Here is a 55,738-nt window from a genome sequence, read left to right as displayed (position 1 = left end):
GCCGAGGGCGGCGAGGTCGTGCGCGACGGTGTCGACGTGGCGGGGGCTCATATCAGGCGCCTCTCCGCCAGCAGGCCCAGCAGCGTCGTCGCGGACTCGTCCACCGACTGCTCGTGCGCGGGGATGCGCAGGTCGGGCGTCTGCGGCGCCTCGTAGGGGTCGTCGACGCCGGTCAGCCCGGTCAGTTCGCCCGCCGCCTGCTTGGCGTACAGGCCCTTCACGTCGCGCTCGGAGCAGGTGCTCGCGGGTGTGGCGACGTGGACCTCCAGGTAGGGCGTGCGGGTGGCCGCATGACGCTCCCTCACGGCGTGCCGGCTGTCGGCGTAGGGCGCGATGGCCGGGACCAGGACCAGCACGCCGTTGCGCGCCAGCACCTCCGCGACGAGCCCGATGCGCTGCACGTTCGTGTACCGGTCCTCGCGGCTGAAGCCGAGCCCCGAGGAGAGGGTCCGGCGGAACTCGTCCCCGTCGAGCACCTCCACCTTGCGGCCTCGGCCGCGCACGCGGTCGGCCACGGCGTGGGCGATCGTCGTCTTTCCCGCGCTGGGCAGGCCCGTCAGCCATACCGTCGCGCCGCACTCGCAGTCGCGGGTCGTCTGGCTGGTCGGCAGCTCCGTATTCACCGGCGTGTCGCTCGCTTTCTGGAGGTCCGGTCACGGTGGGGGCAAAGGCCCGCGGCACGCCTCGCGGTGGGTCTCATGCGAGGGCGGCCAGTCGGTCGAACAGGTCGCGCACCGGCACGTCGGTGTCGTCGGCGGCGGCCGACAGGGCGGTGAGCCACTGGCGCAGCGTCAGCTCCGCCTCGGGCTCGGTGAAGTGGTCCGTGGCGTAGTCGGCGCGGACGTCCCAGCCGCTGCCGTCGGCGACGGCGTACTGGAGCCAGTCGAACTTCGCCGCGGCTCCCCCGACGTGCACCCGCTCGGACCGAAGTCCGGCGAGCTCCAGGCGGCTCGGGGACTGGTCCAGGACCAGGCAGACGCGGCTCGCCTGGCCGCCGGACAGCACCCCGCGGGTGCGGGTGACGCCGCCGCCGAGCCGGGCGTAGGGCACGTCGCGGTGCCGGAGCACCTCCAGCGAGGTGCGTTTCGCGGCGGCGCACACCTCGGCGAAGGTGGCGTCGGCGGGGACCCGGTAGCGCACCGGCAGCAGGTCGGTCAGGCAGCCGAGGACGCCGTCGAGGTCCGGCTCGCCGCGGCGGGAGACGGGGCTGCCGACGACGACGTCCTCACCGTTGACCGCCGCGACGGTGACGGCCATGCAGGTGCTCATCAGCACGTGCGGGGTGGTGCGCAGCGCGCGGGCCGCCGCGCGGACGGCGTCGCCGAGCCCGGCGGGGACGGTGGCGCGCACGCAGCCGCACTCGGTGCCCCGGCGCGCGGCGAGGGGGCGCGGGCGGGGCGGCAGCTGGGTGAGCACGGGCGCGCCGTCGAGGAACCCGGCCCAGAACGCGAGGTCGGCCGGGGCGATTCCGGCGGCCCGCGCCCGCAGGGCGTGCTCGCCCAGCGTCGTGCCCGGGGTCGGGAGCTTGGCCGGTTCGCCGCCGGTCTCCTCGGCGTACAGGGCGGACAGCTCCTGGTCGAGCAGGACCAGCGAGGCGTCGTCGACGGCGACGTGGTGGATCTGCAGGAGCAGCACGTACTCGTCCGGGGCGTAGTCGTACAGGGTCAGCCGGGTCGGTGACACGGTCAGGTCGAGCGGTCGCTGCCCGGCTCGCCGCAGCGTGTCGTGCAGGTCGCCGCCGGGCCAGGCCAGGCGTTCCAGGGGCAGGGCGCCGACCGGGTCGACCACCTGCACCGGCCCGGTCTCGTCGAGGGTGAACCGGGTACGGAGCACGGCGTGGCGCTTGACCAGCGCGGCGACGGCGCGTTCGAGTGCCGGGACGTCGAGGGCTCCGGTGAGGTGCTGGGCCCAGGTCTCCAGGAACGGCGAGGGCTCGCCGACGAACTGGTCGGCGATCCACAGCGCCTCCTGTTCGAAGGTCTGCGGGTAGGTGCGCGTCACCGGGGGCGCCTCTCCAGGGCTTGGAGGTCGACCTTGCCGTTGTCGCGCCGCGGCAGCTCGTCCAACTGCTCGAACCTGCCGGGCACGGCGTAGGCGGGCAGCTTGGCGGTGAGCCTCTTGCGGACCTCGCGCGGGGCGAGTTCGGCGCCGTCGACCAGGGTGTAGACCAGGGCGATGTGCTCGACCGTGCCGCCCGCGTCGGTCCGTGCGACGGCGGCGCAGGCGCGGATCTCCGGGATGGCGGAGGCGGCGGCCTCGACGTCGCCGAGCTCGATCCGGTTTCCGCTGAGCTTGACCATGCGGTCGCGGCGGCCGTAGTAGTGCAGGACCCCGTCGTCGTCGACCATGCCGACGTCGCCGGTGCGCAGCACGCGCTGCTTGTCGCCGGCGATCTCCAGGGTGGGGAACCGCTCGCGGGTCTGCGTCTCGTTGTTCAGGTAGCCGAGTGCGACGCCGGGGCCGACGGCGACGATCTCGCCGCGTTCGCCGCGCGGAGCGGGCGTGCCGTCCTCGCGCAGCAGGACCACCGTCGTGCCGGGTACGGGCAGGCCGACCGGGATGCCGGCGGGCGCGGCGCTGTCGGCCGGCGTCATCCGGTGCACGGTCGTCAGCATGCAGTTCTCGGCGGGGCCGAAGCCGTTCCAGATCGGCAGGTCGGGGAAGCGCTCCAGGAACCTGGCGACGTGCCGGGGCGACTGCTTCTCCCCTCCGACGTAGAGCGCGCCCAGTCCGTCGAACGCGTCCAGGTCCTCGTCGACGACCAGGTTGAACAGGGAGGTGGTCAGCCAGACCGTGTCGACGGCCTCGTCGGCGACCAGGGCGCGCAGCCGACTGGGCATCAGGTGGCTCTCCTCGACCACGACGCACGCGCCGCCGGTGGTCAGCTGCCCCCACAGCTCGAACGCGTACATGTCCCAGGCCGCCGGCGCGACCTGTGGGGTGACGTGGCCCGGTCCGAAGCCGTCCAGCCCGCCGGGGCCGAACATCCGGGTGACGGCGCGGTGGGGTATCAGCACACCCTTGGGGACGCCCGTGCTGCCGGAGGTGAAGAACACCATGGCCGGGTCGTCCAAGGCGGTGGCCACCGGCGCGAGGAGAGCCGCCTGCTTCGCCTCCGCCTCCTTCGCGAGCGCGGACAGGGGCGCCGGGGCGAGGGTCCGGGTGACGCCGAGGGGCTCGTCGCCGGGCCGCCCGACGACGACCGGGTCGTCGAGCTGGGCGAGGATCGACGCGATCCGGCCGGCCGGCCAGCGCGGGTCGAGGGTGGCGTACGCGGCGCCGCTCATCAGCACGCCGAGCTGGAGGGCGATCAGCTGGGCGCCGCGCGGCACCAGCAGGGGCACGACGTCCCCGGGCCGCACGCCCCACGCGGCGAGCCGGCCCGCCAGGATCCTCGCCGCCGCGGTGAGGGTGCGGTAGTCGACCCGCTCCTGCCCCTGGACCAGGGCGAGGGCGTGCGGAGCCCGGTCGGCGCACTCGACGACGGCGGCGTGCACCGCCCGCAGGGGCGGCACGTTCGGCGTGCCCGGTGTCCCGGTCACAGGGCACCGAGCCGGATCTGCTCGGCGAAGTCGGCCAGCTCGTCGTATTCGAGCAGCCACGCGGGGTCGACGCGCAGTCCCAGGCGGCGCTCGATGCGGGCGCAGATGCGGATGGCCGCGAGCGAGGTGCCGCCGAAGTCGTAGAAGCTGTCGCGGCGGCCCACCCGGTCGAGGCCCAGCACCTCGGCGATGACGGCGGCGACGTGCTCCTCCAGCTCGTCGGCCGGCTGCTCGTAGGCGGCCTTGCACACGACGTCTCGCTTCTCGGTCACGGGGTCTCCTTACCTCGTCTGCTTGGGTTCTCTCGGCGCGAGCGCCCGCTACTCACCGGTCGTGTGCCGGTCGGCCAGGATGCAGAACTCGTTGCCCTCGGGGTCGGCCATGACCACCCAGCCGCCCGACGACCGGAAGTCGGTGACGACGCCCGCGCCCAGCGCGAGGGCGCGTTCGACCTCCGCGTCCTGCGAGCGGTCCTTGGGCCGCATGCAGAAGTGCACACGGTTCTTCACCGTCTTGGCGTCGGGCACGAGGATGAACAGCACGGTGTAGCCGTCCCCGGTGGCGACGTAGCACTCGTCGGACCCCGGCCGCACCCCTTCCTTGGGGGTGAACTCGGCCATCTCGCACCACCATCGCGCCTGCGCGTAGGGGTCGCGCGCGTCGACGGTCGTGTGCGACAACATCAGGCTCATCAGGGCGTGTCCCTTCGCTCGCTGCGGCTAGGTGTAGGAGATCTCTTCGGCGGTCACGGGCTGGACGTCGCGCTCGGCCTCGCGCAGCGCCCGCGTGGTCACCCGTGAGGCGAACACGAGCGCGGCGAGCGCCAGTCCGACGCCGCACACGACGAAGGCGTGCGCCGGTCCCAGCCACCGCCCGAGCCCTCCGCCGATCAGCGCGCCGACGGGCACGGCGCCGAGCACGATCAGGCGGTATCCGGCGGTGACGCGGCCGAGCAGTTCGTCGGGGACGGACGCCTGCCGCAGGGTGGTCACCACGATCTGGTTCAAGGCGGTGGCGATGGCGGCGAGGAACATGGCGATCTCGGACAGGACGACGCTCCCGCTGAGCCCGAGGACGACGTAGCTGGCGGCGGGCACGAGCGCGGCGAGCCAGGTGACCGGTCCGCCGCCGATGGCCGGGACGACCCGCGCCGCGATCAGCGAGCCGATCACGGCGCCCACGGCCGGCAGCGCGATGAAGACGCCGTACCAGGACGTGGAGACCTTCAACGGGCCGGTCGCCAGCAGCACGAGCAGGCCCTCGGTGGCGGAGGAGAACAGGTTGATCGAGCCGGAGATGAACGCCACGCGCCGCAGCAGCCGGTGGTTCCAGAAGTAGGACCAGCCTTCGCGGATGCTGCGGACGACCGCTCCGGGCGTGTGGTTGCCGCCGCTGGAGTCGCTCGCGGTGGGCAGCATCCGGGGCAGGGTGATCACGGCGAGGGCGGCGAGGGCGAACAGGCCCGCGGTGGAGGTGACCACCATGACCGCCGACAGGGCGAACAGGGCGGCGCCCACCGGGGGTCCGATGAAGTTGTTGATGGTCGACTGGGTGGCGACCAGGCGTCCGTTGGCCCGTTCCAGGTCGCCGCGCTTGACCAGGCGCGGCGGCACCGTCAGCGCCGCGTTGTTGACCAGCGTCTCGGCGGTTCCGGCGAGGAAGACCGCGAGGTAGAGGACGACGATGCTGCGCAGGTGGACGGCGAGCATCACGGCGAGCAGGCCGAAGCCGACGGCACGCAGCGCGTTGCCCCACACCATGATCAGGCGTCGGTCGACGTGGTCGGCGAGGGCTCCGGCGGGCAGGGCGAAGAGCAGCCAGGGCAGGAACTGGGCCACCGTCATCCCCGAGACCAGCAGGGGGTCACGGGTCATCGCCACGGCGAGGAGGGGTACGGCCGCCAGCACCAGGCCGTCGGCCAGGTTCGACAACCCCTGCGACCACCACAGCTTGGTGAAGCTACGGCCCAGCGACATGTCCGCTCCTTCGTCGTCCTTGCTCGTGTGCACTGCTCTGCATCGTCAGCCCTGCGCCGTCAGCCCTGCGTCCTCACGTCCGGGCGGTCAGCTCCGGGGAGCGCCCAGTGCTGCCGTGATCCTCTCGTAGTACGGCAGTTGGTCCTTCTCGAAGGCCAGCGCGGTCTGCTCCAGGCTTTCCGGGAACGGCTTCCTCCCGGCCGGGGAGGCGCCCAGGGCCTTCGACTCGCTGGCCCCCTCGTGCCAGCGCCCGGTGGCCTTCCAGCTGGCCGGGGGCTCCCGCTTGAAGTCGAGCGCCTCGGCGAGGAAGTCGACGCCCATGGCGGCGCAGTAGCGTCGCATCTCCGCCTGCGGGTCGCCGGCCAGCTCGTCGCCGTCGACCAGGTGCATCGGCAGACCGGCGGAGGTCACCGCCTCGACGATGTCCCACAGGTGCCCGAACCCCATGGCGGAGGAGGTGGCGTCGGCCTGCATGACCAGGTGCGAGCGCACGGTGTCGCGGGGGTTGCGGACCATCGCGGCGTGGCGGCAGCGGCCCAGGAAGGCGGGGTTCGCGCCGAGCCGGTCGAGCGGGAAGTCGGTGGTGTCCTTGAAGAAGACCGGCTGCTTCGCCGCCGTCTCGACCAGCGCCGCCATCACCTCCTCCTGGCTGGTGCAGGTGCGCCCGGCCAGCTCCGTCTCGCCGAAGTCGCAGACCCGCGAGAACGGCTCGTGGACTACCAGGAAGTCGCCGCGCTCGTACATGGCGCGCTCGAACGCGGTGGACCGCGAGCGCGGGACGCACCACAGCGCCAAGAGACTCGGCTGCTCCGTCATGACGCTGCCTCCGGGAGGGTCTTGTCGAGTTCGCCCAGGGCGGTCCGCAGGACGCGGATGCCGAGGAGGTACTCCTGGATCAGGATGTGTTCGTCGTCGGTGTGGTCCTGGTGGCTGTCGCCCGGCCCGTAGGTGGCCATCGGCACCGTCCAGGTCCTGCTCAACGTGTTCATGTCGCTGGTGCCGGTCTTGAGCTTGTGGCCGGCCTGGAAGCCCTCGAGGACGATGGCGCGCGACAGCGCGCGGACGCACGCGGAGCCGCGCGGGACGACGACGGCGGGGACCTCGTAGACCGTCGACACCTCCACCGGCTCGCCCAGGACCGTCGAGACGTCCTTGCGCAGGCCCTCGGCCGTCGTCCCGGGCGGGGTGCGGAACACCAGCGAGCACGAGCTGGAGAACGGCTCGAAGCGGCCGTCTCTGACGATCATGCCGACGTCCCCGAAGTTCTCGTTCCCGCGCGCCCCGTACCGGTCGAACAGCCGGCCGAGCGCCTTGACCAGGGTCTCGCTGGCCTTCGGGCCGGGCGTGGCGGTGTGGGTGCGCGGGACCTCGCAGCGGACCTGGAGTTCGACGAGCCCCTTGTAGCCGATGGTCACCGACGACGCCCCGCTCGGCTCCCCCACGATCACGGCGTCGGGTTCGGGCACGGTCGCACGGACGTGCTCGCCGCCCCTGGACCACAGGGTCTCCTCCTCGACGACCCCCACCCAGTGGATGCGGAGGCCGAGATGACGGCTTGTCAGCGCCGCGACGAGCATGGCCGTCAGCGGGCCCTTGGCGTCGACGGCCCCCCGGCCGCGGATGAGGTCCTCGCTGTGCTCGAAGAGGACCTCGCCCGGCACCGTGTCGAGGTGGCTGAGCAGCATGACGGTACGCGGCCCCTGCCCGACCAGGGCGTGCACGTTCCCCACGTCGTCCAGGTAGCTCTCGGCGCCGTGTCGCGCCGCCACGTCGCGCAGCCGCTCCGCCAGTTTCTGCTCGCCGCCGGAGACCGACTCGGTCGCCACGACCTCGGCGAGTAACGCCACGGCGTGGGTGTCGGTCAACTCGGGTGCTTCGGTGCTGACATGGTCAATCGTCACGGTGCGCCACAGCCCTTTCCGATGAGGGTTCCGCTCCCTCGTAGAGCCCGCGCGACAGGCGAGTCGACCCGCCCGTCGCAGACCTGTACCGCCTGTGCGCCCTTGTCCAGGGCCTCGACCGCGGCGGCGACCTTCATCCGCATGCCGCCGCCCAGTTCCGCCACCAGGCTCTTGGCGTCGTCGCGGCTGAGCGAGGCGATGACGGAGCCGGGGTCGTCGCGGTCGGCGAGCACGCCTGGGGCGTCGGTGAACAGCAGCAGCCGGTCGGCCCGCCAGGCCGCCGCGACGGCGCAGGCCATGCGGTCCGCGTCGACGTTGGTCGCCTGGCCGTCGGCCGTCATGCCCGGCGGGCACACGACGGGCACCATGCCGCAGGCGTGGAGCGCGTCCAGGACGCGGGTGTCGACGCCGACGACGCGGCCGGCGAGGTTGTCGCGCACCACCCGGACGCTGTCGCCGAACACCGCACGGATCGCGGCCTTGCGCTCGGTGCGGACCAGTCCCCCGTCCATGCCCGACAAACCGACTGCGGTGACGCCGCGGGCCGCCAGCTCCGAGACGATCCGTGCCTGGGTGCGTCCGCGCATCGCCATCATCAGCGCGGTCAGGGTGGCCGCGTCGGTGTACCGCGTCACCATGCCGTCCGGGGACCGCAGGGTGCGGCGCGGCAGCCCGAGCTCCCTGATCGTGTCGTCGATGTCCCGCGATCCGCCGTGCACCACCACGATGCGGTGGTCACGGTGCAGGGCGGCGATGTCGTCGGCGATCGACGCGCCGTTGTCCTGGAGGCTGCCGCCCCACTTCACCACGATTCTCGTCATGGTCATACCGGGTGCAGTCCGGGGAAGGTCAGCCCGCACGTCTCCGGCAGGCCGAGCATGAGGTTCATGCACTGCACCGCGCCGCCCGCGGCCCCCTTCATCAGGTTGTCGAGGCTCCCCATCACCAGCGCCTTGCCGCGGTGGTCGGCGACGACGCCGACGTCGCAGAAGTTCGAGCCGAGCAGCACCTTCGGGTCCGGGTAGCGGTAGGTCCCGCGGGGGCTGTTGACCAGGCGGACGAACGGCTCCGCGCCGTAGTCCTCGCGGTACATGGCGAGCAGCTCCCGCTCGCCCACCTCCCCGACCTCGACCTTGGTCAGCGTCTGCACGCCGCGCACCTGCGGTGTCGCGGTGACCGTCATCGACACCTCCACCCGCAGCGCCTCGGCCACCTCGGCCTCGTGCCGGTGCTCGAACGGCGCGAACACCCGCATCACGCCGCTGCGCAGGGCGTGGGAGTTCGCGTCGCCGCTGGAGGCGCCGCCGCCGCTGCTGCCGGTCCGCGCGTCGACCTGCACCTCCGTGAGCAGCCCGCGTGCCGCCAGCGGCGCGAGGCTCAGGATCGCGCTGGTGGCCATGCAGCCGGGGACGGCGACCCGGTCGGCGTCGACGATCTGTTTGCGGTGCAGCTCGGGCAGGCCGCGGACGAACGCCTTGGCGTGCTCGCCTTGACGGCTCCAACCGTAGTAGCGCTCCATGACCGAGGCGTCCTCGATCCGGAAGTCGGCGGTCAGGTCGACGATCTTCGGCGCGAGCGCCGCCATGTCGTCGAGGATCCGGGCCGTGGATCCGTGCACCCCGGCGAGGAAGACCAGGTCGACCGGCTCCAGGTCCTCGCGCCTGCGGTAACGCAGGCCGCTGCCGCGCAGCGGTGGGTGGGCGTTCTCGACGGCGCGGCCGGCGTGGGTGTCGGAGGTCACGGCCGCGACCTCGACCCCGGGGTGGTGGACGAGCAGCCGCAGCAGCTCACCTCCCACGAAGCCCCGTCCGCCCACCACTGCGATGCGCTTCATACCGGTTCCTTCACCTCGCTCATCGCGGCCGTCAGGGCCTCGACGATCCGTGCGGCGACGTCGACGCCCGTCGCACGCTCGAATCCCTGGAATTCGACGCGGGAGTTCACTTCGAGCACCGTGAAGGACCCGTCCGCGTACTCGACCAGGTCCACCCCGGCGATCCGCGCGCCCACGGCGGCCGCCGCCTGGACGCACAGCCGGTCGATCTGCTCGCTGGGCGCGTGCTGACGCACCGTCGCCCCCCTGGCCACGTTGTTGCGCCAGTCGCCGCTGGAGCGGGTGATGGCGCCCAGGCAGACGCCGTCGACGACGATGCCGCGGATGTCGGGTGAGCCCGGCCGGACCGCCTCCTGGACGATCACCGTTCTGGAGACCGCCGAGGGCAGGGCGGCGCAGTGCTCCAGGACGGCGTCGGCCGCGTACTGGTCGGTGATCAGGCTGACCCGGTTGCCCCACGACGAACTGAGGGGCTTGATCACGGCCGGGTAGCCGACGGAGGCGACCGCCTCCAGGCCGGCCTGCGGGGACGGCGCCAGCAGGGTCGTCGGCGTCGGCACGCCGCACTGCCGAAGCCGCAGGTAGGTGGACCACTTGTTGCCGCAGACCCGGGTCGCCGCGGCGTCGTTGACCGGCCGGGCGCCGAACGCCTCGAGCGACTCCGCGGCCAGCGCCGCCCGCTGACTGGAGATCTCCCGGTTCAGCACCGCCATCCCGTGGAGCGCCTCGGCGTCCTTGGGTGCGAAGGACATGGTGCGCGGGTCGAGGCGGACGACCGGGACGTCGCGGCGCTCCAGCTCGGCCAGGAGCCGCCGCTCCTCGTATCGGACGGTCGACAACAGGATGCCCACGGGCGTCGACGTCCCCAGGGGGTCATTCACCCCAGTCCTCTTCGGGCTCGGGCGCGATGGCCAGCTCCAGCGGGTGCGTCGAGTGGATCTCCAGCTCCGTCGCGCAGCCGGGGCAGCTGACGATCTCCCCCTGGTAGCTGTCCGCCGGTATCAGCAGCGTGCCGGCGCAGCTGACGCACTCTGTTTCCATCTCGTCCTTCCCTTCTCGGTCGGTCCTCGGTCGGTTGCTTGGCACTACGGGTGGGCGACGAAGTCAAGGACCCGGCGGAGCACGGACCCGGTGGTCAGTCCGCCGGCCTCCAGCAGCGACGCGTGGCTGTCGGGCGGCAGGAAGCCGGTGACGCCGATAGGCAGCCAGGGGATGCCGCGGGCTCCGGCGGCGGCCGCGACCTGCGCGCCCATGCCGCCGGACGTCCACGCCTCCTCCAGCGTGACCAGCCACCGGCACTCCGGGGCGAGGGCCCGGGCCACGGCGCCGGCGGAGTCCGGGTCGACGGTGTGGACGTTGACCACCTGCGCGCTGTACCCCGCCTCGGCGAGGCCCTGCGCCACCTCCAGCGCGGTGGCCAGGATCTCCGGGCCGGTGGCGACCAGGGCGATGTCGCGGCCGGGACGGACCTGCTGCGGGACGCCGAGCCGCGGCGCGGGCAGCCCCGCGAACACCGGCGAGCCCTTGCGTCCCAGGCGCAGGTAGGTCGGTCCGTCGTGGGTCAGGCACTGCTCCAGCAGCGACACGGCCTGGACCGCGTCGGCCGGGACGACGACCCGCATGTTGGGCAGCGCGTTCATCAGCGCGAGGTCCTCGGTGGCGTGGTGCGTCGGGCCCAGCCAGCCGCCGCTGGCGCCCCCGTGCGTGCCGACGATGCACACGCGGCGGCGCGGGTAGGCGATGTCGAGCTTGATGAACTCGAACGCCCGGCTGACCGAGAAGGCCGCGAACGTGCAGACCAGGGCGCGCCGTCCGCAGTGCTCGGCGCCGGCGGCGAGGCCGACGGCCGCGTTCTCGGCGATGCCGACGTTGAGGTAGTCCATCTCGGGCGTCGGCTTGATGCTGCCGGTGTCGGTGTCGACGACCAGCACGTTGTGGCGTACCGCGAGTTCGGGCAGGGCCTCGGCGAAGGCGGTCCGGGTGCTGACGCGCTCCGTCCCGGTCGCGGGCCCGGTCCTGGCGGTCTCGGGCTGGGCGGTCTCGGGCTTGGCAGTCTCGGGCTTGGCAGTCTCGGGCTTGGTGTCAAGCATGCTCGGGCTCCCCCTTCGCGGTCGCGCGGGGAGCCGCGGGCGCCATGCTGGCCCTGACGCGCGCCCGCTTGCGCTCGGTGTCGAGCAGGACGAAGTGGGAGGAGGCCCTGCCTGCGAGAGCCCCCACGCCCTTGGCTTTGACGGTGCGGCAGACCACGGCCGTCGGGCCGTTCACGCGGGCCGCCTCGTCGAAGGCGGAGCACAGCGCCGCCAGGTCGTGCCCGTCGACCTCGACGGTGTGCCACCCGAATCCGGCCCAGCGGTCGGCGACGGGCGCGCCGTCGCTGACCTCGCGCACCGCACCGGTCTGCTGGAAGTTGTTGACGTCGACGACGGCCACGAGGTTGTCGGCGGCGAGGGCGCGGCTCACCTGGGCGGCCTCCCAGACCGTGCCTTCCTGCAGTTCGCCGTCGCCGAGGAGCACGAAGGTGCGCGCGGGCGAGTCGCCGGCCTGCCGCTGCGCCCAGGCCGTGCCGTTGGCCAGGGCCAGCCCGTGGCCGAGGGAACCGGTGGCGAACTCGACGCCGGGGACGGCGACGTTGCCGTGGGTGGCCAGTCGGCTGCCGGGCCGGCAGAAGGTGGCGATCTCCTCGCGGGCGATGAACCCCCGCTCGGCGAGCGTGGCGTACAGGGCCATCGCCGCGTGGCCCTTGCTCAGCACGAAGACGTCCCGCTGCTTCCACTCGGGATCGCCGGCGTCGATGTTCATCGTGTGGAAGAACAGCGCGACCAGGATCTCGACGGCGGACATCGAGCCGCCGAGGTGACCGCCCTCGGGGCCGCTGCACATGTCGACGATGTGCTCGCGGACGGCGCGTGCGCGGGCTTCCAGCCGCGCGAGTTCGGGCCGCGCGGGTTCGGGCCCCGTGGGTTCGGGTCGGCGTTCGGGCTCGGTCACCGGTCTGCGCCTTCCGCCAGCTGCTGGAGGACCTTCAGCTGCGACCAGACCTTCTCGACGACATCGGCGAAGCCCTGCAGCAGCGGTCCGGCGTCCGGGGGGAGGTGGCGTTGCTGGAGGGTGAAGCTGCGGTCGACGACGTCCTGGGTGACCGGCCAGGACGCGGGCGTCTGGCGGGCGAGGGGGCGCAGCGCCGGCTGCTCGGGGAGCGGCATCATCTGGTACCTGGTCGCCGGCAGGCCCTCGGCGCGCAGCGCCCGCATCAGCAGGTTCCGCGCCGCCGCGGTGTCCACGCCCGGCAGGATCCGGTCGAAGTCGACGACGAAGCGCAGAATGTGCCAGGCGTGCTCGTATCCGTCCGGCTCCGACGGGCAGGTCAGGCCGTCGAGGTGGTCCAGCCGCGACAGGAAGGCGGCGACGTTGGCGCGGCGGGCCGCGTGGTAGGCGTCGAAGCGCTCCAACTGGCTTGCGGTGTAGGCCGCCTGGACGTTGTTGAGTTTGGCGTTGAAGCCGAGGCGGTGGCTCACGTAGCGGCGCGGGCGGTCGGCGCGGATCGTCTCCCCGAACTGGCGCATCTGGACGATCCGGTCGGCGACGCGCTCGTCGTCGGTGACGACCAGGCCCCCTTCCCCGCAGGTGGGGAGGTTCTTGGTCATCTGGAGGCTGAACGTGGCCGTGTGGCCGGACGCTCCGGACAGGACACCCCGGTAGCGCGCGCCCTGGGCCTGCGCGGCGTCCTCGATCACCACCAGGCCGTGGCGGCCGGCGACCTCGTCGATCGCGGCCAGGTCGGCGCTGAGCCCGTGCAGGTGGACCGGGACGACGGCCTTGGTGCGCTCGGTGATCTCTGCGGCCAGGCTGTCCGCGGACATGGTGAACGTGGTCGGGTGGACGTCGGCGTAGACCGGGGTCGCCCCGACGTGCACCACGGCCATGGCCGTCGCCACGAAGGTGAGGGCAGGGACGACGACTTCGTCGCCGGGGCCCACCCCGTGCGCGAGCAGGGCGAGTTCGATGGCGGTGGTGCCGTTGCTCACTCCGACGCAGCGCCTGACGCCGAGGTACTCGGCCCAGGACCGCTCCAGGCGTTCGACCGCCGTCTCCTCGGTCGTCCGGTCCGAGACCAGGACGTTCGAGTCGAGCACGGCCAGCACCGCCGCGCGGTCGGCGTCGGTGGTCCTCGGCCAGCTCACCGGCGCGAGCTCCCCCAGCACCGGCTCGCCCCCGGTGAGCGCCAGCTCGCCCACAGTCCCCCCAGTGACCATCAGCGGTCCGTCCATTCCGTCGACAGGGCAAGGCGCCAGTCGGCCGCCAGTTGCTCGTACGCGTGGACCAGTTCGGCGCCGCGACGCGGCACGAGGTCCGTGATCCCGGTGGTCTGCGCCGCGTGGGCACTGAGCAGTCGCACGTTCGACCAGGCCGACACGACCCGGTCCGCCGACGCGGCCACCTCCAGCAGCCGGAGCCGGTCGGAGCGGCGCGCGAACTCCTGGGCGAGGCGGCCGTGCAGGAACGCCTGCGCCTGCATCGCCCAGCCGAAGGTGTACGCGCTGCGCAGTTCGGCGGGGTCGGCGCAGCGCTCCCGCAGGCGCTCGACGAAGCGGCGCAGTCCGGCGTGGCCGGTCCACACGCGGTCCTCGGGGCCGGCCGTGCCGCCGTTCCAGCGCTCCAGGTTGCCCGCGAGCGCCTGGTCGACCTGGCCGCGGGTGAGCCCGCCCGGTTGCGGGCGCACCGTCACCGTCAGCACCCGGCCGCCGATCTCGCGGCTGGAGAAGAAGACGTCCTGGCTGTCGGAGGGGTTGCCGGACAGCCAGCTGTTGATCAGGTGCTCGGCGGGCAGCCATCCCTGGAATCCGGGCGGTTGTGCGTCGGAGACGTAGAACTCCAGGGAGCCGTCGGCGGATCTGCGCCAGCCGGGCACGACGACGAGGTGCGCCGCGTGCACGTCGTGGAAGGCCGGGCGGAAGGGGAGGTGGTAGTTGTCGACGGCCACGATGACGCGGCCGTGCGTCTCGATCAGCTCGACCAGGTCGCCCGCGTCCGATCCCGTCGTCCAGGCGGACTCGACGTCGTGGTACGGGCACAGGTCGGCCGCCACGCCGCGGCTGCTCTGCGCGGGACGGTAGAACTCCTCGCACATCGCGTCGTCCGGAGCGAACGTGAACTCGCAGGCGAGCCCGAGCACGTCGACGGGCCGCAGGCCGTGCTCGATCAGGATGCTGCCCAAGGTGGTCTGCAGGCAGCTCAGCGGATCCTCGTACCACTGGGGGTAGGCGCCGGTGACGCCGTTCCACCGGGCCGCGCCGGATATCGCGACCGTCGTACTGCCTGCGTTCACGCCGCGCTCCCTGTCTGATGGCCCACCAGCGTCATCGCGAAGAGGTGGACGGCCGGGTTCCTGGGCAGCGAGACGGCGCTCAGCGGCTTGCGCGAGGTGACCGGCACGCGCTGGCACCACAGCGTGATCCCGATGCGTTCCTGCACGTGGAACGGGTAGTGGATGACGTCGGTGCGCAGCGCGAGCTCCTCCCCGAAGTCCGACCGTCCCTCCCACAGGTCCGAGAGCGCGAAGTGGTCGCGGTCCACGGTGCCGTCGCGGAAGTGCCAGGTGACGGTGTCGCGGACGCGTCGCTCGCCGCATCCGATGACGTAGAGCCAGTCCCACCGCCGCCCGGGGACCTCGATCCGCTGTCCCGCGCACAGGACGTTGTCCGGGCCGCGTCCGTCGAGGCGGGCGCTGCGCAGCGGGACGCCGTCCACGACGATCTCCAGCGGCGCGGACTGCGCCGGGAGCGAGTTGCGCCAGACGTTCAGCCGGCCGTCGCCGAGGTTCTCCGGCGTGGTCGCGGCCTGGTTGTTCAGGAAGGGTTCGAGCGCGAGCACCTGGTGGGCCGTCATCGCAGATCCCTCCGTACCAGGGCGCGGCGCTGCAACCGGGGCTCGACGACGGTGAATCCGCAGGCTTCGAAGGTGCTCACCCGGCCGTGGAAGCTGTCGCGGTCGACGGCGGCCCCGGGATCGCGGTCGTCCTCGGGGTAGGCCTCGAGGATGTCCGCCTTCTCGTCGCGGGCCCACTCCGCCGCCCGGTCGATGAGCCGGCGGGCGTGGCCCTGGCCTCGGTGGTCGCGGGTCAGGTACAGGCACACGACGGACCAGATGCGCTCGGGGTCGTCGCCCTCGATCAGCTTGGCGGCGCGCGATCCGCGCAGCCTCGGGAAGCCGAGCCTGGGGCCGACTCCGATCCAGCCGACGGGCGCGCCGTCGACCGAGCCGAGGACGCCCACCCGCTCGCCGGCCTCGACCATCTCCCGGAGCCTGTCCTTGCGGGACCCTGGCCCGCAGGAGGAGCGGTCCTTCGCCGTCATGCGGAAGTACGTGCACCAGCAGTTCTCGACAAGCCCTTTCGGCTCGAAGAACGCGCCGACCGCGGGCCAGTCGTCCGGTCCGACCACCTGGGTCCGTAATTCGCTCATTGTTTCTGCCTTCCGGTCTGCAATCGTCGGCCTGGCCACCGTGGCCGGTATTTCCGGCTACTTCCAGGTCACCGCCAGCGGCAGACACACTATCCCGTTCAGGAAATTCGAGACGAGATGCTTCGGATCGCCGTCGAGGGAAAAGGAACGCACATTTCTCCGCCAGAGGTCGAAGAATATCTTCATACCGAGGGCGGCCACGTGCTGGCCGATGCACCGGTGCACGCCGAGCCCGAATGCCAGGTGGTGGTTGGGCGAGCGGTCGGGGACGAACCGGAACGGATCCGCGAACTCCTCCTCGTCCCGGTTGGCCGAGGCGATCCAGGCGGAGACCAGGGACCCCGCCGGCACCTCCGTCCCGGCGACCACGGTGTCAGCGGTGGCGCGCCGCAGCACGTGGTTGACCGGGCTCGCCCAGCGCAGCGCCTCGTCGACGAACCTCTGGTCCGTCTCCTCCTGGCGGGTGAACCACGACCACAGGTCGTCGTCGCCGGCCAGCAGGATCAGCGTCTGGTTGATCGTCTGGGGCACGGTCGGGTTGGCGCCCATGAGGAACGCGTACGCGTTCAGCAGCGGCACGTCCCGGGTCGCGTCCCCCACCAGGGGCGCCGTGGCCGGGCAGCGGCCGCTCACCGAGTCCGGCGGCGGGGCGTCCTCGAGGACCTCACCGAGCACGGACATGATGGTCGTGTGCGCCTCGAAGAGGTCGAACCGGCGCTGGTACTCCGACTCGGCCGCCGCCACTCCGCCCATCGCGCGCACCGTCGCCCGGCCCGTGACGGTCCATTCGCTCTGCGGGATGCCCATCAGCAGTCCCGTGATGGTCATCGGCAGGGTGACCATCGACTCGCAGAAGTCGAACGACTTCCGGCCGCGGACCGTCTCGAACAGCTCCGACATGCGGTCCGTGATGCCCTGCTGGAGGCGCTGCGTCGCCTGGGCGGTCATCAGCGGGGTGAAGACGCGTTTGACGTCCGAGTGCAGCGGCGGGTCCACGAGGTGGATCGCGGCCCCCGCGGCGACGTCGCCGGCCCCGCGCACCGTGAGCATGGTGCTGTAGGCGGAGGAGAACACCGCCGGGTCGCCCAGGACCTCGCGAACGTCGGCGTAGCGCAGCGCCGCGAGGAATTCCTGGCCGTCGGGGGTGCGCTGCCGCTGCAGGCCGTCGCTCTTTCGCAGCTGCTGCCACACGGAATGCATGTCGCGTGTCGCGTACTGCGATTCGTCGTAGAGGTCCGACGACAGCATGTCCGAGGACTGAGGGCCCGGAAGGGAGACTCGCACCGAAAAGACCGCCTCTGCAGGGGATGGACGACAGGCTGGATCCGCGCTCCGGGTTGTCCGTTCGTCACCGCGCCTCGCGGTCGAGCAGTCCGATGCTCTGCGCGCATTTCATGTAGAAGCGCGAGGCGACCGACCACTCGGTGATGCCCTGGGCTCCCAGGACCTGCATCGCACTGCGGACGACGCGCACCAGGGCGTCCTGTTCGACGAGCTCGAACCGGCGCAGGACGTCCTCGTCCAGGTCCGCCACGTGCTCGGCGATCTCGTGCAGCCGCGCGCCGAGGGCGCTCAGCTCCGCGTAGCCGCGGATCAGCGGGAACACCAGGGCGTCGAAGTCGACCAGCCGCCCGCCGAACTGCTCGCGCTCGCAGGCGTGTTCCCAGGCGGTGCGGAACAGCCCGACGCCCAGTCCGAGCACGTAGGCGGCATGCCGCAGCCGGCACGCGGGGGCGGCGCAGGGGTCCTGGTCGTGGCCGGCGTCGTGGAGGGCGTCGTGGAGGGCGTCGTGGTCCGAGGACCGGCACGGCTGGTAGGCGTTCTCGTATCCGAGGTACCCCGTGGAGAGGCTGACCGCGCAGCCGACCGTGAGCCCGAGGCCCAGGCCGCCCTGGTGCTCGGGGCGTTCGATCCCGTCGAGGCCGAGGTCGGCCAGGGTCTTGGCCAGCGCCGCACGCCGCGTCGCCGAGTATGCGAACAGCGGCTCCGCCTTGACGCCGGCGCCCACGGGTTCGAGGACGGTGAGCAGGGTGTCGACCAGCTCCCCGCCGAAGCGGTGCAGGATCGCCAGACAGCGCTGGGAGGACTCCTCCTTGAGATCCGCCGCGATGGTGGACAGCATCATCTCCGACGTGCCGGCCGACAGGGTGAGCCCCGGCGACTCGGTCAGCCCCGAGAACAGCTCCTCGCGGACCAGGTCGTCGACGTCCTGCGCCCGCCCGAGGGTGCTCCAGCGGCGGAGCACCTCGTGCCCGACCTGCTGGCAGGTCTCGCTCGTGTAGAGCTTGGCGACGGCGGTGTCGGTCGCCTTGACGTCGGCCCGCAGGAAGACCTCGGTGGCGGCGCGGGCCAGGGTCGTGGCGCATTCGACCTGGCCTTCCAGGCGGTCCAGGCCCAGCGGCAGGTCTGCCGTGGCGCGCAGCGCCTTGAGCCAGCGGGCCGCGCGGACGACGTGGTCGATGCCGGTGCGCTCGATCGCCAGGGCGCCGTCCAGCAGGGCCCAGCCGCGCCCCTCGTCGCCGACCCGGCGCCAGCTCTCGACCTCGACGTCCTCAAGGCGCACCCGGCACATCCGTTCGCGCTGCACCGTCTCGACGAGCTCGACGGTCACGCCTTCGGCGGCCAGGTCGATGACGAACAGCGTGATGCCGTCGTACTTGTTCCCGCCCTGCCCGGTGCGCGCGGCCACCAGCGCCGAACCGGCGAGGTCGCTGTAGATGCTGAACACCTTGACGCCGCGCAGGACGTAGCGGTCGCCGCGCCGCTCGGCTCTGGTCCGCAGGGCGGCGAGGTCGCTGCCGGCGCGGGGTTCGCTGTACAGGACCGTGGCGAACTCCTCGCCCCGGCTGATCCGCGGCAGCAGTTCGCGCCGGAGCCGGTCCGAACCGGACTTGAGGACGAAGTTGCCGACGATCTGCACGGTGAGCGCGTACACCAGGTCCGGCAGTCCGGTCGAGCAGAAGCCCTCGAACAGCTCGATCGCGACCTTCGTCGGCAGGCCCGCGCCGCCGAACTCGCGCGGCCAGTCGGGGGTGAGCAGTCCGCGGCGGCCGAGCTCCCGGTAGGCCTCGGCGATCGCGTCCGGATCCATCCGCCGGGAGCGGATCACCAGGTCACGCCAGCGCGGCGTGTCCACGAGCTTGGCCAACGCCGCGTGGACGTCGGCCTCGACGGGCTCGCCCGCCTCGCTGGCCTCGGCGGCCTCGTCGTCTCGGGATGCCTCTCCGGCCGCCTCGACCGCCTCCACCACGTCGGTCCGCGGCGCCGCCGAGGCTTCTGCCGCGGTGGGACGCCCCTGCCGGACGATCCGTTCGATCGCGGCGACGTTCTCCGCGTCCCCGAGCAGGCGGTAGTGGTCGCCGGGCAGGTCGTGCACCTCCACGCTCCCCGTGGTCGCCTCGCGCCAGTCGGACTTCAGCGACTCCACGGCGCGCACCGAGACGACGTCGAGGTCGCCGGGGGTGGGCTGCCACTCGCCGACGAGTCGCCGGTTGTGCGCGAAGACGTCCAGCCGCTCGGTGAACGTCTCCGGATCCATGTCCAGCACCGCGGCGGCCTCGGCCGGCGTCCGTGCCGTGGTCTCCTCGTCACGACCGCTCTGCCGCAGCGCATCGTTCAGGAAGCCCCGCACCGCCTCGACCGGCGTCCACGGCGGGACCTCGCCGCGGGCCCACGTGGAGTCCAGGAGCACGACCTCGGGACGCTCCCCGTCCTGCGCGAGCAGGCAGGCGATCTCCCACGCGAGGGCGCCGCCGAACGACCAGCCGCAGACCACGTCGATCCCCGGTCGCTGCTCGCCGAAGCCCTCGACGTAGCGCCGGGCGAGTTCCTGGACCGACCCGGCGAGTCCGCCGACGACCAGCGTGCGCCGCGACGCCTCCAGTCCGAGGCATCGGTGGTCGGCCAGTCGGCGGACCAGTGGCTGGTAGGCCAGCAGGCTGCCGCCCACCGGGTGGGTGAACAGCACCACCCGGTCGGTCGTGGCCGCTCGGCTCAGCTCGATGAGACCCGACGTCTCCGCCGACGCCGACCTCGTCCGCAGATAGGCGTTCAGACGCTCCCCTTCGCGTTGCATCACGCGTTCCCCAGGAGGCGGGTGACGTCCTCGTCGCTCATCTGCTCGATGGCTTGTTGCAGCTCCTCGGGAGGGAGACCGGCGAGCCGGGCGCGTTCGACCTCCAGGGCGAGGGCCTGCACGCTGGAGTCGGCGAAGAAGGCGGCCAGCGAGATCTCGGTCGCGAAGATCTTCTTGATCTTCGACACCAGTTGGGCCGCCTGGAGGCTGGTCCCGCCGAGGTCGAAGAAGCTGACGTCCTTGGCGAAGTCGGTGCGACCGAGGATCGCGCCGAACGCCTGGGTCATCATCTTGCGTTCCATGTCGGTGAGTTGATCCGCCGGCTCCGGTTCGGCGGCGTCGTCGACACCCGGCAGGGCGCGCTCGTCGATCTTGCCGCTGCCGTTGATCGGGAGCTCGTCCAGCAGCACGAACCTGCTCGGCACCATCGTGGACACCAGATGCCTGCGGCAGTGGTCCCGAAGCGCCGCCTCGGTGACCTCGCGCGCGCCGCCGGTCGCGCAGTACGCGACGACCCTCTTGTGCTCCTGGTCCTGCTGGACCTGCACGTAGACGTTGCGGATCCCGCGGGCGGCGCGGACGGCGCTCTCGATCTCGCCGATCTCGATGCGCACACCGTTGATCTTGACCTGCTTGTCGGCCCGCCCGACGTACACCAGCCGGCCGTCGCCGTTGACGCGTGCCAGGTCGCCGGTGAGGTACAGGCGCGCCGAGGGGTCGTCCCCGACCGTGTCGGGGACGAACCGCTGCCGGTTGTCCTCGTCGCGGTTCCAGTACCCGGCCGCGAGTCCGACGCCGCCGATGGCCAGTTGCCCGATGACGCCCTGGGGCACCGGCACGTTCTGCGCGTCGAGCACGTAGGCGGTGTGGTTGTCCATCGGGCCGCCGATGGGCAGGGCGGCGGGCGACAGCGGTTCGGTCAGCTCCTCGACGATGCTGGTGACGGTGCACTCGGTGACGCCGTATCCGTTGAAGATGCGACGGCCCTTGCCCCAGGCCCGCACGAGCTCGTGGGAGAACGCCTCACCGCCGACGAACACGATGCGCAGGTCGTCGAGCGGGGCGGGGTCGAGCAGCTTCATCACCGACGGCGGCAGGTCGGTCACCGTGACGCGGTGCTCCTCCAGGAACCGCTGGACGCCGGTCATGTCGAGTCGCGTCGCGGACGGCACCAGGTGCAGCGACGCGCCGGTCAGCAGCGCGCCGAACATCTCGAAGATCGACACGTCGAACCCGCACGAGGCGTAGCCGAGGAAGCGGTCCTCGGGCGTGAGGTCGAACAGCGTCCGGACGTTCTCGATGAAGCCCAGGATGTTGTCGTGGCTGACGAGCACGCCCTTGGGCGTCCCGGTGCTGCCCGAGGTGTGCATCAGGTACGCGACGGCGTCCTTGCCGGGGACCGCCTCGGGGGCCTGCGCCGTCTCCCGCTGCGCGTCCGGGTGCGGCAGGTCCGCCGGCAGCCGGGACTCCAGCGCGGGCGCGACGCCGGCGGTGGTCGCGTCGCAGACCACGCGCTCCAGGGCGGCGCTGCCGAGGATCGACTCGATGCGGCCCGGCGGGTTCATCGCGTCGATCGGGACGTACACGGCGCCCAGCGCCATCAGCGCCAGGACGGTCGCGGGGAAGTCGGGGGACGGCTCCAGGGCGACGCCCACCCGGTCGCCGGCGCCGACGCCCTGGGCCGCGAAGTGGGCGCGGAGCGCCTCGGCGCGGAGCCGCAGCTGACCGTAGGTCAGGGACTGGGCGGGGGTGCTGACCGCGAGGCGGTGCGCGTGCTGGTCCGCGACGGCGCAGAAATGCGTGAAGACGTTGCCGGTGGGCGTCGGCCGCTCACGGCCCTTGCCGAGAATCGCCTGCGCCGCGCGGGATTCCTCGTCCTCGGCCCACGACTGCCCGATTGTGGCGTCCGGCAGCGCGATCGCCCTGCGCAGGATTGCGACCAGGACCCGCTGCATCGTATCGATCGTCGCCGCGTCGAAGATGTCAGTGTTGTAGGCGGTGTGGATCTCCAGATCCGCACCCTTCTGCGTGACCGTCCACGACTGGAAGAATTTCGCGTGCGTGACGTCGGGCTCGTTCTCGAGGGCGGTGATCCCGTCGAGTCGCAGCGGTTCGGCCCACTCGTTCATCGTGAGCGTGTACTGGAACAGGGTGGAGCGTGCGGATTCGCGCTTGACGCCGGCTCCGGCGATGATTTCCTCGAGCGGCAGCTGTCCGTGGCCCTGGGCCCCGCGGAATCGGCGCTGCACGTCCGCGAGGGACTCCCGGAATGTCTCGTCGGGGTTTATCCGGCAGCGTAACGGCAGCATGTTGATGAAGAATCCGATCGTCCGCTCGCACTCGACTTCGGTGCGGTTGGCCGTCGGCATTCCGAAGATGACGTCCGCGGACCCCGAGTACCTGTGGTAGAGCAGGGCCGTCGCCGTGGCGTAGACGGTGATCGGCGTGGTCGACAGCGACGAGGCGAGGTCGTTGACCTCGGCCGCCAGGCCCGGCCAGGTGCTCACCCGGGCGGATCCCGCGTAGGTCGTCTCCGGCGGGAGGGGGCGGTCTCCGGGGATGTCCATGACGTCGACGCCGCGGAGCGTCTCGGACCAGTAGTCCACGCTCTCCTGCCACGCGCCCGCGCTCATGCGCTTGCGCTGCCACACGCTGAAGTCGGCGAACTGGACCGTCGGAGGCTCGATCTTGGCCACGACGCCGGCGCGCCGGGCGTTGTACTCCTGCTCGAGCTCCTCGAAGAAGATCGAGGTGGAGACGCCGTCGAAGACGATGTGGTGGACGACGAAGCCGAAGTAGTGGAGATCGTCGCGGACGGTGACCAGAGTGGCGCGCCAGAGCGGAAACTCCGTCAGTTGCAGTGAGACCTCGGCGAGTTCGGCCATCAGCCGGGCGGCCTCGCGCTCGGATTCCACGGTCGTGCGCTGGACGGAGACCTCAGCGCTTTCGACGACGCCCTGGAAGTACTCGTCGTTCTCCACCAGGACGTAGGTGCGCAGCGCCTCGTGGCGCATGACGATGCTCGCGAAAGCGTCGGTGAGGGCCTCGACGTCGAGGTCGCCTTCGAGCCGGAACAGGAATGGGACGTTGTAGGTCGACATTCCGGTCCGCAGCCGGTCCACGAACCACAGGGTGTTCTGCGAATGCGAGAGCGGAATATTGTTCCTGTCCTGGCGCGGACGCGGCCCTTCCGTGATTTTGGCCCGGGCGCGTGCCAGGAGGCCCGCAAGCGACTGCTGCTTGTCCGTTGACATACCGTCGTGCGCTGAACTCACGCAAAGCTCCCTTGACGTCCAGAGGCGATCAAAAGCAGCAGTTGTGCGGGTATTTCAGCAGTACAGGCACGGGATTACGCGGCTACAAAGCTCGCTCCGACCCCGGCACATCCTGCCGCCCGGAATCAGGGCGGTCAAGAGGTCGCTGATGTTGAAATCCGAACCGAGTTGATGAGTTCTCGTCAAGCAAGAAAACCGGATGACCCGGCACCACTTGAAGACCGGACCACCCGATTCCGGACGCCGGGAGCCCCCGCCCGACGCCCGCGCGCGGGACCCGGTTCGCACGTGGCGCGGACCCGGCGCGGACCGTGGCGCGGACGGGAGAGCGGCCGGTGGCGGCTGTATGTGTGCGACATACATCCCTGATTCGACTGGTCGTCGCCTACCGCTTCCTGACTGTTCGCCGTCGATGTGATCCTCGTCCCATTCCCGGCTTCCGTGTCGGTAACGACACTTGACGTGTCGTTACCACCCTTCGCGACCGGTTAGAGTGGATCTTGTCGGTTCGCTCGCAGCGCGCGTCCGACTCCTCCATTCGGTCCGCTGCCCCGCTGGCCAAGACGCCGGCAGGGGCTGCGGCACGGCCTGCTTCCCGCAGGGGCCGCCACGCGGAAACCTCATCCAGGGACCGTTCCGACTGCGAGGGAGAAATCCGGCCCCGGGCGAACCCCGGCGGCTGGGGGGACTTTTGGGGAGGTAAATTGGCTGCGCAATTCCGTGCTGCCCGCACGGACGACATCGACGAGCTTCTGACGCTCTATCGGGCGGTCTACGGAAGCTCGTACACCCTGCCTCTCGGCACCGACCGGGAGGTGATGGCCCGGGAGATCGACTCCCCCACGACCACCTGGCTGGTGGCCCGGCAGGGCGCGGACGGACGCCTGGTCGCCTCGATCCTCGGCACCGTCTCCCCGCAGGAACGACTCGGCAAGCTCCAGGGACTGGCCGTCCACCCCGACGCCCGCGGCGGCGGACTCGCCCGGCAGGCGGTCCAGGAGCTCAGCGACCGAATCCTCGGCGAGCAGTCGGTGGACTCCGTCTACGCCACCGCGCGCACCAACTCCACCGCGCCGCAACGGATCTGCCTGCAGAGCGGGTTCCGGGCACTGGGGGTGTTCCCGAACCTGCGCAAGTCCGACCGCCACGAGACGATGGTGCTGCTCGCCCGTCACCGCCCCGGCGTGCTCGAACAGCGCCTGCCGGTGCCCCGGGTGCCGACCGGCCTAGGCGGCCTGGTCGACGCGCTCCACCACGCCGTCGGCCTGCCCGACGCGCCAAGGCCCCGGGTGGAGGAGTGGACCCCCGGACCCTCGCCGGACCTCGGCGAGCCCGACGCCGCACCGTCCTTCGAGCTCGTGGACGCGCCCGCGTTCGTCCGGCGCCGCTTCGCCGGGGCGGTGCCGGACCCCCGGGACCGGTTCTACCCCTTCCACACCCCGAACGTGCTGCTCACCGCCCAGGACGGCGGCTTCGAGGTCTACGCCCAGCTGAACCGCGGCGACGGCTACTGCGCCCTGGTCGCCACCGCTCCGGGGCTGTCGGAGCGCGGCCGCGACCTCGACGCCGTGATCAGCACCCTGTCCGACCACGGCGCGCTGCACATCGAGATGCTGCTGCCGCTGGACCGCTACGAGGACCTGACCCTGCTCCTCGGCAACGGCTTCCTGCCGGCCGCCGCCTACCCCGCCATGCGCCGCGAGGGCGAGGGCTACCGCGACTACGTGGTCATGGCGCGCACCATGAAGCCCCTCGACTTCCGCGGCCTCGCCATCGACGCCGCCTTCCGCCCCTTCACCGAGCAGTACATCGAGCTGTGGAAGCAGCAGTACCTCAACACGCACGGGATATTCCATTGAGCCAGTACCTTGAACCGGTCGCGGTCCCGGACCCGGACGCGCTCGCGCACGTCCAGCGGCTCTGCGACATCGCCGAGCCCTACGCCGTCGGCCCCGAGCTGGACGAGCTGTTCGTCCGGGCCATGAACGAGTCCAACGCGTGGCACGCGGCCCGGTCGCCGTTCTTCGCCCGCCTGTGGGAGTCCGGACCCACCGCCGGAGCGCCGCTTGACGGGATCGACGAGCTGCACCGGCTGCCCTACGTGCACGCCAACTTCTTCAAGGCCCACGAGGTCGTCTCCATCCCGGAGCAGGACGTCGCGCTGCACGTCACCTCGTCGGGGACGACGGGGCAGAAGTCGCAGATGTTCTTCGACCACTGGACGCTGCGCAACGGGCAGCGGATGGTCGCGCGGGTCTTCGACTCCTACGGCTGGCTGGGCGAACAGGAGCCGGTCAACTACCTGCTCTCCAACTACCAGCCCCGGCCCGGCCTCAACCTCGGCACCTCGTTCACCGACGAGTACCTGTGCCACTTCGCGCCGGTGCGGTCGGTGGAGTACGCGCTGAAGCACACCGGCTCCAGCCACGAGTTCGACCCCTTCGGCTGCGCGCGGGCCCTGCTGCGCTTCGCCGAGGAGGGCGCGCCGGTGCGCATCCTCGGCTTCCCGGCGTTCCTGTCCTTCACCCTGGACCGGATGCGCGATCTCGGCCTGCCGCCGGTGCAGTTGGACCCGCGCTCACTGGTCGTCTTCGGCGGCGGCTGGAAGGGGCACGCGGACAAGCAGGTCGCCAAGCCCGAGCTCTACCGGCGCATCCACGACCAGCTGGGCATCCCCGACGAGCGGATCCGCGACGGCTACGGCGCCGTCGAGCACTCGGTGCTGTACATGGAGTGCGCCAACCACCGCCTGCACGTGCCCACCTGGTCGCGGATGCTGGTGCGCGACGTGGGCACGCTGGAGCCGCTGCCCTACGGGGAGCGCGGCTACGCCCAGTTCGTCTCCCCCTACATCACCTCGGTGCCGGCCCAGTCGGTGCTCATGGGCGACCTCGTCTCGCAGCACTCCCCCGAGGAGTGCGGCTGCGGGCTGCCCACCCCCTGGTTCGCCGTGCACGGCCGGGCCGGGGTCAGCCGCAACCGCAGCTGCGCCGTCGCCGCCGCCGAACTGCTCAAGGGGACCTCATGACGATCGATCAGCACTACTGGCAGGGCGCCTGGGTGGACGACGCCGAGGCGGACAAGCGCCTGGACGCCCTCGGCGACGACGTGCGCACCGCGCTCGCGCGGCCGCTGAGCCCGCTGGTCGTCCTCGCGGCCTGCGACAAGCTGGCCACCGCCCTCACCGACCCCGACAGCGACTCCTCGACCCGTCTGGCCGCCGAGCTGGACGCCTCGGGCGTGCCCGCCCACGAGGCCGCCCGCACCCTGCGCGACCTGGCCGAGGCCCTGGGCCGGGAGCCGCTGGAGACCAAGCTCATGCGGGAGCTCGGCGGGATCGACCCCGGTCGGCTGGCCCGCTTCGACTTCCGCCGCGAGATCTTCGAGGCGTGGGTGCCCGTCGGGCTGCTGGTCCACGTCGCCCCCGGCAACGCCCCGGCCGCGGGCGCGCTCAGCGTCGTCGAGGGCCTGCTCGCGGGCAACGTCAACGCCGTCAAGACCAGCGGCGGCTCCCGGTTCACCGGGACGCTGCTGGCGGAGCTCGCGGACCTGGACCCGAGCGGGCTGATCGCCGCGCGCACCATCGTGCTGAACTTCCCCTCCAGCCGCACCGACTGGCTGCGCCGGATGTGCGAGCAGGCCGACGCGGTCGCCGCCTGGGGCGGCGAGGAGGCCCTCGCCGGGGTGGCGGCCCTGGTGCCGCCGGGCTGCCGTCTGGTCGACTGGGGCCCCAAGCTGTCCTTCGGCTACCTGACGAAGGACGCCTGGTCCTCCCCCGAGACGCTGCGCGGCATCGCCGAGGACATCTGCCGCCTGGACCAGCAGGCCTGCTCCAGCCCCCAGGTCGTCTACCTCGACACCGACGACAACGAGCAGGTCTTCGCGTTCGCCGAGCGCTTCGCCGCCGTGCTCGGCGAGACCGTCGCCGCCCTGGCCCCGGCCCCGCCGGAGCTGCTGGAGCGCGCCGAGATCAGCAACACCGTGCTGGTCGCCCGGCTGGAGGAGCACCTGGGGCTGACCCGGGTGCACGAGGCGTCCGACGGCACCTGGCGGGTCCTGGCCGACACCCGCAGCGCGCTGCGCGCCTCCCCGCTGCACCGCACGGTGTGGGTGAAGCCGCTGCCGCGCACGCGGATCACGCAGGTGCTGCGCCCGATGCGCCGCTACCTCCAGACCGTCGGCCTGGGCGCCTCGCGCACCGACACCGCCGAGCTGGCGCAGGCGGTGCTGGCCGCGGGCGCGCAGCGCGTCACCGTACCGGGCAGGATGCTGCACAGCTACGACGGCGAGCCCCACGACGGCGTCTACGCGCTCCAGCGCTACAGCCGCCGCGTCGACGTCCAGCTGGACGACCGGTTCTTGGGCGACGCGTGCCTGGACGACCTGGTCGCGGCCCGGGAACTCGCGCCGCCGAAGGCCGAGGTGGTGTCCAAGAGCGACTTCGAGCTGCTCCAGGACGACCTGAGCCGGGCGGAGGTGTTCTTCCGCAGCGGCGGCAGCTCGGGCGCGCCGAAGCTGTCCGCCTTCACCTGGGACGACTACCACGAGCACATGCGCTCGGGCGCCGAGGGGCTGCTCGCGGCGGGCTTCGACGTGCGCACCGACCGCGCGATGAACCTGTTCTTCGGCGGTCTGCTCTACGGCGGCTTCTCCAGCTTCTTCTCCGTCCTGGAGACGCTGCAGGCGGTGCAGTACCCGATGGCCGCCCAGGAGGACCACGCGCTGGTCGCCCGCTCGATCGTCGAGCACGGGGTGAACACGCTGTTCGGCATGCCCAACTACCTGGTGCGCGTCTTCGCTGCGGGTGAGGCGGAGCTGCGCGCCTACCGGGGCGTGCGCAAGGTGTTCTTCGGCGGGGAGCACTTCCCGCAGGCGCAACGCGACTGGCTGCGCGAGGAGTTCGGCGTCGAGGTGATCCGCTCGGCCGCCTACGGCAGCGTCGACGCGGGACCGCTGGGCTACCAGTGCCCGGACGCGCCGGACCGGGTGCACCACCTGTTCAGCGGACTGCAGACGCTGGAGATCCTCGCCCTGGACGAGGACCGTCCCGCCGCCCTCGGCGAGACCGGCCGCCTGGTGTTCACCGCGCACACCCGGCGCGGGCAGCGCCTGGACCGCTACGAGATCGGCGATCTGGGACGCTGGACGCCCGGCGAGTGCCCGTGCGGCCGCCGCACGCCCCGCTTCGAGCTGCTGGGCCGGTTCGGGGACATCTTCCGCAGCGGCAGCCACTTCCTGAACGTCCGCCGTTTCGTGGCCGTCGCCGAGGAGACCCTGGGCCACCGGGGCGCGCTGCAGATCGTGCTGGACGAGGACGCCGTCAGCGAGTCGCTGACCGTGCGTCTGGAGGCCGGCCCGGAGGAGCTGCCGCAGGTGGAGACGACGGCGCGGGCGTTCCTGGACGGCTACCCCGACCTCGCGGCCGCCGTGCTGCGCGACCGGCTGGTGGAGCTGCGCGTGGAGCACCTGCCGTCGGACGCGTTCGAGCGCACCGCCGCCAGCGGCAAGCTCCCGGCCGTGGTCGACCACCGCACGCGCAACCGCTGACCGCCCGCGCCGGGTCGGACGGCTCCCTGCCGTCCGGCCCGGCGCGCGGTCCCCCGGCCCCCTCGCGCGGCCCTGCCGCGGCCCCGTCCACGGCCCTCCCCGTCAGACCCCGTCTGGCGCCCTCCCGAGACGACACGGACAAGACCCCGACCGATGAACCATCACCACCAGACCACAGCGGACCTGATCGCCTTCGCACGGGAGCACTCGCCGTTCTACCGTGACCTCTACGCCGGCCTACCCGCCGGGACGGCCGACCTCACCGCCCTGCCCCTGGTCGACCACACCGCGTTCTGGCAGGCCCACGGCGCCACCACCAGCCAGGTCCTGACCGGACCGCACGACGACGGGATCGTCTTCAAGACCGGCGGCACCACCGGTGCGCCCCGCGTCTCGCGGTACACCCGCGCGGAGTGGCGCGCGATGTGCCACCGCTTCGGCGAGGGCCTGCCCGCCGCCGGGCTGCTCCCGGGCGACCGGGTGGCCAACCTCTTCTACGCCGGGGAGCTCTACTCCAGCTTCGTCTTCACGCTCAACCTGCTCCAGGAGGCGCCGATCCCGACGGTCCAGCTGCCGATCGGCGGCGCCGCGCCGCTCGACTACACCATCGACACGCTGCGCGACTTCTCCGCGACCGTGCTCGCCGCCCCGCCCACCTCGCTGTGCCGCCTCGCCCGCGAGGTGGTCGCCGGGCCTGGCACACTGCCGGACGTGCGCCTGGTCCTGTTCAGCGGCGAGGCCTTCTACGGCGACCAACTCGCCCTGCTGGCACGGGCCTTCCCCGCGGCCCAGGTCCGCTCCATCGGCTACGCCAGCGTCGACGCGGGCGTCCTGGCCGGGCCGGTGGCAGGCGAACCGGACGCACGGATCCACCAGGTCTTCACCACGGACAAGATCGTCGAGTTGCTGGACCCGGAGACCGGTGAGCCGATCGAGGAGCCCGGCCGTCCGGGGCGCGTGGTCGCCACCGACCTCGCCCGCCGGCTGATGCCGGTCATCCGCTACCCCGTCGGCGACCTGGCGGAGTGGACGGACTTCGCGCAGCGGCGGTTCCGCCTGCTCGGCCGGTCGGAGGAGGGCGCCCGGGTCGGCGTCGTCACCGTCTACCTGGAGGACCTGCGCGCCGTCGTGGCCGCGGCCGACGCCCGCCGCCGGATCGCCGACCTCCAGATCGTGCTGCGGCACCGCGACGAACGCGACGAACTGGTCCTGCGGCTCGCGGACGCCCACAGCGAGGGGGAACAGCAGGAGGAGCGGCAGCAGGAGGAGCGGCAGTCGCTGGCCCGGGACATCACCGAGCGCCTCGGCGAGATCCGCCCGATGTTCGCCGACCACGTCCGCAGCGCCCTCATCCACCCGCTCGCGGTGGAGTGGGTCGGCGCCGCGGACCTGACGGTCAACCCGCGCACCGGCAAGCTCGTCCGCCTCCTCGACGAGCGCATGGGCTGACGCCGACCGCACGGGCCGTGCCGGGGAGCGTCAGCGGGTGCGGAGCGGCCACGTCAGCGTGACGCTGCCGTCTGGCAGGAGCGGGTGCCAGCGCGCGGCGAAGTCGTCGAGGCGGGCCAGGATGCGCTCGACAAGCGGCGACTTGGCGAGGCCGGGCTCCGTCGAGGACAACCACACGGGCAGGTCCGAGCGCCGGCCTGCCCGCACCTGCCACAGGGGCTCGCACAGGGAGGCCAGCGTCTCGGACCGGGCCATGTCGGCTCGCTCGGCCTGGTCCGGCCGCCGCTTCGCCTCGCGACGCGCCTGACGCCTCCGGACATCGGGGTCGGCCGCCCAGAAGATGTTGCTCCGCCCGGCTGCGATGCGGCCGAAGACACCGCCGCAGAGCCCTGCCTCCGCCTCCACCAGGAAGTGCACGGCGTCGTGCGGCAGGTGGTCGTCGTAGCCGGGCCCCTGCCGGGGCGCCAGCTGCGGACCGCGTTCGCGCACGACGGTCATCCGGTAGCGGCGCCCGGCCAGCTTGGTGAACGACACGTCCATGCCCGGCACGGTAGCCGTCGCCGCCGGAAGATCGCATGCGGTTATGCAGGCGACCTCCCCCGCTTGTGTGAGGTCGCGGACCGGGATCAGTCGCCGCTGGGGCGGCTCTGCGCGGCGAGCAGCAGCGCCGTGACGCTGCCGGCTTCGGTGACGACGCCGGAGCGGACGAGCTCGACGGCTTCCGCCAAAGGGACCTGGCGTACCGTCATGTACTGCTCGGTCGCGTCCCGGTGCACGGACCCGGCGGTCAGGCCGGTGGCGAGGAACAGGTGGGTGCGGGCGGCCGTGCTCGTCGGCAGGGGATGGATCGAGCCCAGCGGCTGCCAGGAGGCGGCGCGCCATCCCGTCTCCTCCGCCAGCTCCCGGGCCGCAGCGAGCGCCGGGGCCTCGCCCGCCTCGATGCCGCCGCCGGGCAGGTGGAGCATGCGCCGCTGCGGCAGGTAGAACTGGTCCTCCACCAGCACGACCCGGCCTTCGGCGTCGAGCGCGACGACCCGCACCCCGTCGGCGACGCGCACGTGTTCGTAGAACTCCGGCGCCGCGGGCCCTTCCAGCACGTCCTGGTACAGCTGCACGAACCGGCCCTCGTACACCGTGCGGCGCTCCACCAGCCGCCAGAGGTCCGGCTCGCTCGTCGTCTCGTCATGACCAGGTGTCAGCATCCCGCCAGGATGCCGCCTGCGGCGGCCGGAGGGTAGGGATCCGGATCCGCAGCAGCGTGTCCGGGAGGCGTGGTCCTCACGACGCCTCCCGGACACGCCGGGCTGGGCTCCGACGACAGGTCGGACCCTAGCTGCTACTCGTGCAGATACGTTTCTGTGAAGGCGGTGCCACCCGACAGCGCACCCGTGCGGGCCTCGGTGGTGCCGTTCGAGCTGGGGTCCAGCGCGGTCGGGCCGGAGGATCCGAGGGACGAGCCGTTGACGGTGGCCGAGGTGAAGTTGAGAGTGCCGAAGTTGGGGTAGGCCCCGGTCGGCGACTCGATGATGACCTCGGCGCTGGCGCGCTTCGCGGAGGAGAGGGACTTGGACGTGGTGTAGGTCCAGCCCCGCGTGGAGTCGGTCAGCTTCAGGGTGTACTTGCTGCTCCCGGCGTAGGTCACCGAGGCGGAGATGGCGTCACCGGCCTTCACCGGGTACGAACTGCTGCTCAGGTAGACCGGGTTCGCCGGGTACATCTCGTACCAGGCCTGGTCCACGGGGCTGCCGCTGGAGCAGTCCGTCGCCACACCGGTCTGCTCGACGGTCGAGCTGCCGTAGCCGTCGATGCCGACCCAGGGGGCGTAGAGGTCGTTGCTGGAGTTGCAGGTCGCCTTGGGCTCGGTCCAGCTCGCCGCGACCGAGGTGAATCCGCTGCCCGTGGCGGCGTAGCCGCCCCAGTTGTAGCCGTTGATGTTGTAGTGCAGCGGGCGGAACGACAGTCCCTGAGCGGCGGCCACGGAGACCGGCACGGCGGGTGCGGCGAGGGTTGCTGCGGCCGCGAGGGTGGCGACGCGTATCAGGAATCTGCGCATGCTGGCTCCTTCGTGAGTGACGATCAGGACGCTCGTACGCCGGCCGCCGCGTGGGCGCCGATGGAGAGCATGCCGCTTGTCATGACTCATAACAAGGGGTTGGACACCACGAAACGTGGTGGTTACTGACCCGCAATCACGGAGTGCCTCGCCCGCCGCCTCGTCGGGATCTTTCAATGCCTCAACTTGCCTAGTTTTATTGTGTGTTGAATCTGCAAGGCGACCCGGGGCACTACGTCGTCGAACGTACTGATTCCGTGAAATGGGCTTCACAACTTCCCCACGCGCCTCCCTCTTTCATGTTCACGGTCAAGCTCTGGCGCTGTGAGCGACCCGGTAGTTCAATGCGCTGCGGGACCCCCTCCCGCACCGCGCGAAAGCCCACCCGGCCGCCCGCACCAGGCGTCGGCCGTGCCCGTCACCGCTGCTCCTCGCGCCTCGGACCGTTCTGTGTCTGCCCGCACCCACCTGTCGCTCCGCCATGCCCTCCGCCGGCGCCGGCGCCAGGTCGCGTGGCCGGGCCCGGACTCCGGCCCGTACGGCCGGTGCACCCCTGCACACGCCCGAGAGGAGGGAAGTTCATGAAGAAGATGCCGATCCGCAAGGCCGGTTCCATCCGTCTGACGGTGGCTTGTTACTACAGCTGCAACGCCGCCTGACAGCACGGACCGGGGCTGGTTCGACCGCCCTCGGCCGAACCGGCCCCGGTCCCCCGGCCCCCTGGCCCCGTGGCCGACCGCCTGCTCCCGCCGCCCCAGGAAGGCATGCCGCGTATGAGCACCACCGCTCCCGGCGGCTCCGCCGTCATCCGCCTGCGCCGCCTCACCATGGTCCCCGAGGACGACGGCGTCATGGTGGGCCGCCCCGACATCGCCTCCTACGCCCTGTTCCCCCAAGCCGGGGCCGAGTTGCTGCGCATGCTGGACGCCGGCACCCCGCTGCCCGAGGCCGTGGCGTGGTACGAGCAGGCCTGCGGCGAGGAGTTGGACGTCCCGGACTTCCTCGACGCGCTCGACGGCCTCGGCTTCCTGCTCGCCGAGGACGAGGAGGAGCCCGAACCGGTCCCCGTGCGCTGGCAGCGCCTCGGGCGCTGGGTGTTCTCCTGGCCGGCCTGGATCGTCTACGCCGCGCTCACCGTCGCCGGGGTCGCCGCGATGGTCGTCCACCCGGAACTGCGGCCCAGCTACCGCAACGTGTTCTTCACCGACTACCTGGCCCTGATCCCGGTGGGCCTGCTGGGCACCGCCATCGCCGGCATCCTGCTGCACGAGGCCGCGCACGCCCTGGCCGGTCGCCGACTTGGCCTGCCGTCCCGGCTGGGGATCAGCCGCCGCCTGTACTACGTCGTCGCCGAGACCAGGCTCGACGCCCTGCTGAGCGTCCCGCGCAGGCGCCGGTACCTGCCGTTCCTGGCCGGAATGGTCACCGACACCGTCCTGTGCGCGAGCCTGACCCTGCTCGCCTGGGGCCTTGACCGGCCCGGGATTCCGGCCTGGTGCCACCGGCTCTGCCTCGCCGTCGCGTTCAGCTGCGTGCTACGCCTGATCTGGCAGTTCATGTTCTACCTCCAGACCGATCTCTACTTCGTCGTCGCCACCTTGATGCGCTGTCAGGATCTCCAGGCCGCCACGAAGTTCCTGCTGCGCACCCGGATCCGCCGCGCCCTGCGGCGCCCTGTTCCGCAGCTCGCGGACGACGAGGCGGAGTGGTCCGACCGCGACCGAGCCATGGCCCGCTGGTACGCGCCCGTCCTGGTGGCGGGCTACGGCTTCTCCCTGGGCAGTCTGGCCTGGGCCGGCATCCCGACCATGTGGCGGTTCTGGTCCACGGCCGTCCGCCGCTTCACCACGGCGGGCACGCCCGTCGGCAGCCGGATCGACGCGGCCCTGTTCGCCGCCATGGCCGCGTTCGAGATCGGCGTGCTCATCCATGTCACGTTGCGGGACCGGCGTGCCCGGGCCCGGACCCCCCGCCCCGAAGGAGCCACGGCATGACGACGTCCGCCCCACGACACCTGCGGGTCAGCCCCGCCGCCTCCGGAGCCCTGGAGGGTTCCGGACCTTCGGCCGACGTCTCCGCGGCCGGGCCACGGGTTCCGCAGCCCGACCTGCACGTCTGGTGCCACCGCAACCTGCGCGGTCCGTTCACCGGCGCCGGCTCCCTGCTGCGCGGCATCATGCCGGAACTGACGGAACGCCACCCGGCGATCCCCGCCGCCCGTCCCACCGAGGTGGCCGCCGTCGCACCGGAGCTGGAGGTGCTCCCGCCCCAGACGCTCACCAACACCGCGATCCAGCAGGAACGCACCCGCTTCTACCCCGCCACCCGCGCCCTGCGCATCGCGCACGGCCTGGCCGAGCTGCTGGTCGACTGGGCCCGCGCGGAGCACCCCGGCGGCGTCGTACTGGCATTCCGGGACCTGGACCACGCCGACCCCACCGACCGGGACTTCGTCGCCGTCCTGCTGCGCCGGTGCGACCCCGCGGTGCTGACCGTCGTCGCCGAGTCCGACCCCGAGCGCGATCGCGACCGCGACGTCCGCGACGACCTGCTCGCCGCCGCCCTCGCCGCCTGGACGGTTCCCGCCACCGGCGCCCTCGCGCCCCTGCCGCCCGTCGACGGCGTCGACGCCGCCCAGCAGTTCATCGACTCCGACGGCACCACGCGGGACCCGGCCGCCATCGCCGCCTACGAGGCGCTCCCGCCTCACGAGCGCGCCCACCGGCACACCGCGCGGGCCGAACTGCTGACCCGGCGCGGCGAGCAGTCGCTGCTGCACGGCGCCGTGCCCTACCACCGCGAACGCGGTCTGGACCGCGCGGGCGCCGGTCTCGAGGCCTTCGTCGCCGGCGTCAACGGGTGCTTCAACCTCGGCTGCTACGAGGCCGTCATCGACCTCGCGCTGCGCGGGCGCGCCCTGGTGGCTGACACCAAGCCCAAGGAGTACTGGAACCTCACGCACAAGGTGGGCGCGGCCCTGTCCTACCTCGGGCGCGGCGAGGACGCGCTCGGCTGCCTCCAGGAGATCCGCGCCGGAACGACCGAGCCGGTCACCCACATGAACGCCGCGTACCAGCTGGCCATGCTGTACACGCGCTTCCTGCCGAGGGAACTGCACGACGAGGACCTCGCCATGGGGTGGGTCAACACCGCCATCGCCATCGCGGAGCGCGAGCCGGACCCGGTGCGGCGCGCGCTGGTCCGCGCCTTCATGCGCAACGCCCGCGCGCTGGTGGAGCTGCACCGGGGCAATCTCGCGGGGGCGCTGGACCTCGTGGGCGAAGCCATGGCGATCACCGACGCCGACTGCTCACCCGATGAGCAACTCCTGCACCGCTCGGTCCTGTTGTACAACCGCGCCCAGGTGCGCGCGGCGACCGGCGACCATGTCGGCTCGCTGCGCGACTACGACGCCGTCATCGCCCAGGACCCGCTCTACGGCGACTACTACTTCGAACGCGCCGCGCAGCACCGGGCGCTGGGCGCGTACGAGGCGGCCTTCGCGGACTACGCCGAGTCCGTCCGGCTGACCCCGCCCTTCCACGAGGCCCACTACAACCGGGCCGACCTGCTGCGTGAACTGGGCCGCACGGACGAGGCGCTGGCCGATCTCGACTACGCGATCGAGATCGAGCCCGAGCACGTCGACTCGCTCATCAACCGCGCCGATCTGCGACTGGCGCGCGGCGACGCGGACGGGGCGCGGGCCGACATCAGCCGCGGCCTGGAGCTGGAACCGTCGAACCCGCACCTGCTCGCCGCGCGGGGCGCCCTGCTGGCCGAGACCGGCGACCCCCAGGGCGCCCTCGCCGACTACGGGGCCGCGCTGGCGGCCGATCCGACGCTGGTCCCGGCCTGGGTGAACCGCGCGGTGCTGTGGTACTCGATGGGACGCTCCGCCGACGCGGTGGCGGATCTGGACCAGGCGCTGGCGCTGGACGGCGACCTGACCGAGCTGCGCTTCAACCGGGCCGTCGCCCTCCAGGAGCTGGGCGAGCACCGGCGCGCACTGGCCGATCTGGAGGTCGTGGCCGCCCAGTTCGCCGAGCCCGCCGAGCCGGCCGAGCCCGGCGTGGCGGCGGACGGCATCGGCGGCGCGGGCGGGACCGGCGAGGCGGGCCAGGTCGGCGGGCCGGGCGAGCCCGGCGACGCGGGCGGGCCGGATCCCGAGGTGCTCTACCGGCGCGGCCTGAGCCGTCACGCCCTCGGAGACGTCGAGGGCGCCGCCGACGACTGGCGGGCCCACCTCGCCGCCTACCCCGGCCCGGAGGGCTCGCCGTTCGCGAAGGAGATCGAGGCCCTCAACGGCGCCCAAGCGGGCGACCTGCCGTAGGCGTGGCGGCCCACCGGCGCCCGCCTCAGCGGGACGGCCGAACCCCGGTGGGCTCCGCGTCGAGGAGCGCGTCGATCTCGGCCAACTCCTCCGGAGTGGGCACCCACTGCCCGGCTGCGGCATTGGCGCGGACCTGCTCGGCGTTGCTCGCGCCGGCGATGACCGAACCGCAGCCGGGCCGCGCGGCGAGCGCGCCCACACCGATCTCCAGGACGCTCCGGCCGTGCGCCTCGCCCCACGCGGCGAGACGCTCGACCGCGTCGAGGCCCGCCTCGGTCACCCGCTCGGGCCGCGACGCCAGGCGCGAGCCTGCGGGCACGCCCGTGGCGCGGCGCACCTTGCCGGTGAGCAGGCCGTTGGCGAGCGGGAAGAAGGGCAGCACGCCCAGGCCGTAGTGGAGCGCCGCGGGCACCACCTCGCGCTCCACTCCGCGTTCGAGCAGCGACCACTCGTTCTGCGCCGAGACGAACGGGACGGCCCCGATCTCCCGTGCCACGTGCGCGGCCTCCGCGATCTGCCAGCCGGGGAAGTTGGAGTGCCCGATGTAACGCACCTTGCCCTCGCGCACCAACTCGCTGAGCGCGGCGAGCGTCTCGGCGATCGGCGTGCGCGGGTCGGGGGTGTGCAGCTGGTACAGGTCGATGTGGTCGGTCTGCAGGCGGCGCAGCGACTCCTCGACCGCGCGCCGGATGTAGGCCCGTCCCCCCTTGGCCCCGGCCGCCGGCCCGTAGCCCAGGTCCGCGTGCGCGTGGCCGAACTTCGTGGCCAGCACGACCTCGTCGCGCCGCCCCTTCAACGCCTGGCCGAGCAGCGTCTCCGACCCGCCACCGCCGCCGTACATGTCAGCGGTGTCGAAGAGCGTCACCCCGACGTCGAGCGCGGCCTCGACCACCTCACGCGTCTGCGCGGCGTCGAGCCGCCCACCGAAGTTGTTGCAGCCGAGGCCGACCACCGAGACAAGGAGTCCACTGTTGCCGAGCGTGCGATAGTCCATGGCGTCACTCTAGTTTCGGCACGGCCTGACGGCCGGTCAGCACGACAACCGTCGCGGTCAGAGCTGCTCGGCCAGAATGCGGATGTGGTCCGCCTGGGGCCCCTTCGCACCCTTGACGGTCTCGAACTCGACGCGCTGTCCGTCCGCCAGCTCGCGCGGGCCAGGGCGTTCGATCTGGGAGTCATGGGCGAAGAGGTCGGGCCCCGGCTCGTCCGGCGTGATGAAGCCGAAGCCCTTCTCGGCGTTGAACCACTTCACCCTGCCGGTGCTCCGATGCCCGGCGGTCCGGTCCTGCGGTACGGCATCCACCGGTGCTGCGGGGACGGGGGAGAGCATGGGCGCCAGAAGGCCTTCGAGTACGGCGACGCGTCTGCTGAACTCCGCCGCCAGGTCACCCAGCGCCGCGATCTCATGCCGCAGACGCTCGGCGTCCGCCGTCGCAAGCGGAGCGCGCCGCGCCGCCTCCTGCTGGTCGCGCTTGGACGCCCAGAACCCCACCGGACCCACCCCCATGGCCTCAGGTCAGCAGGATACCGGCCATCAGGCAGCCCAGGGGATGCCACACCCACAGGGTGGAGTCACCGGACCGGCCGGCCCGGTTCCCCGCCGACGCCTCGATCCTGAATCGACGAGACCGGCCCGGAGCCGGCACGGGGCGTGCCAGACTCCACGTGTGAGGTGGGCAGGAGAGGCGGTGCACCCGTGTCCGGTGGCGTGGAGCTCCTCTTCGACGTGGGGTCCCTGGTCATCGCCGTTCCGGTAGCCGTCCTGCTGCTCCGCTTCCAAGCCCAGGTGGAGCGCCTTGAGGAGCAGCGCCGCCAACGGGAGCTGGCCCGCCGGATGGGCTACGTCGTCTTCGACTTGCTGCTCGCCTCCACTGGCAGGTTCGCGAGCGGCATCGTCATGGGAGCCGGTGGCGGTAGCCTCAGCGGTCTTTCCGCCCGGGCAGCGGAGATCACGGCGCAGGCCATCGCGGCGCAGGCTGCCCAGGCCGGGCCGAACCTTCTCGAGGTCGGCGACGACCCGGACACAGCTCAAGCCGCCGCGTCCATGACCTCCGGGCTGGACCAGCTGTTCCTCGCTCTCGGACCCCCACCGGATCCCACCGGCACCCCGCTGGACGCCCCTCTCGTTCCGAGCCAAGGAGGAGGTGCCCGGGAATGACGGACGCACCTACCGCTCTTCCAGGTCCGACCGGCCTGGAAATCGCGACGCAGTGGGCCGCGCTGCCTCCGGAGCATCTCAAGGCCGCGTTGCAGCGTCTGGAACCGGAACTGAAGCGCGCGCACGAGGCCCGGATGGAGACACTGCGGATCGCCGAGGCCGCACAGCAACGGCAGCTCGCGCTCGACGAGAAGGAGGCGCACCGGGACTTCCTGCTGCGCGCCGGCGGGCTGGCGGCCGGGTTCGTGCTGGCGGGCGGGATGCTCGGGGCAGCCGTGACCGCGGTGGTCCAGCACGAACCGTGGGTGGCGAGCGCCTGGGGAAGCACGGGCATGATCGGCGTGATCGGCACGTTCATACCCAGGTTCCGCGTCGCTCCCGCGGGCGGGAGGCCCGCTGTGGGCGAGGCCACGGCCTCCGACTCGTGAGCGGCCAGTGCTCAGTGGGCTCCAACGGCCTTCTCACAGGTGGTCGAGTACCTGCTTCAGTTGACCGATCAGCGCGGTCGCTCCCGCTGCGGCCAACCGGTCCGCCGGCATGAGGGCGGTGTAGCCGAGGACGTCCATTCCCGCCGCGCGAGCGGCGAGGACGCCGTTGGGACTGTCCTCGACGACCAGGCAGTCACGCGGGGCCACGCCCATCCTCCCTGCGGCGTGCAGGAAGAGGTCCGGGGCCGGCTTGCCCACCCCGCCGACGTCCTCGGCGCTGAAGACCAGGGCGGCCGGCAGGTGCTCGCGCAGGCCGGATCGTTCCAGGGTCAGGTCGATCCACGTGTGGTCCGACGAGGAGGCCAGGCAGTAGCGCAGCTTCCTGCGCTGTAGTTCCGCAAGCAGTTCGACGGCGCCGGGCGCGGCGTCGACGCCCGTGTGGAACGCGGCGAAAACCCGGTCGTGGCAACGGGCGGTGAAATCCTGCGGCAGAACGCCACCGAAGCGGTCGGCCACCACCGTGTGGACGTTACGACCGGCGTTGCCGAGGAAATACCGGAAGGACTCCTCGAGGGTGGTCGGGTAGCCGAGCTCCGTAAGGTAGCCGGAGAGCACGGTGTGAGCCGTGGTCTCGCTGTCCACGAGTGTTCCGTCATTGTCGAAGATCACCATCTTGTAGGCCATCGCGGCAGGCTACAAGGCCGCGCGCCCGGGTCTCACGGTGATACGGGTGACTCGCTACCGCTCCTGCGGATAGGGTGCGCGATCATGGTGGACGACTGGCGGGACGACCGGATCGGCAGTGCGCTGAGGGGTGCCAACCCCACGGTGCTCCGACGGCTGGACGCCGGCTTCGCGGTGATCGGCGATGTGCAGTTCCTCCCCGGGTACTCGGTCCTGCTGGTCGACGATCCCGAGGTGCAGCGCCTGTCCGACCTGCCGCGAGGCAAGCGCCTCGCCTTCCTCGCGGACATGGATCGGCTGGGCGAGGCCGTGGAGCGGGCCTGCCGCCGCCTGGACCCGGAGTTCCGGCGCGTGAACCTGGAGATCCTCGGCAACGCCGACCCCTTTCTGCACGTCCACGTGTGGCCGCGCTTCGCGTGGGAGCCCCCGGACCTCGTCCGCGTCCCGGTGTGGCTGTACGCCCGTGAGCACTGGCACGACCCCGCGACGGCGCTCGGACCGCAGCACGACGAACTGCGTGCGGCGATCGGCAACGAACTCGACGCGCTCGGCGCGGTCAGCTGATCGTCAGTTGCCAGCGGATCTCGCCGTCGTGCCACTGGTCGGTGGGGGTGAGTCCGGCGGCGGTGGCGACGGAGGCGGAAGCCTTGTGGTCCGGGTGGATGTGGGCGACGACCGTGTGGACCCGGTGCTGTCGGAGCCAGGTGACGAGCCCTTGGGCTGCCTCGGTGGCGATGCCGCGCCCCTGCCAGGGGGTGCCCACCACCCAGGCGATCTCGGCGGTGGGTCCGCGGTCGGCGTCCTCGGTGATCGTCGCCTGGAGCGTTCCGGTCAGAGCAGAACCCGCCGCGTCGTGCAGTTGGATGACCCAGTTGCACCAGGATGCGGCGGGGTCGGGTGAACCGGCCACCCAGCGTTCGTAGCGGTCGCGCAGGGCCTGGGCGGTGTCCGGGGCGCCGCCGGTGAAGGTGTGCAGGCGGGGATCGGACAGGACGGCGGCCATCTCGGCGGCGTGCTCGACCTTCAGGGGCAGCAGGGTCAGCCGGTCCGTGCGGATGGTTTCGGGCCTGAGGGTGGTCACGGTGCCTCCTGGTCGGGATGTTCGACGAGTATGCCCCGGTCGAAGCAGGCGCCTGCGGCACGGCAGAGCCCGGCGACTGCCGACGGGTCAGGCGCGGTGGGCCGTCGGCGGGCGTTGGAGGGCGACGGCGGCCTGGTCGGCGAGGGTGACGGCGGTCAGCCGGGCCTGGAACGGGGCCGGGGCACCCGGCGTGGGCACCAGGACGAAGCCGCCCCGGTAGCTCTCGCCTGCCACCACCACCTGCAGTTCGATCTCGGCTCCCGGCATGCCCAGCTTCTCGACGTCCCACTCGCGGTGGCCGACCGTGATCCGTCCGTCCTCGGTGAGGCGGGCCGTCCGGCCAGGGTCCGGTTCGGCGACGAATCGGCACTCGCGCAGCCGCAGCAGTTCCGTCAGATGCCGTTGCACCAGGTCGAGGACCGCCTCCGGGTCCGCGCTGGACTGGGCGAGCCGCGCGGCGCCCTGGATGCGCGTCAGATACTCCGTCCCGGAGGTCGTGCTGGCCTGGAGTTGTCGGCCTCGGGACGCCAGTTGTGTGATGGCCAGGCTGACGACCACCAGGATCAGCACGGTGACGATCTGGGGAGCGCTGGTCAGCTCGAAGGACTGATAGGGGCCGGCGAAGAAGAAGTCGTACCACACCGCCCCGGACAGGGCCGCGACCACAGCCGCAGCCCGGCTTCCGAGCGTCGCGACGGCCACCACCAGTGCCACGAACAGCAGTTCCTTGTCCCGGTTGGGAAGCGAATGCCGGAACGGCAGCACGACATTGCTGAGCAGGAGCGGCCCCGCGAGCGCGAGGGAGAACACCGCCTGTCTTCGGGTCACATGCACCCTCATGCGCGACACCCCTGTCTTCGCAGCTGAGCCCCGGACTGGGTGTTTCGAGGTTTCAGGTCCACTCTGGATTCTACAGCGATCGTCCGCTCTCGAACTGTCCACCCAGGACAGGAACACCCGTACCAGGTACTGAACCCCCAGCGGCGAGGTCGACACCATGGACGAAAAAACCTCAGGTTCACCCTCGGCGGCCCCTGAACCCCCCGCACCGGTGCAACCAGCGGGCGACCGCCCGGAGCGTGGTCTGCGTCCCCGCGTGAACGTCTGGCAGGCCGCGGGCCTGTCTGTCGCCCTGATGGCGCCGAGCGTGGCGGTGGACATCAACCCGCAGGCGGCCGCGACGGGTCTGGGACGCGGGGTCGCGCTGGGTTTTCTGGTCGCCGGTGTCAGCGTGCTGCTCGTCGCCTACTCGTTCGTCCGGCTCAGTCAGCACTTCCATCACTCCGGTTCGGTCTACGGGCTGGTGGGGGCCGCCATAGGGCCGCGTTCGGGAATCGTCGCCGGGTGGGGGCTGCTCGGGACCTACGTCTTCTTCGGAGTCACGACCTCCGTGATCGTGGGCATCCTGACATCGGACTTCCTGCGGCAGGTCGGCGCGTGGTCCCACCCGCCCGGCGGCTTGCCGTTCGTCCTCGCCGGCTGCGCGCTCGTGCTGGTCTGGCTGCTCGCGAGGACGCCGATCCGGCGCGGGACCAACCTCCTGCTCCTGGTGGAGTGCGCCACCGCGGTCGTGATCCTCGTCGTCGTCGCCGTGGTGACGGTGCGGCTCCTCGGCCGCAGCACGCCGTCGGGGCAGCGCTTCACGCTCTCCGTCCTCGAGATCCCCCGGGGCACGTCGCCGACCTCGCTGTTCCAGGGCCTGGTGTTCGGCTTCCTGTCCTTCGCGGGCTTCGAGGCCGCGTCGACCCTGGGCGAGGAGGCCACCGACCCGCGCCGCAGCATCCCCCGGGCGATGGTATGGACGACGAGCCTCGGGGGTGTCTTCTTCGTCGTGGTCACCGCCGTGGCCATGATGGGTTTCGGCACCGACAGCGCCGGCGTGGCCTCCTTCACCCGCTCCGGTTCGCTGCTCGGCAGCCTCGCCACCGCCTACCTGAGCGCCTGGGTGGGCGCCGTGGTCACCCTGGGAGCGACGGTCGCCGCCTTCGGGAACTGCCTGGCGTGCACCGTCGGGGCGAGCCGGCTGCTGTTCGCGCTGGCCCGGGACGGAGTGGGAGACCGCGGACCCGGCCGGCTCTCCGCCGACGGCGTCCCGGCGCGCGCCGTCACGTGGGTCGTCCCGGGCATGGCGCTGGTGCTGGCGATCTGCGCCACCGTCTTCGGCGCGGGTCCGGCGGAGGCGTTCCGCTGGACCAGCACGATCGGCACGCTGCTGATCCTGGTCGTGTACGCGCTGACCACGCTCGGCGGCATCCGCCTGATCTTCGTTCAGCACCGCGTCGAGGTGCCCTCGTGGGAAGGGGCCGTCCCGCTCGCCGCCCTCTTCCTGCTCGGCGCGACGCTCTACCACAACCTCGTCGGCCCTGAGCCGGGAGCCGGGCACTGGCTGACCGTCGTGGCGTTCGGCTGGCTGGCCGTCGCCCTGGTCGCGGTGGGCGCCAGGCCGCGGTCCGCGCGGCGCTTCGGCACGCGCCTCACGGAGGCGGCGGGGCTGCGATCGCCCGCACGGATCCCCGACCCCTCGCGGCAGTCCCGCAGACGGGTCGTCGTCCTGGTCGGGGCGTGCGGCCCGATCGTCATCTCCCTTGTCCTGCTTCCCTTCCAGGGCGCCGAGCTCCAGACGCTGGGCGTGGCGGTCCTCCTCGGGTTCGGCATCGCCGTCTCGGCTTTCGGGGTCCGCGCGGCGGACATCCTGGCGAGCCTGCTCGGAGCGGTGTGCTACTACGTCTTCTTCATCCCCCCGTATGGCCACCCGTCCTCGGCGAAACCCGACATCAGCGTGCCGCTGATGCTGATGGCGATCTCGCTCGGCATCGGATTCCTGGCCCGCCGCAACAGGCGGCTCGCCCGGGGGACGGCCGCCACGTCCGACTACCTGAACCGGATCCACGAGACCGCCCGGCTGGCCCAGTCGAGCACCCATGTCGAGCCCGTCCTGGACGCCGTGCAGAAACACCTCGTCGAGCTGCTGCGGCTGCGCGGATGCCGCTTCAGGTACGAGAACGCCCCTGGCAGGCGGTCGCGTCTGGAGGAGGACGGCAGCGTCATCATCGGGCGTGCCGCCTGGGACGTCGACCGCCTGGGAATGCCTCGTTCGGAGCTGGAGCTCCGCGTCTTCGCGGGCGGCTGCTACCAGGGCCGGTTCGTGCTGCTCCCGACCCGCGGCGCAGCGGTCCCGCTGCAGGCCAGGCTCACCGCCCTGACCCTCGCCGACCAGGCGGGCGTGGCCCTGAGCCGGCTCCAGCCCCCGTGGATCCGCCGTTGGGACCAGGACCGCTGAGAGTTGAGCGGCAGGGTCGGCTTCGCCGAGTGGGCCTCCGGGCGGTCGGGGTTCGCCCGGAGGCAGCGCCGTCCCCTGGCGACTCCCCCGGTCACCGGGCCTGCCTGGTCGCGGGTAGGTGGATGGGTGGGTGCGGGCCGGCCGACTGGGTGCCCTGAGTGGGTCGTGCGCCTGCGGGGCGAGTAGCCCGGGGCTTGGAAAACCCAGTCCGGCGAGCACACGACCGTCCGTGTACGTACGCTTGGGGGCGGAGGCAGACCCAGCCCCGGGGCACGGGGGGAATCCCCGGTGGGGCCGCCTGCCGGAACGTCGGGAATCCAGGACCATCCAGGACCATCCAGGACCATCCGGGAACAGCGGAGCGGCCGTCGCCGTCGAGGAGTGTCGATGCCGGAACGGATCAATGTCTTCGTGTGCGCCACCGATCCCTTGTCGGAGGCGGGGCTGGCCGCCGCCGTGCGTGGCCACGCCGAGGTGTGGCTGGTCGGCGCCGGCGACGTCGCCGCCGAGACCGTGGCGGTCGTCGCGATGGAGGAGGTCGACGACGACGCGCTGGCTCTCGTCAAACGGACTCGCGCGCTGGGCACGCAGCGGGTGGTCGCCGTGGTCCACCGTCTTGACGACGCGGGCCTGCTGGCCCTGGTCGAGTCCGGCGCCTGCGGCCTGGTGCGCCGTGCGGAGGCCACGCCCGACCGTCTGGTCCAGGTGGTGCGCTCGGTCCGCGCCGGGGCCGGGGAGGTTCCCTCGGACCTGTTGGGCCGCCTGCTGGAGCAGGTATCCAGACTCCAGGACCAGGTGCTCGCCCCTCGCGGGCTCAACGTCAGCGGCCTGAGCGACCGCGAGGCCGAGGTGCTGCGTCTGGTGGCGCAGGGACTGGGCACGCACGAGATCGCGGCGCGCCTGTCCTACTCGGAGCGGACGGTCAAGAACACCCTGCACGACGTGACGAGCCGGTTCCATCTGCGCAACCGGTCGCACGCCGTCGCGTTCGCTCTGCAGTCGGGGTTGATCTGAGCGACCTCGACGGGACCGCCGCCTCGGCACGGCCGTCGGGACGGACCTGCCGGATGATGCAACGGCCGGCGCCTCCCCCGGAATTGGTCCACCGAACCGCTCGAACGGCTCAGCTGGTGCCCGCGGGATGCGCGCAGCGCCGGGCCCACGCCCTTACCGGCGTCGAGCGCCTGAAGCACACCCTGGATGACACCGCGGCGGCACCGGATGGGTCCCGGTAGGTGCATTCCCACCCACGTCCCGGATGCGACACCCACCGACCTGGGTGACGATCAGGGCAGTACACGAACGAACTGAGGGAACGGAGGGGGAACGGATGAGGGAGGTCAGTGTGGCGCGATACCGACGGGCGACCCGCCGAGCCGCCCGGCCCGCACCCGCTCCGCCGCCCAGCGGCCGGGCCCTGCGGACGACGGCGGTGGTCGGGGCGGGGTTCCTCCTCGTGGGGCTGCCGCTGGTGGCCGTCGTCTCCGATGCGCTCGGCCCGTTCACCGCTGCCGCTCCCCCGGTCCGGCCGGCCGCGTCCGCGACGTCGGCCGCAGCACCCGGTTTCGTGCTCCCGCCGGTCGACGGCGGAGGCGTCCCCGGAGCGTTGGGATACATGTACGCCGCCCCGTCCCCCGCCGCCGCCCCGCAGACTCCGGCCGGCGCCGTCCCCGCGCTGGCGCTGGCCGCGTACGAGCGGGCCGCCCAGGCACTGGCCTCGAGCCTGCCCCGTTGTCACCTGACCTGGCCGCTGCTGGCGGGCGTGGGCAAGGTCGAGTCCGATCACGCCGCAGGAGGCGAACTCCAGCCGGACGGAACGGCCGTGGCTCCGATCCTGGGCCCGGTCCTGGACGGAAGCGGCCGCAACGCCGCCGTTCATGACACCGACAAGGGCGTCCTCGACGGCGACCCGGTGTGGGATCGGGCGGTGGGACCGATGCAGATCCTGCCCTCGACGTGGCGTCAGTGGGCGGCGACCGATCGCCCCGGAGTCGCCCCCTCACCGCAGAACCTGTTCGACGCGGCGGTGACGGCGGGGCGCATCCTGTGCGCGGCGGGTGGGGATCTGAACACGCCGGGCGGCATCGAACGCGCGGTCTACGCCTACAACCACACCACGGGGTACGTCCAGGCCGTGCTGGCGTGGACCTCGCTGTACGCCACCGAGTCGCTGACGGCCCAGCAGGGCGTCCCGTCCGCCGCGTCCCCGTGGTCCGCCACGGCCCCCGCTCCGGCGCAGCCCGGGGCTCCCGTGATGCCGCCTGCCGGGGCGGGGGCAGACGCGTCGGGACGTGCCGCTCCCCCGCCGGCGCAGCCCTCCCCGGGCACGCGCACCGCTCCCGCCGCTTCGTCCCCGGCCACGATCCCGCCCGCGTCCCCGGGCACGCCGCCCGCCGCCGGGCGGCCGTCGTCGCTGCCGCCTCCGCCGTCCCGTACGCCCGCACCTGCGCGGACCACGCCGCCTGCGTGCGCCTGCCCGCCCTCGACGACCCCACCTCCCCCCACGACAGCGCCGTCGGCCACGGCCCCGCCGACGGGCGGCGGCGCGGCTTCGCCGACCCCGTGTGCCACGCCTCCGGCGCAGCCCCGGCCTCCCCCGCGCTCTCCCCCCGCGCTCTCCCCCCGGGCTCTCCTCCGGGCCTACCCGGGCAGGGTGACCGGAGGGGTCAGGCGCTGGCCTCGTAGTAGACCGCCCCGCCGCGCTTGATCCGGGCCGCCTGGCCGCGCGCGACCAGCGACTCCACGGCCGCGCGCGTGCGCTTCACCTGGCGGTCCGTGACCGAGTCCCCGAACAGGGACAGGGCCATGGTGCCGACCTTCTGGGGAAGGGTCTGACCGCTCAGGTACTCCTCCACCCGCATGGGCAGGGTCTGCTTGGCATCCGTCCGGGCGGGGCCGCCGCGGTGCTGTACCGGCACGGCGGTGGCGCCCGACGCGGCGGGCACTGCGGCCAGGAGCGACCGCATGTCGGTCGGATCCGCGGCGTCCTGCGAGGGCATGCCCGTCGGGAAAGACCCAGGCACGTACCCCTGGGTTTCCCCCAGCACCCGCCCCAGCCACTGCTCGACCTCGCGCAGCAGCACCAGCTCGGCCTGGGCCACCGCGATCCGGGTCCTCACCTCCACCAGGCGCTCCGCGATCGCCTCGACGCCCTGCCCCGTCAATGCGGATTTGCTCAGCCTCTCAGCGCTCATGTGCCACGCCCTCCTGTGCCCCTTATGTCTGCCCTTGCAAGGAAAAAGCATAGGACAGCATCAAGTTCCGGAGCCTCGGAACAGCGCTTTACGGGTTCAGCCGATGGTCCTTTTGGGTATTTCGCAGTGACCCCGCAGTGGTGGGCTCAGGCGCGGAGGGTCTGCCGGGGCGTGTCCTGGTAAGTGGCCCGGTACAGGGCGGCGAAACGGCCCTGGTGCAGAAAACCCCAGCGTGCTGCGATCTGTGCGACGGTCGAGGTCGCGGGATCGGCCGCCAGGAGTTCCCGGCGTGCGTGGTCCAGCCGCACCCGGCGCAGGTAGGCGAACGGGGTGGTCTCCAGGTGGCGGCGGAAGGCGTACTGGAGTGCGCGCGGGGTCAGGTGCACCTGGTTCGCGATGTCGCCGACGGTGAGGTCCAGGTGCGCGTGCTCCTCGATGTAGGCGGTGGCCTGTCGGACCACCGTCGGGGCGACGGTCGGCGCAGCCGCCTCGTCGGGGTCGGTGAACGTGTTGGGGAACACCGCCAGGGCCGTGGCGGCCAGCAGGCCCGTCGCGTTGGCCATGACCAGGGGCGTCATCAGCTCCGGCGCCTCCAGCAGCCCGCCCACGTAGGCGGTGGCCGCCCGCCACTGCCGCACCGAGATCTGGCTGACCGGACGCGGGCTGGTGAACCGTCTGCCGCCGCGGCAGGTGGACGGGCCGGCGAAGTGCTCCAGAAGCGACATGGGCATCACGACGCACCGCGCGTGCAGGTCCACGGTCCGGCCGCGGAACGGGATCCTGGGGGTGACGCACCACACGCCCTCGCCCGTGAACCGGTAGTCCACGCCGTCGAAACGGCATTCGGCGGCCCCGCCCATGAGTTCGGCGAAGACCGCCTGACGGGCGCTGCTGGTCGAGGTCACCTCACCGGGCAGGCGGATCCCGCAGACCCGGAACGGGCCGAGATCGGTCAACTCCAGCTCGAAGGCCCGACCGGACGCGGGCGGCGGCGAAGCCATGCGGAAACGCGTCCGCAACGCGTCGCCGATCCTGCGCGCCGCCGACTCCGGGTCGCTCGTGCTGAAGCGCCGCGTCCTCGGGCGGAAGGCCGCAGCGGCGGCCCTTCCGGAGTCGTTCGTCGACGTCAACGCCCCCTCCCTTCCCCGCGCCGACGGCGAGGCGCAGTGCCTGGCAGCGGGCAGGTATCACTCCGTACACAATCGATGCTTCTTCCACGCGGCTCCGCGTTCCACTCACGGGGTCACGGCATCACCTCGAAATTCACCCAAAGAAACCCATCAGGCAGGTGATATGCCGATTCCGCCGCCGGGCTTCGGGACTCCGCCTCTCCGGGCCGTGCGAGCGAGCCGGCGCGGCACGGACACAGCCACAGTGCAAGGGCAGCATGCGTCATGGGCAACGGAACTCACCTCGGGCAGGGGAGCCAAGGGCGCCGGTGTGGGCGCCGGCACCGCGATCAGGAGCAGCCCGCAGGGACTTGCCGGACCGCGTTCACCAGGACACCACGTGCCTGATGCCCTTGGCGGCAAGCCGGTGGCGCGGCGAACGAAGACGTTGCCGCATCGAATTCGTCCACCAAACGAACCGGCGTGGACCTCCGAGGGGGGAAGAAAAACCCATCGGAGGAGCAGCCACCTGAGCCTTTGAGTGGACGCACCCAGACATGCCCCCTCAGCCGGATGGAGGGCACACAGGGGTCGGCGGGGTGCGTGGCCGGGGAGGGGGCACTACGAATGGAGCGGGGCCGGACCCACTCCACTCCCCGTTCTCGCGCCCTCCCCCCGTTTCCCGAGGGAGCGGCAGCGATTCCCCTTTCCAGAAGGTCGAGCAGCCTGTGCGCACATTGCGGAAGTACTCCATAGTCCTGGGTGGCCTCGGGGGCATGGCATCCCTCGCCTCGATGGCCTTGGGCTCGTTGATCAGCCAAGCGACCACGCCGACCCCTGCGTCCGCCGCTGCCCCGGCCGTGGCCGGGGCGGGCGCGACGCCGCGGCCAACCGTGCCCGTCGGGTCCACGCCCACCGTGTCCATGCCCGGTGAGTCCATGCCGGGTGAGTCCGTGCCCACCAATGCGGTCCCCGCCGGAGCCGTCCCCGCAGCCGCGGCCCTGGCCTGCACGGGCCCGTGCGGCGAGCAGCAGGCCGCCCGCGCGATCGCCCAACTCAGCGGCCGGCCAACGGATGAGGTGCATGTGCGCATGCTCCCGAGCCGCAGGTGCGGCTGCGGCGGGGACCACCCCGTGCCTCCCCCTCACCACCGTCGCCCCACCGGGCCAGCAGGCCCGACGGGACCCGCGGGGCCGAAGGGGGCGACGGGACCGACGGGAGCCGCAGGACCCACCGGGGCGACCGGGGCCCTCGGCCCGACCGGAGCCGCGGGCGTTCCCGGCGTGACGGGGGCCGCGGGACCGACGGGGGTCACGGGCGCCGTCGGGGCCACCGGGGCCACGGGCGCGACCGGGGCGACCGGGGCGACGGGCGCCTCCGGAGTGAGCCGGACACAGGTCAGTGTCGGCCCCTCGTTCACGCTGCCGGTAGGCGCCACCTCGGGGACCTTCACCGTCCCCTGTCCTGTGGGGACATCAGCGACCGGGGGCGGCTACGTCCTGTCCGATCCCAGGGCGAGAGTCTTCGTGACGCAGTCGAGCCCCGCTCCGGCGGGCGGGGATCCCGTCGCCTGGCTTTTCCGAATGAGCAACGCGCCGCTTCCCGCGTCCGTGGCCGCGACGGTCACCCTCTATGTCATCTGCACGGTCTGATCACCTCCGTATGGTCGCCGGTCACTCGGCCCCGCTGTTCCCGGGCTCGCGCTCGATGATGCGGCCGCGCTGGCGCTCTCCCAGCGCGTCGGCCTGCGGTCGCGTCGGCGGGGGCCCCTGCACCGGAGTGCGGCCGACGCCGAGGTCGGTGCGAGCGGGGGCCGGGGCCAGGTCGCCCAGCGGTGGCAGGTGGAGCGGGACCAGCAGGCTGGCGTCGAGGTAGGTGTGCGGGGGGAGGCCGTGCAGGGCGCTGGGTGTTCCCCATCCGGCCTGTGCGGTCTCCTCCGGTCCCAGGACCAGGGGCAGTGGCTGGGCGGGGGGTTCGGCGAGGGTTCCGCGCAGGCAGTCCGCGGGGATTTCGAGCCGCTGGGCGCCGGCGCACAGGAGCATCCCGAGAAGCGCGTGTTCGGCGAGAGTGTCGGTGCCCCAGGCGCTGAGAAGGTAGCAGAGCCGGTAGACGACCGCTGGGCGCAGGCGTTCCACGACCCGTTTGCCGTCACGGAGTTGAAGTGACCCTTCGGCGATCCGTTCCAGGCGGACATCGCTCAGGAACGCATTGACGACAGGGGCCCCGGGGTTCCTCCCGTCCGGGTGGACCGGTTCGGGGGGTGCGAAAGACACACTCACTCCCCCCGGAAGAACCCCGTGTATCCACGCCTCGAGTGAGGCATCCACTGAGTCGATCATTTCCTCAGTATGCGAGAACACCCAAGGAGGCGCAGGATGGTTCGCAGACGGTGCGAGTCAGGGTCGACTGATCATTCGTGCACCGCTCGCCCCGGGTCTTCATTGAGTGTGCGGCGCCTGCTGCTTGGGAGGCTGATGTGTCTACGTATCTTTCCCCCGGCGTGTATGTGGAAGAGGTTTCCTCCGGGTCCAAGCCCATCGAGGGCGTGGGCACCGCGACCGTCGCCTTCGTGGGGTTGACGGAGAAGGGGCCGCTGCACGAGCCGACGCTGGTGACGAACTGGACCGAGTACGCCAGGACCTTCGGCGACTTCATCGCCGACGCCTATCTGCCCCACGCCCTGTACGGCTACTTCCTCAACGGGGGCGGCAACGCGTACGTGGTGCGCATCGGCGGCTCCGGCGCCCCCGACGGATCCGACGGGCGAGCCACAGCGGTGCCTCCCGCCGGACCCGCGGAGGCGCGGCCGCTGCCGTCACCCCCGAGGCTGCAACTGGCCGCGGGAGAGGGGACGGACAAGCCCGCGTTGACGGTGTCGGCCCGGCCGGACGCCGCGCGGTCGGGCCCGATCACGGTGAGGGTGGAGAGGCCCGGCAACGAGTCCGAGGGCGGTTTCCGGCTGGTCGTGCGCCAGGACGGCGGCCGGGAGGAGACCTTCGACAACCTGTCACTGAAGGGCCCCGGCAACGTGGTCCAGGCGGTACGCCAGCGCTCGAAGCTGATCGTGGTGGAGGAGGTCAAGGGCGTCACCGCGCTGGCCCCCGCCGTCGGGACCGAGCTGGTCCTGGAGCAGGCCACGGCCGCCGAGCCCGCAGCTCCCCCCGCGTCTGCCCCACCCGCCTCCCTCCCGGAGGAGACAGGCGTCGCAGCCCTGGACGCCGACGACTACGTCGGCGACGCGGCGGACCGGACGGGGTTCGCGGGTCTGGAGGCCGTCGAGGACGTGACGATGCTGGCGGTGCCGGACCTGATGCTGGCTCACCAGCGCGGCGTGCTGGACGAGGACGGCGTCAAGGCGGTCCAGCTGGCCATGATCGCCCACTGCGAGCTGATGGCGGACCGGGTGGCGATCCTGGACGCACCGCCCGGGATGCGGGCCCAGCAGCTGCGGGACTGGCGCATGGACACCGCCGGGTACGACTCGGCCTACGCGACGCTGTACTGGCCGTGGGTGAAGGTGATGGATCCGCTGTCGGGCAAGCCGATCACGCTGCCGCCCAGCGGGCACATGGCGGGGGTCTGGGCGCGCAGCGACGCGACGCGCGGGGTGCACAAGGCGCCCGCGAACGAGGTGCTGCGCGGCGTACTGGCACCGGAGATCGGGGTGACCCGGGGCGAGCAGAGCATCCTCAACCCCGTCGGCGTCAACTGCATCCGGTCCTTTCCCGGCCAGGGCATCCGTGTCTGGGGTGCGCGCACGCTGTCGAGCGATCCGGAGTGGCGCTACCTGAACGTCCGGCGGCTGTTCAACTTCGTGGAGAAGTCGATCCTCCAGGGCACCAACTGGGTGGTGTTCGAGCCGAACGACGAGGTGCTGTGGACGTCGGTGCGCCGCACGATCCGCATGTTCCTGCGGCAGGTGTGGCGCAGCGGCGCGTTGTTCGGCGGCCAGCCGGACGATTCCTTCTTCATCAAGTGCGACCAGGAGAACAACCCTGAGGAGAGCCGCGACCAGGGGATCTTGAATGTCGAGATCGGGATCGCGCCGGTCAAGCCGGCGGAGTTCGTGGTGTTCCGCATCTCGCAGTACTCGCAGGGCGCCGCTCTGGAGGAGTGAGCGGGACGCGAGCAGGACGGGCAGGACGTGAGCAGGACCGCGCGCAGAAAGGGATTGTGAACCATGGCAGACACGAGACAGCCGTCGGGTGTCCCCTCGGTCGTCACCGCCTCCCGCTTCCTGGTCTCGGCGGACGCGGTGAAGGTGCTGGTCTACTTCTCCGAACTGGGCGGCATCACCTCCGAGGTGGAGTCCACCGAGTACATCTCGGCCAGCAGCAACAAGGGCGAGATCGTCCACTCGCGGCAGTTCGGCAAGACCAAGCCGCCGACCGTCGTCCTCAAGCGCGGCGTGGACGGCGGAGGGGAGATGTGGGCGTGGCACCGGATGGTGCTGGAGGGTCTGGACGCGGCCCGCGTGGGGGCCACGCTGACGATGATGGACGCCGGCGGCAAGGCCCGCGGCATCTACGAGCTGACCAACGCCTGGCCCACCAAGCTCGAGGTCACCGGCATGAAGGCCGGGGCCAGCGAAGTGGTCTACGAGAGCGTCACGTTGACCTGCGACAAGATCACCTACATCGTGCCCGCGGGCTGACCGCCCGGACACCGGACGCAGAGAGGACCACCAGCCATGGCCGGCAGCGACGGCAACCAGACGATGGCGACCCCGGTCGCCATCACCGCAGCGCGCTTCATGCTCAGCTGCGACCTGCTGACGAAACCGGCGTTCTTCGCCGAACTCGGCGGGATCAGCTCCGAGGTCGAGGGCACCGAGTACATCACGGTGGAACCCGGCCAGCAGGGAAAGGTCGTCAACTACTCGAAGCAGTACGGAAAGACCAAGCCGCCGACGGTCACCCTCAAGCGCGGTGTGGACGGCAACGGCGAGATCTGGGCCTGGCACCGGAACGTGCGCAACGGTCTCGACAAGGGACGCACCCACGCGACCCTGACCATCTGCGACGCCTCCGGGACGGCTCGCGGCGCGTACCTGCTGGAGGGGCTGTGGCCCACGAAGATGGAGGTCAGCGGTCTCAAGGCCGGTGACAGCGGCGTGGTGTACGAGAACGTCACCTTCGTCTGCTCCGACATCACCTACCAGCCGGAGCAGTGACGACGAAGGAGGGCTCCGATGGCGTCTGCGACCGCCCCGCCGGCCACCCCGCCGGTGGTCACCGCCGCCCGTTTCAGGGTCACCGCGAACGCGATGTTCCGGATCAACGCGTACTTCACCGACCTGGGCGGCATCCAGTCGGAGATCGAGCCCGCGACGTACGTGATGTCCAACGCGAGGCAGGGCGGATCGACGTTGATCACCAAGCAGTTCGGCCAGGCCAAGCCGCCGGTGATCACCCTGCGGCGCGGGGTGGACGGCAGCGGCGAGATGTGGATCTGGCACCGGCTCGCGCGGATGGGTTTCGACTTCGCCAAGGTCAACGCCGCGCTGACGCTGATCGACGCCTCGGGGACGGAGCGCGGCACCTACGACCTGGAGGCCGCCTGGCCGGTGAAGGTCGAGGTCAGCGGCGTCAAGGCGGGTGCGGGCGAGGTCGTCTACGAGAGCGTCACCCTGGTCTGCGACGAGATCACGTTCTTCCCCAGCGAGCTGCTGCCGGATCTGCCCACCGTTCCGATGTAACCGAGAAGTCCGGAGAGTGACATGCAAGCGACCGAGGCCGATGCGCCCGACACCGCGATCCGCACGGTGTTCCCGTTCGTGCTGCCCCGCGGCTACGTGGACGAGTCCGGGCGGGTGCACCGCGAGGGGAGGATGCGGCTGGCGACCGCGCGCGACGAGATCGTCTCGCAGACCGACCCGCAGGTGGCCCGCAATCCCGCCTATCTGACGGTGGCCCTGCTGGCCCGCACGGTGACCGAGCTCGGCACGGTCGGCGGCGTGGACGCCCTGCTCGTCGAGAACCTCTTCGCCTCCGATCTGGCCTTCCTCCAGGACCTGTACCGCAGGATCAACCAGGAGGGGCACACCGAGGCCGCCGTGCAGTGCCCGCAGTGCTCGCACGAGTTCACGGTGGACATCGCCGGTGATGCGTCGGGGGGATGCTGACGTACACGACGCAGCGGCTGTGGGAGGAGGTCGTGTACGTGTCCTACCACCTGCACTGGTCCTTGGCCTCGGTGCTGGACCTGGAGCATCCGGTCCGCCGACGGGTGATCGCGGAGGTCAGCGAGATCAACGAGCGGCTGTCGGCGGCTGAATAGCCCGGCGTGGAGGATCGCCGGCGTGCGGGGGCGGAAGAGAAGTCGGGGGGGTCAAGGGAACAGGAGACCCCAGTGCGTTGGCCGATCAGATTCCGCGGGCCCCTTCACGAGCGGCGGCGATCCGCCCGGCCCGGCAGCGGGCCGGAACGACGGGCCCCGGAGCACGATGCCACGTCCGGCGGCGCGAGCGCGTCGGGCCGGCGCGTGCGCTCCGGGCGCGAGTGGCGTCAGTTGCCGGTGCTCCCCTTCACGGTGGAGCCGCCTCCGTTGTTGAACGGACCGGTACGGCGCTTGCCGGACATCGCCGGTACCCGCTCGCTGCTGCCCCGTCGCGTGGCCCACCCGGCCGAGGTGGACCCGCGCGACCTTCGACCGCGCGGCACTCGGCGTTCGGCGACGCCTCCGGCCGGGCCGACCGTGGGGCCCCGCCTGCTCACCGCCGACCGGAGAGCGACGGACCGGCCTGCGGACGCCGCCGCCCTGCCGAGCGCCGACACCGACACCGACACGGACGTCAGCGCGGGGGCCTACGCTCCTGCCTCCGCCCCGCGTCGGCTGCCGACCGCCGGGACGACGCACCGGGCGCCCGCGAGCCCGCGCGGGACGCTGACGCAGGCGTCGGACGCGTTCGTGGGCGAGCCCGAAGACGTCGGCTACCGGGCACCGCAGCTCTGGCGCGACATGCTCAAGTACCTTCCCGCTGCGGATGACACCGCTCTTCCGCCCCCTGCCCCGGCCCCGCCGCCCGCACCGTCCCCCGCCGAGCAGCGAGGCCACGCGCCGAGGCCGACACTGGGTCAGAGCAGGCGACGAGGCATGCGTCCGTCCCGGATGGCCTCGGCCGAGAAGGTCGCTGCCAAGGCGCAGGGCGAGACACAGGGCGAGGCACAGCCGGCTCCCCCGGCTGCCACGACGCCAGGACCGTCTCGACCCGAGCGCCTCGGCCTGGGGCCGCCCCTGCGCGCAGGCTCGGAACGGGCGCACCCCGCCGAGCCCACCCGCCCGACTACCGAGAGGAGGCCCGAGCCGCCTGCCGACGCAACGGCACCTGTCCGACCGCCCACCCAACGGGCCCGCCC

The 55,738-nt window shown here is 72.0% G+C and carries 50 protein-coding genes; 18 read left to right on the top strand and 32 right to left on the bottom strand.

Translation table 11 applies throughout. From position 1 onward, the window contains the following. Positions 1-47: 47 nt before the first annotated feature. The 21 genes from cysC to TR50_RS21475 form a co-directional block, all read right to left on the bottom strand. Positions 48-623, bottom strand: a complete 576-nt coding sequence (gene cysC, locus TR50_RS21575; RefSeq protein ID WP_236654519.1) for an adenylyl-sulfate kinase — start codon at positions 621-623, stop codon at positions 48-50. A gap of 73 nt (positions 624-696) precedes the next feature. Next, the gene (locus TR50_RS21570; RefSeq protein WP_042423983.1) at positions 697-2,001 is read right to left on the bottom strand and encodes a condensation domain-containing protein; all 1,305 of its coding nucleotides are present in this window, start codon (positions 1,999-2,001) and stop codon (positions 697-699) included. Continuing rightward, a complete protein-coding gene (locus tag TR50_RS21565) occupies positions 1,998-3,542 on the bottom strand; it encodes an amino acid adenylation domain-containing protein (RefSeq protein WP_052441173.1) in 1,545 nt (514 codons plus the stop codon). The genes TR50_RS21570 and TR50_RS21565 overlap by 4 nt, the downstream gene beginning before the upstream one ends. Then, entirely contained in the window at positions 3,539-3,814 is a 276-nt protein-coding gene (locus TR50_RS46845; RefSeq protein ID WP_042423980.1) for a phosphopantetheine-binding protein, read from the bottom strand. The genes TR50_RS21565 and TR50_RS46845 overlap by 4 nt, the downstream gene beginning before the upstream one ends. A gap of 48 nt (positions 3,815-3,862) precedes the next feature. Beyond that, a complete protein-coding gene (locus tag TR50_RS21555) occupies positions 3,863-4,234 on the bottom strand; it encodes a VOC family protein (protein ID WP_042423953.1) in 372 nt (123 codons plus the stop codon). A gap of 27 nt (positions 4,235-4,261) precedes the next feature. Next, positions 4,262-5,518, bottom strand: a complete 1,257-nt coding sequence (locus tag TR50_RS21550; protein ID WP_042423950.1) for an MFS transporter — start codon at positions 5,516-5,518, stop codon at positions 4,262-4,264. An 87-nt stretch (positions 5,519-5,605) separates the two neighbouring features. Continuing rightward, positions 5,606-6,334 (bottom strand): sulfotransferase-like domain-containing protein, encoded by a 729-nt coding sequence (locus TR50_RS21545; RefSeq protein WP_042423948.1) that lies wholly within the window; start codon positions 6,332-6,334, stop codon positions 5,606-5,608. After that, positions 6,331-7,419, bottom strand: coding sequence for a M20/M25/M40 family metallo-hydrolase (locus TR50_RS21540; protein ID WP_160311147.1), 1,089 nt, complete (start codon positions 7,417-7,419; stop codon positions 6,331-6,333). Before TR50_RS21540 ends, TR50_RS21545 begins: the two co-directional genes overlap by 4 nt. Continuing rightward, on the bottom strand, positions 7,416-8,246 hold the full coding sequence (locus TR50_RS43635) for a [LysW]-aminoadipate kinase (protein ID WP_042423945.1): 831 nt from the start codon (positions 8,244-8,246) through the stop codon (positions 7,416-7,418). Before TR50_RS43635 ends, TR50_RS21540 begins: the two co-directional genes overlap by 4 nt. Further along, complete coding sequence (argC, locus tag TR50_RS21530) at positions 8,243-9,253, bottom strand: N-acetyl-gamma-glutamyl-phosphate reductase (RefSeq protein WP_042423941.1); 1,011 nt, start codon at positions 9,251-9,253, stop codon at positions 8,243-8,245. Before argC ends, TR50_RS43635 begins: the two co-directional genes overlap by 4 nt. Next, positions 9,250-10,134, bottom strand: coding sequence for an ATP-grasp domain-containing protein (locus TR50_RS21525; protein ID WP_201776848.1), 885 nt, complete (start codon positions 10,132-10,134; stop codon positions 9,250-9,252). The genes argC and TR50_RS21525 overlap by 4 nt, the downstream gene beginning before the upstream one ends. Further along, positions 10,127-10,294: a lysine biosynthesis protein LysW gene (locus TR50_RS21520; RefSeq protein ID WP_042423938.1), complete on the bottom strand. Its 168-nt coding sequence runs from the start codon at positions 10,292-10,294 to the stop codon at positions 10,127-10,129. The genes TR50_RS21525 and TR50_RS21520 overlap by 8 nt, the downstream gene beginning before the upstream one ends. Positions 10,295-10,338: 44 nt before the next feature. Further along, entirely contained in the window at positions 10,339-11,343 is a 1,005-nt protein-coding gene (locus tag TR50_RS21515; RefSeq protein ID WP_052441172.1) for a transketolase family protein, read from the bottom strand. After that, a complete protein-coding gene (locus TR50_RS21510) occupies positions 11,336-12,241 on the bottom strand; it encodes a transketolase (RefSeq protein WP_152648537.1) in 906 nt (301 codons plus the stop codon). The genes TR50_RS21515 and TR50_RS21510 overlap by 8 nt, the downstream gene beginning before the upstream one ends. Then, positions 12,238-13,506, bottom strand: coding sequence for a DegT/DnrJ/EryC1/StrS family aminotransferase (locus TR50_RS21505; RefSeq protein WP_042424063.1), 1,269 nt, complete (start codon positions 13,504-13,506; stop codon positions 12,238-12,240). Before TR50_RS21505 ends, TR50_RS21510 begins: the two co-directional genes overlap by 4 nt. Next, entirely contained in the window at positions 13,506-14,579 is a 1,074-nt protein-coding gene (locus TR50_RS21500; RefSeq protein WP_052441170.1) for a BtrH N-terminal domain-containing protein, read from the bottom strand. Before TR50_RS21500 ends, TR50_RS21505 begins: the two co-directional genes overlap by 1 nt. Next, positions 14,576-15,139 (bottom strand): beta-sandwich domain-containing protein, encoded by a 564-nt coding sequence (locus TR50_RS46840; protein WP_042423933.1) that lies wholly within the window; start codon positions 15,137-15,139, stop codon positions 14,576-14,578. Before TR50_RS46840 ends, TR50_RS21500 begins: the two co-directional genes overlap by 4 nt. Beyond that, positions 15,136-15,714, bottom strand: a complete 579-nt coding sequence (locus tag TR50_RS21490) for a GNAT family N-acetyltransferase (protein ID WP_084700675.1) — start codon at positions 15,712-15,714, stop codon at positions 15,136-15,138. The genes TR50_RS46840 and TR50_RS21490 overlap by 4 nt, the downstream gene beginning before the upstream one ends. 57 nt (positions 15,715-15,771) lie before the next feature. Then, positions 15,772-16,962, bottom strand: coding sequence for a cytochrome P450 (locus TR50_RS21485; RefSeq protein ID WP_042423928.1), 1,191 nt, complete (start codon positions 16,960-16,962; stop codon positions 15,772-15,774). 100 nt (positions 16,963-17,062) lie between these two features. Then, complete coding sequence (locus tag TR50_RS42765) at positions 17,063-19,789, bottom strand: acyl-CoA dehydrogenase family protein (RefSeq protein ID WP_052441169.1); 2,727 nt, start codon at positions 19,787-19,789, stop codon at positions 17,063-17,065. After that, on the bottom strand, positions 19,789-23,043 hold the full coding sequence (locus tag TR50_RS21475) for a non-ribosomal peptide synthetase (RefSeq protein ID WP_084700673.1): 3,255 nt from the start codon (positions 23,041-23,043) through the stop codon (positions 19,789-19,791). Before TR50_RS21475 ends, TR50_RS42765 begins: the two co-directional genes overlap by 1 nt. A gap of 725 nt (positions 23,044-23,768) precedes the next feature. Here TR50_RS21475 and TR50_RS21470 point away from each other — a divergent pair. From TR50_RS21470 to TR50_RS21455, 4 genes are all read left to right on the top strand, one after another. Beyond that, positions 23,769-24,923 (top strand): GNAT family N-acetyltransferase, encoded by a 1,155-nt coding sequence (locus TR50_RS21470; RefSeq protein ID WP_042423922.1) that lies wholly within the window; start codon positions 23,769-23,771, stop codon positions 24,921-24,923. After that, positions 24,920-26,092, top strand: a complete 1,173-nt coding sequence (locus TR50_RS21465; RefSeq protein WP_042423919.1) for a LuxE/PaaK family acyltransferase — start codon at positions 24,920-24,922, stop codon at positions 26,090-26,092. The genes TR50_RS21470 and TR50_RS21465 overlap by 4 nt, the downstream gene beginning before the upstream one ends. Then, complete coding sequence (locus TR50_RS21460) at positions 26,089-28,611, top strand: acyl-CoA reductase (RefSeq protein ID WP_042423915.1); 2,523 nt, start codon at positions 26,089-26,091, stop codon at positions 28,609-28,611. Before TR50_RS21465 ends, TR50_RS21460 begins: the two co-directional genes overlap by 4 nt. Before the next feature lie 153 nt (positions 28,612-28,764). Further along, positions 28,765-30,060 (top strand): phenylacetate--CoA ligase family protein, encoded by a 1,296-nt coding sequence (locus TR50_RS21455; RefSeq protein WP_042423913.1) that lies wholly within the window; start codon positions 28,765-28,767, stop codon positions 30,058-30,060. A gap of 30 nt (positions 30,061-30,090) precedes the next feature. Here the strand turns inward: TR50_RS21455 and TR50_RS21450 are convergent, their stop codons facing one another. The 3 genes from TR50_RS21450 to TR50_RS21440 form a co-directional block, all read right to left on the bottom strand. Continuing rightward, positions 30,091-30,600, bottom strand: a complete 510-nt coding sequence (locus TR50_RS21450) for a hypothetical protein (protein WP_042423910.1) — start codon at positions 30,598-30,600, stop codon at positions 30,091-30,093. Between the two features lie 86 nt (positions 30,601-30,686). After that, positions 30,687-31,262, bottom strand: a complete 576-nt coding sequence (locus tag TR50_RS21445) for an NUDIX domain-containing protein (protein WP_084700671.1) — start codon at positions 31,260-31,262, stop codon at positions 30,687-30,689. Positions 31,263-31,396: 134 nt separating this feature from the next. Next, on the bottom strand, positions 31,397-32,113 hold the full coding sequence (locus TR50_RS21440) for a G1 family glutamic endopeptidase (RefSeq protein ID WP_042423908.1): 717 nt from the start codon (positions 32,111-32,113) through the stop codon (positions 31,397-31,399). Positions 32,114-32,886: 773 nt separating this feature from the next. Here TR50_RS21440 and TR50_RS21435 point away from each other — a divergent pair. Together TR50_RS21435 and TR50_RS21430 are read left to right on the top strand one after the other, a co-directional pair. Continuing rightward, positions 32,887-34,107 (top strand): hypothetical protein, encoded by a 1,221-nt coding sequence (locus tag TR50_RS21435; protein WP_042423905.1) that lies wholly within the window; start codon positions 32,887-32,889, stop codon positions 34,105-34,107. After that, positions 34,104-36,446, top strand: coding sequence for a tetratricopeptide repeat protein (locus TR50_RS21430; RefSeq protein ID WP_052441168.1), 2,343 nt, complete (start codon positions 34,104-34,106; stop codon positions 36,444-36,446). Before TR50_RS21435 ends, TR50_RS21430 begins: the two co-directional genes overlap by 4 nt. 25 nt (positions 36,447-36,471) lie before the next feature. Here the strand turns inward: TR50_RS21430 and TR50_RS21425 are convergent, their stop codons facing one another. Together TR50_RS21425 and TR50_RS50115 are read right to left on the bottom strand one after the other, a co-directional pair. Then, positions 36,472-37,440 (bottom strand): aldo/keto reductase, encoded by a 969-nt coding sequence (locus TR50_RS21425; RefSeq protein ID WP_042423901.1) that lies wholly within the window; start codon positions 37,438-37,440, stop codon positions 36,472-36,474. 57 nt (positions 37,441-37,497) lie between these two features. Continuing rightward, complete coding sequence (locus TR50_RS50115; RefSeq protein ID WP_369405762.1) at positions 37,498-37,953, bottom strand: cold-shock protein; 456 nt, start codon at positions 37,951-37,953, stop codon at positions 37,498-37,500. 189 nt (positions 37,954-38,142) lie between these two features. Between TR50_RS50115 and TR50_RS21415 the strand changes: the two genes are divergently transcribed. Beyond that, a complete protein-coding gene (locus TR50_RS21415; protein WP_152648534.1) occupies positions 38,143-38,604 on the top strand; it encodes a hypothetical protein in 462 nt (153 codons plus the stop codon). Further along, a complete protein-coding gene (locus TR50_RS21410; protein ID WP_042423895.1) occupies positions 38,601-39,032 on the top strand; it encodes a hypothetical protein in 432 nt (143 codons plus the stop codon). The genes TR50_RS21415 and TR50_RS21410 overlap by 4 nt, the downstream gene beginning before the upstream one ends. Positions 39,033-39,065: 33 nt before the next feature. Here the strand turns inward: TR50_RS21410 and TR50_RS21405 are convergent, their stop codons facing one another. Further along, entirely contained in the window at positions 39,066-39,716 is a 651-nt protein-coding gene (locus TR50_RS21405; protein ID WP_042423892.1) for an HAD family hydrolase, read from the bottom strand. 84 nt (positions 39,717-39,800) lie between these two features. Between TR50_RS21405 and TR50_RS21400 the strand changes: the two genes are divergently transcribed. Beyond that, positions 39,801-40,280 (top strand): HIT family protein, encoded by a 480-nt coding sequence (locus TR50_RS21400; RefSeq protein ID WP_042423889.1) that lies wholly within the window; start codon positions 39,801-39,803, stop codon positions 40,278-40,280. On the opposite strand, the gene TR50_RS21395 is transcribed toward TR50_RS21400, so the two are convergent. Both TR50_RS21395 and TR50_RS45685 read right to left on the bottom strand, forming a co-directional pair. Then, positions 40,273-40,797: a GNAT family N-acetyltransferase gene (locus tag TR50_RS21395; RefSeq protein ID WP_042423886.1), complete on the bottom strand. Its 525-nt coding sequence runs from the start codon at positions 40,795-40,797 to the stop codon at positions 40,273-40,275. The two genes, TR50_RS21400 and TR50_RS21395, sit on opposite strands and share 8 nt — an antisense overlap. 87 nt (positions 40,798-40,884) lie before the next feature. Then, a complete protein-coding gene (locus tag TR50_RS45685; RefSeq protein WP_042423882.1) occupies positions 40,885-41,637 on the bottom strand; it encodes a DUF4118 domain-containing protein in 753 nt (250 codons plus the stop codon). Positions 41,638-41,893: 256 nt separating this feature from the next. On the opposite strand from TR50_RS45685, the gene TR50_RS43630 reads away from it, so the two are divergent. From TR50_RS43630 to TR50_RS45680, 3 genes are all read left to right on the top strand, one after another. Beyond that, positions 41,894-44,077 carry an amino acid permease gene (locus TR50_RS43630; protein ID WP_063775114.1) on the top strand — a complete coding sequence of 728 codons (2,184 nt, stop codon included), beginning with the start codon at positions 41,894-41,896 and terminating at the stop codon, positions 44,075-44,077. Positions 44,078-44,464: 387 nt separating this feature from the next. Beyond that, on the top strand, positions 44,465-45,091 hold the full coding sequence (locus TR50_RS21380) for a helix-turn-helix transcriptional regulator (RefSeq protein ID WP_042423877.1): 627 nt from the start codon (positions 44,465-44,467) through the stop codon (positions 45,089-45,091). A 331-nt stretch (positions 45,092-45,422) separates the two neighbouring features. Further along, a complete protein-coding gene (locus TR50_RS45680; protein WP_152648532.1) occupies positions 45,423-46,784 on the top strand; it encodes a lysozyme family protein in 1,362 nt (453 codons plus the stop codon). Here TR50_RS45680 and TR50_RS21370 read toward each other — a convergent pair. The 3 genes from TR50_RS21370 to TR50_RS21355 all read right to left on the bottom strand — a co-directional run bounded on the left by TR50_RS21370 (position 46,744) and on the right by TR50_RS21355 (position 50,719). After that, positions 46,744-47,271, bottom strand: coding sequence for a hypothetical protein (locus tag TR50_RS21370; RefSeq protein ID WP_042423872.1), 528 nt, complete (start codon positions 47,269-47,271; stop codon positions 46,744-46,746). The genes TR50_RS45680 and TR50_RS21370 overlap by 41 nt on opposite strands. Before the next feature lie 146 nt (positions 47,272-47,417). Beyond that, complete coding sequence (locus TR50_RS42755; protein WP_052441165.1) at positions 47,418-48,401, bottom strand: helix-turn-helix transcriptional regulator; 984 nt, start codon at positions 48,399-48,401, stop codon at positions 47,418-47,420. 1,652 nt (positions 48,402-50,053) lie between these two features. Further along, positions 50,054-50,719 (bottom strand): Pvc16 family protein, encoded by a 666-nt coding sequence (locus TR50_RS21355; RefSeq protein ID WP_152648530.1) that lies wholly within the window; start codon positions 50,717-50,719, stop codon positions 50,054-50,056. A gap of 137 nt (positions 50,720-50,856) precedes the next feature. Between TR50_RS21355 and TR50_RS21350 the strand changes: the two genes are divergently transcribed. The 6 genes from TR50_RS21350 (at position 50,857) to TR50_RS46835 (ending at position 54,659) form a co-directional block, all read left to right on the top strand. After that, positions 50,857-52,497, top strand: a complete 1,641-nt coding sequence (locus tag TR50_RS21350) for a phage tail sheath family protein (RefSeq protein ID WP_042423863.1) — start codon at positions 50,857-50,859, stop codon at positions 52,495-52,497. A 63-nt stretch (positions 52,498-52,560) separates the two neighbouring features. Next, a complete protein-coding gene (locus tag TR50_RS21345) occupies positions 52,561-53,034 on the top strand; it encodes a phage tail protein (protein ID WP_042423860.1) in 474 nt (157 codons plus the stop codon). Positions 53,035-53,070: 36 nt separating this feature from the next. Then, the gene (locus TR50_RS21340) at positions 53,071-53,553 is read left to right on the top strand and encodes a phage tail protein (RefSeq protein ID WP_042423857.1); all 483 of its coding nucleotides are present in this window, start codon (positions 53,071-53,073) and stop codon (positions 53,551-53,553) included. Positions 53,554-53,571: 18 nt separating this feature from the next. Continuing rightward, the gene (locus TR50_RS21335; protein WP_042423853.1) at positions 53,572-54,078 is read left to right on the top strand and encodes a phage tail protein; all 507 of its coding nucleotides are present in this window, start codon (positions 53,572-53,574) and stop codon (positions 54,076-54,078) included. 21 nt (positions 54,079-54,099) lie between these two features. Beyond that, positions 54,100-54,504 (top strand): hypothetical protein, encoded by a 405-nt coding sequence (locus TR50_RS21330; RefSeq protein WP_042423850.1) that lies wholly within the window; start codon positions 54,100-54,102, stop codon positions 54,502-54,504. Continuing rightward, entirely contained in the window at positions 54,498-54,659 is a 162-nt protein-coding gene (locus tag TR50_RS46835) for a DUF6760 family protein (RefSeq protein WP_169790436.1), read from the top strand. Before TR50_RS21330 ends, TR50_RS46835 begins: the two co-directional genes overlap by 7 nt. Positions 54,660-55,738 lie beyond the last annotated feature (1,079 nt).

The sequence above is a fragment of the Streptacidiphilus anmyonensis genome, assembly GCF_000787855.1.
Taxonomy (GTDB): Bacteria; Actinomycetota; Actinomycetes; order Streptomycetales; family Streptomycetaceae; genus Streptacidiphilus; species Streptacidiphilus anmyonensis.
Note: the sequence above shows the minus strand (reverse complement) of the source record. Positions and strands in the feature narration are given on the sequence as shown.

Coding starts and splice junctions, on each gene's coding strand:
- TR50_RS21555 (WP_042423953.1), bottom strand. CDS start 4,234: ATGAGCCTGATGTTGTCGCACACGACCGTCGACGCGCGCGACCCCTAC.
- TR50_RS21550 (WP_042423950.1), bottom strand. CDS start 5,518: ATGTCGCTGGGCCGTAGCTTCACCAAGCTGTGGTGGTCGCAGGGGTTG.
- TR50_RS21520 (WP_042423938.1), bottom strand. CDS start 10,294: ATGGAAACAGAGTGCGTCAGCTGCGCCGGCACGCTGCTGATACCGGCG.
- TR50_RS43635 (WP_042423945.1), bottom strand. CDS start 8,246: ATGACCATGACGAGAATCGTGGTGAAGTGGGGCGGCAGCCTCCAGGAC.
- TR50_RS42765 (WP_052441169.1), bottom strand. CDS start 19,789: ATGCAACGCGAAGGGGAGCGTCTGAACGCCTATCTGCGGACGAGGTCG.
- TR50_RS21515 (WP_052441172.1), bottom strand. CDS start 11,343: ATGCTTGACACCAAGCCCGAGACTGCCAAGCCCGAGACTGCCAAGCCC.
- TR50_RS46835 (WP_169790436.1), top strand. CDS start 54,498: ATGCTGACGTACACGACGCAGCGGCTGTGGGAGGAGGTCGTGTACGTG.
- TR50_RS21485 (WP_042423928.1), bottom strand. CDS start 16,962: ATGCTGTCGTCGGACCTCTACGACGAATCGCAGTACGCGACACGCGAC.
- TR50_RS21460 (WP_042423915.1), top strand. CDS start 26,089: ATGACGATCGATCAGCACTACTGGCAGGGCGCCTGGGTGGACGACGCC.
- TR50_RS21545 (WP_042423948.1), bottom strand. CDS start 6,334: ATGACGGAGCAGCCGAGTCTCTTGGCGCTGTGGTGCGTCCCGCGCTCG.
- TR50_RS21475 (WP_084700673.1), bottom strand. CDS start 23,043: ATGTCAACGGACAAGCAGCAGTCGCTTGCGGGCCTCCTGGCACGCGCC.
- TR50_RS21335 (WP_042423853.1), top strand. CDS start 53,572: ATGGCGTCTGCGACCGCCCCGCCGGCCACCCCGCCGGTGGTCACCGCC.
- TR50_RS21345 (WP_042423860.1), top strand. CDS start 52,561: ATGGCAGACACGAGACAGCCGTCGGGTGTCCCCTCGGTCGTCACCGCC.
- TR50_RS21455 (WP_042423913.1), top strand. CDS start 28,765: ATGAACCATCACCACCAGACCACAGCGGACCTGATCGCCTTCGCACGG.
- TR50_RS21505 (WP_042424063.1), bottom strand. CDS start 13,506: ATGGTCACTGGGGGGACTGTGGGCGAGCTGGCGCTCACCGGGGGCGAG.
- TR50_RS21405 (WP_042423892.1), bottom strand. CDS start 39,716: ATGGCCTACAAGATGGTGATCTTCGACAATGACGGAACACTCGTGGAC.
- TR50_RS21330 (WP_042423850.1), top strand. CDS start 54,100: ATGCAAGCGACCGAGGCCGATGCGCCCGACACCGCGATCCGCACGGTG.
- TR50_RS21380 (WP_042423877.1), top strand. CDS start 44,465: ATGCCGGAACGGATCAATGTCTTCGTGTGCGCCACCGATCCCTTGTCG.
- TR50_RS21440 (WP_042423908.1), bottom strand. CDS start 32,113: ATGCGCAGATTCCTGATACGCGTCGCCACCCTCGCGGCCGCAGCAACC.
- TR50_RS21340 (WP_042423857.1), top strand. CDS start 53,071: ATGGCCGGCAGCGACGGCAACCAGACGATGGCGACCCCGGTCGCCATC.
- TR50_RS21425 (WP_042423901.1), bottom strand. CDS start 37,440: ATGGACTATCGCACGCTCGGCAACAGTGGACTCCTTGTCTCGGTGGTC.
- TR50_RS21370 (WP_042423872.1), bottom strand. CDS start 47,271: ATGAGCGCTGAGAGGCTGAGCAAATCCGCATTGACGGGGCAGGGCGTC.
- argC (WP_042423941.1), bottom strand. CDS start 9,253: ATGAAGCGCATCGCAGTGGTGGGCGGACGGGGCTTCGTGGGAGGTGAG.
- TR50_RS21450 (WP_042423910.1), bottom strand. CDS start 30,600: ATGGACGTGTCGTTCACCAAGCTGGCCGGGCGCCGCTACCGGATGACC.
- TR50_RS21410 (WP_042423895.1), top strand. CDS start 38,601: ATGACGGACGCACCTACCGCTCTTCCAGGTCCGACCGGCCTGGAAATC.
- TR50_RS21400 (WP_042423889.1), top strand. CDS start 39,801: ATGGTGGACGACTGGCGGGACGACCGGATCGGCAGTGCGCTGAGGGGT.
- TR50_RS21490 (WP_084700675.1), bottom strand. CDS start 15,714: ATGAGCGAATTACGGACCCAGGTGGTCGGACCGGACGACTGGCCCGCG.
- TR50_RS21435 (WP_042423905.1), top strand. CDS start 32,887: ATGAGCACCACCGCTCCCGGCGGCTCCGCCGTCATCCGCCTGCGCCGC.
- TR50_RS21355 (WP_152648530.1), bottom strand. CDS start 50,719: ATGATCGACTCAGTGGATGCCTCACTCGAGGCGTGGATACACGGGGTT.
- TR50_RS45685 (WP_042423882.1), bottom strand. CDS start 41,637: ATGAGGGTGCATGTGACCCGAAGACAGGCGGTGTTCTCCCTCGCGCTC.
- TR50_RS46840 (WP_042423933.1), bottom strand. CDS start 15,139: ATGACGGCCCACCAGGTGCTCGCGCTCGAACCCTTCCTGAACAACCAG.
- TR50_RS21430 (WP_052441168.1), top strand. CDS start 34,104: ATGACGACGTCCGCCCCACGACACCTGCGGGTCAGCCCCGCCGCCTCC.
- TR50_RS21445 (WP_084700671.1), bottom strand. CDS start 31,262: ATGCTGACACCTGGTCATGACGAGACGACGAGCGAGCCGGACCTCTGG.
- TR50_RS50115 (WP_369405762.1), bottom strand. CDS start 37,953: ATGGGGGTGGGTCCGGTGGGGTTCTGGGCGTCCAAGCGCGACCAGCAG.